Origin of the sequence: Phenylobacterium terrae, from assembly GCF_042681205.1 — a bacterium.
GTDB lineage: Bacteria > Pseudomonadota > Alphaproteobacteria > Caulobacterales > Caulobacteraceae > Phenylobacterium > Phenylobacterium terrae.
Genome location: NZ_JBHUEY010000012.1, coordinates 274,489 through 328,433 on the forward strand (window position 1 = coordinate 274,489; position 53,945 = coordinate 328,433).

Annotated in this window: 54 protein-coding genes (2 of these 54 only partly in view); 25 read left to right on the forward strand and 29 right to left on the reverse strand. The window is 71.3% G+C overall.

Going from position 1 to position 53,945, the window contains the following annotated elements:
* The 3 genes from ACFSC0_RS20865 to ACFSC0_RS20875 form a co-directional block, all read right to left on the reverse strand.
* Positions 1 to 693, reverse strand: partial view of a phospholipase D-like domain-containing protein gene (locus ACFSC0_RS20865; RefSeq protein ID WP_377283433.1) — the start only. It extends 795 nt beyond the left edge of the window; 693 of the gene's 1,488 nt are visible here — the first part of the coding sequence; the start codon lies at positions 691 to 693; its stop codon lies beyond the left edge, outside the window.
* A 183-nt stretch (positions 694 to 876) separates the two neighbouring features.
* Entirely contained in the window at positions 877 to 1,212 is a 336-nt protein-coding gene (locus tag ACFSC0_RS20870; protein ID WP_377283434.1) for a hypothetical protein, read from the reverse strand.
* A 327-nt stretch (positions 1,213 to 1,539) separates the two neighbouring features.
* The gene (locus tag ACFSC0_RS20875) at positions 1,540 to 1,905 is read right to left on the reverse strand and encodes a hypothetical protein (RefSeq protein WP_377283435.1); all 366 of its coding nucleotides are present in this window, start codon (positions 1,903 to 1,905) and stop codon (positions 1,540 to 1,542) included.
* A gap of 173 nt (positions 1,906 to 2,078) precedes the next feature.
* Between ACFSC0_RS20875 and ACFSC0_RS20880 the strand changes: the two genes are divergently transcribed.
* The 3 genes from ACFSC0_RS20880 (at position 2,079) to ACFSC0_RS20890 (ending at position 3,365) form a co-directional block, all read left to right on the forward strand.
* Complete coding sequence (locus tag ACFSC0_RS20880; protein ID WP_377283436.1) at positions 2,079 to 2,504, forward strand: PaaI family thioesterase; 426 nt, start codon at positions 2,079 to 2,081, stop codon at positions 2,502 to 2,504.
* Positions 2,501 to 2,719 (forward strand): DUF1289 domain-containing protein, encoded by a 219-nt coding sequence (locus ACFSC0_RS20885; RefSeq protein WP_377283437.1) that lies wholly within the window; start codon positions 2,501 to 2,503, stop codon positions 2,717 to 2,719. The genes ACFSC0_RS20880 and ACFSC0_RS20885 overlap by 4 nt, the downstream gene beginning before the upstream one ends.
* A gap of 130 nt (positions 2,720 to 2,849) precedes the next feature.
* Positions 2,850 to 3,365: a TIGR02281 family clan AA aspartic protease gene (locus ACFSC0_RS20890; RefSeq protein WP_377283438.1), complete on the forward strand. Its 516-nt coding sequence runs from the start codon at positions 2,850 to 2,852 to the stop codon at positions 3,363 to 3,365.
* Here the strand turns inward: ACFSC0_RS20890 and dusA are convergent.
* From dusA to ACFSC0_RS20930, 8 genes are all read right to left on the reverse strand, one after another.
* Entirely contained in the window at positions 3,362 to 4,321 is a 960-nt protein-coding gene (gene dusA, locus ACFSC0_RS20895) for a tRNA dihydrouridine(20/20a) synthase DusA (protein ID WP_377283957.1), read from the reverse strand. The two genes, ACFSC0_RS20890 and dusA, sit on opposite strands and share 4 nt — an antisense overlap.
* Positions 4,322 to 4,396: 75 nt before the next feature.
* The gene (locus tag ACFSC0_RS20900; RefSeq protein WP_377355260.1) at positions 4,397 to 4,756 is read right to left on the reverse strand and encodes a hypothetical protein; all 360 of its coding nucleotides are present in this window, start codon (positions 4,754 to 4,756) and stop codon (positions 4,397 to 4,399) included.
* Between the two features lie 308 nt (positions 4,757 to 5,064).
* A complete protein-coding gene (locus ACFSC0_RS20905; RefSeq protein WP_377283440.1) occupies positions 5,065 to 6,675 on the reverse strand; it encodes a carboxylesterase/lipase family protein in 1,611 nt (536 codons plus the stop codon).
* 33 nt (positions 6,676 to 6,708) lie between these two features.
* Positions 6,709 to 8,253 (reverse strand): acyl-CoA synthetase, encoded by a 1,545-nt coding sequence (locus ACFSC0_RS20910; RefSeq protein ID WP_377283441.1) that lies wholly within the window; start codon positions 8,251 to 8,253, stop codon positions 6,709 to 6,711.
* Between the two features lie 19 nt (positions 8,254 to 8,272).
* Positions 8,273 to 8,692 (reverse strand): MaoC/PaaZ C-terminal domain-containing protein, encoded by a 420-nt coding sequence (locus ACFSC0_RS20915; protein WP_377283442.1) that lies wholly within the window; start codon positions 8,690 to 8,692, stop codon positions 8,273 to 8,275.
* A complete protein-coding gene (locus ACFSC0_RS20920) occupies positions 8,692 to 9,213 on the reverse strand; it encodes an FAS1-like dehydratase domain-containing protein (protein ID WP_377283443.1) in 522 nt (173 codons plus the stop codon). The genes ACFSC0_RS20915 and ACFSC0_RS20920 overlap by 1 nt, the downstream gene beginning before the upstream one ends.
* A 24-nt stretch (positions 9,214 to 9,237) precedes the next feature.
* Positions 9,238 to 10,236 (reverse strand): NAD(P)H-dependent flavin oxidoreductase, encoded by a 999-nt coding sequence (locus ACFSC0_RS20925; protein WP_377283444.1) that lies wholly within the window; start codon positions 10,234 to 10,236, stop codon positions 9,238 to 9,240.
* Between the two features lie 34 nt (positions 10,237 to 10,270).
* Positions 10,271 to 11,209, reverse strand: coding sequence for an acyl-CoA thioesterase (locus ACFSC0_RS20930; RefSeq protein ID WP_377283445.1), 939 nt, complete (start codon positions 11,207 to 11,209; stop codon positions 10,271 to 10,273).
* Positions 11,210 to 11,587: 378 nt separating this feature from the next.
* Between ACFSC0_RS20930 and ACFSC0_RS20935 the strand changes: the two genes are divergently transcribed.
* Positions 11,588 to 12,661 carry a carboxylesterase family protein gene (locus ACFSC0_RS20935; protein ID WP_377355261.1) on the forward strand — a complete coding sequence of 358 codons (1,074 nt, stop codon included), beginning with the start codon at positions 11,588 to 11,590 and terminating at the stop codon, positions 12,659 to 12,661.
* A 91-nt stretch (positions 12,662 to 12,752) separates the two neighbouring features.
* On the opposite strand, the gene ACFSC0_RS20940 is transcribed toward ACFSC0_RS20935, so the two are convergent.
* Together ACFSC0_RS20940 and ACFSC0_RS20945 are read right to left on the reverse strand one after the other, a co-directional pair.
* Positions 12,753 to 13,952, reverse strand: coding sequence for an exo-beta-N-acetylmuramidase NamZ family protein (locus ACFSC0_RS20940; protein WP_377283447.1), 1,200 nt, complete (start codon positions 13,950 to 13,952; stop codon positions 12,753 to 12,755).
* The gene (locus ACFSC0_RS20945; RefSeq protein ID WP_377283448.1) at positions 13,949 to 14,491 is read right to left on the reverse strand and encodes a DOMON-like domain-containing protein; all 543 of its coding nucleotides are present in this window, start codon (positions 14,489 to 14,491) and stop codon (positions 13,949 to 13,951) included. The genes ACFSC0_RS20940 and ACFSC0_RS20945 overlap by 4 nt, the downstream gene beginning before the upstream one ends.
* A gap of 104 nt (positions 14,492 to 14,595) precedes the next feature.
* Here ACFSC0_RS20945 and ACFSC0_RS20950 point away from each other — a divergent pair, with 104 nt between their 5' ends.
* From ACFSC0_RS20950 to ACFSC0_RS20960, 3 genes are all read left to right on the forward strand, one after another.
* A complete protein-coding gene (locus ACFSC0_RS20950; RefSeq protein WP_377283449.1) occupies positions 14,596 to 15,618 on the forward strand; it encodes a phosphotransferase in 1,023 nt (340 codons plus the stop codon).
* 11 nt (positions 15,619 to 15,629) lie between these two features.
* Positions 15,630 to 16,052, forward strand: a complete 423-nt coding sequence (locus ACFSC0_RS20955; RefSeq protein WP_377283450.1) for a helix-turn-helix domain-containing protein — start codon at positions 15,630 to 15,632, stop codon at positions 16,050 to 16,052.
* 307 nt (positions 16,053 to 16,359) lie between these two features.
* Positions 16,360 to 16,947, forward strand: a complete 588-nt coding sequence (locus tag ACFSC0_RS20960; RefSeq protein ID WP_377283451.1) for a hypothetical protein — start codon at positions 16,360 to 16,362, stop codon at positions 16,945 to 16,947.
* Here the strand turns inward: ACFSC0_RS20960 and ACFSC0_RS20965 are convergent.
* Positions 16,944 to 18,098, reverse strand: a complete 1,155-nt coding sequence (locus ACFSC0_RS20965; protein ID WP_377283452.1) for an acyl-CoA dehydrogenase family protein — start codon at positions 18,096 to 18,098, stop codon at positions 16,944 to 16,946. The two genes, ACFSC0_RS20960 and ACFSC0_RS20965, sit on opposite strands and share 4 nt — an antisense overlap.
* 82 nt (positions 18,099 to 18,180) lie before the next feature.
* On the opposite strand from ACFSC0_RS20965, the gene ACFSC0_RS20970 reads away from it, so the two are divergent.
* Together ACFSC0_RS20970 and ACFSC0_RS20975 are read left to right on the forward strand one after the other, a co-directional pair.
* Entirely contained in the window at positions 18,181 to 18,705 is a 525-nt protein-coding gene (locus ACFSC0_RS20970; RefSeq protein WP_377283453.1) for a MaoC family dehydratase, read from the forward strand.
* A 62-nt stretch (positions 18,706 to 18,767) separates the two neighbouring features.
* A complete protein-coding gene (locus ACFSC0_RS20975; protein WP_377283454.1) occupies positions 18,768 to 19,673 on the forward strand; it encodes an alpha/beta fold hydrolase in 906 nt (301 codons plus the stop codon).
* Positions 19,674 to 19,907: 234 nt separating this feature from the next.
* Here ACFSC0_RS20975 and ACFSC0_RS20980 read toward each other — a convergent pair whose 3' ends face one another.
* Complete coding sequence (locus tag ACFSC0_RS20980; RefSeq protein ID WP_377283455.1) at positions 19,908 to 21,911, reverse strand: redoxin family protein; 2,004 nt, start codon at positions 21,909 to 21,911, stop codon at positions 19,908 to 19,910.
* Between the two features lie 200 nt (positions 21,912 to 22,111).
* Between ACFSC0_RS20980 and ACFSC0_RS20985 the strand changes: the two genes are divergently transcribed.
* From ACFSC0_RS20985 to ACFSC0_RS21000, 4 genes are all read left to right on the forward strand, one after another.
* Positions 22,112 to 22,612, forward strand: a complete 501-nt coding sequence (locus tag ACFSC0_RS20985) for an Hsp20/alpha crystallin family protein (RefSeq protein ID WP_377283456.1) — start codon at positions 22,112 to 22,114, stop codon at positions 22,610 to 22,612.
* 114 nt (positions 22,613 to 22,726) lie between these two features.
* Entirely contained in the window at positions 22,727 to 23,950 is a 1,224-nt protein-coding gene (locus tag ACFSC0_RS20990; RefSeq protein WP_377283457.1) for an acyltransferase family protein, read from the forward strand.
* Position 23,951: 1 nt separating this feature from the next.
* Positions 23,952 to 24,566, forward strand: a complete 615-nt coding sequence (locus ACFSC0_RS20995) for a hypothetical protein (protein ID WP_377283458.1) — start codon at positions 23,952 to 23,954, stop codon at positions 24,564 to 24,566.
* 2 nt (positions 24,567 to 24,568) lie between these two features.
* Positions 24,569 to 24,865, forward strand: a complete 297-nt coding sequence (locus ACFSC0_RS21000) for a winged helix-turn-helix domain-containing protein (protein ID WP_377283459.1) — start codon at positions 24,569 to 24,571, stop codon at positions 24,863 to 24,865.
* Between the two features lie 311 nt (positions 24,866 to 25,176).
* Here ACFSC0_RS21000 and ACFSC0_RS21005 read toward each other — a convergent pair whose 3' ends face one another.
* Positions 25,177 to 25,908, reverse strand: coding sequence for a phosphatase PAP2 family protein (locus ACFSC0_RS21005; RefSeq protein WP_377283460.1), 732 nt, complete (start codon positions 25,906 to 25,908; stop codon positions 25,177 to 25,179).
* A gap of 78 nt (positions 25,909 to 25,986) precedes the next feature.
* On the opposite strand from ACFSC0_RS21005, the gene ACFSC0_RS21010 reads away from it, so the two are divergent.
* Positions 25,987 to 27,309: a PQQ-dependent sugar dehydrogenase gene (locus ACFSC0_RS21010; RefSeq protein ID WP_377283461.1), complete on the forward strand. Its 1,323-nt coding sequence runs from the start codon at positions 25,987 to 25,989 to the stop codon at positions 27,307 to 27,309.
* On the opposite strand, the gene ACFSC0_RS21015 is transcribed toward ACFSC0_RS21010, so the two are convergent.
* From ACFSC0_RS21015 to ACFSC0_RS21035, 5 genes are all read right to left on the reverse strand, one after another.
* Positions 27,296 to 27,583, reverse strand: coding sequence for a DUF1330 domain-containing protein (locus ACFSC0_RS21015; RefSeq protein ID WP_377283462.1), 288 nt, complete (start codon positions 27,581 to 27,583; stop codon positions 27,296 to 27,298). The genes ACFSC0_RS21010 and ACFSC0_RS21015 overlap by 14 nt on opposite strands.
* Complete coding sequence (locus ACFSC0_RS21020) at positions 27,546 to 28,634, reverse strand: PepSY-associated TM helix domain-containing protein (RefSeq protein WP_377283463.1); 1,089 nt, start codon at positions 28,632 to 28,634, stop codon at positions 27,546 to 27,548. The genes ACFSC0_RS21015 and ACFSC0_RS21020 overlap by 38 nt, the downstream gene beginning before the upstream one ends.
* Complete coding sequence (locus tag ACFSC0_RS21025) at positions 28,634 to 30,760, reverse strand: TonB-dependent receptor (RefSeq protein WP_377283464.1); 2,127 nt, start codon at positions 30,758 to 30,760, stop codon at positions 28,634 to 28,636. Before ACFSC0_RS21025 ends, ACFSC0_RS21020 begins: the two co-directional genes overlap by 1 nt.
* Before the next feature lie 302 nt (positions 30,761 to 31,062).
* Positions 31,063 to 31,743: an SDR family NAD(P)-dependent oxidoreductase gene (locus tag ACFSC0_RS21030; protein ID WP_377283465.1), complete on the reverse strand. Its 681-nt coding sequence runs from the start codon at positions 31,741 to 31,743 to the stop codon at positions 31,063 to 31,065.
* A gap of 13 nt (positions 31,744 to 31,756) precedes the next feature.
* On the reverse strand, positions 31,757 to 32,929 hold the full coding sequence (locus ACFSC0_RS21035; RefSeq protein WP_377283466.1) for an acetyl-CoA C-acetyltransferase: 1,173 nt from the start codon (positions 32,927 to 32,929) through the stop codon (positions 31,757 to 31,759).
* A 113-nt stretch (positions 32,930 to 33,042) separates the two neighbouring features.
* Here ACFSC0_RS21035 and ACFSC0_RS21040 point away from each other — a divergent pair, with 113 nt between their 5' ends.
* Positions 33,043 to 33,678 (forward strand): alpha/beta fold hydrolase, encoded by a 636-nt coding sequence (locus tag ACFSC0_RS21040; protein WP_377283467.1) that lies wholly within the window; start codon positions 33,043 to 33,045, stop codon positions 33,676 to 33,678.
* A 105-nt stretch (positions 33,679 to 33,783) separates the two neighbouring features.
* Here the strand turns inward: ACFSC0_RS21040 and ACFSC0_RS21045 are convergent, their stop codons facing one another.
* The gene (locus ACFSC0_RS21045) at positions 33,784 to 34,743 is read right to left on the reverse strand and encodes a glycosyltransferase family 2 protein (RefSeq protein ID WP_377283468.1); all 960 of its coding nucleotides are present in this window, start codon (positions 34,741 to 34,743) and stop codon (positions 33,784 to 33,786) included.
* Positions 34,724 to 35,218, reverse strand: coding sequence for a GAF domain-containing protein (locus ACFSC0_RS21050; RefSeq protein ID WP_377283469.1), 495 nt, complete (start codon positions 35,216 to 35,218; stop codon positions 34,724 to 34,726). The genes ACFSC0_RS21045 and ACFSC0_RS21050 overlap by 20 nt, the downstream gene beginning before the upstream one ends.
* A 65-nt stretch (positions 35,219 to 35,283) precedes the next feature.
* On the opposite strand from ACFSC0_RS21050, the gene ACFSC0_RS21055 reads away from it, so the two are divergent.
* The 3 genes from ACFSC0_RS21055 (at position 35,284) to ACFSC0_RS21065 (ending at position 39,503) form a co-directional block, all read left to right on the forward strand.
* Positions 35,284 to 36,747 (forward strand): hypothetical protein, encoded by a 1,464-nt coding sequence (locus ACFSC0_RS21055; protein ID WP_377283470.1) that lies wholly within the window; start codon positions 35,284 to 35,286, stop codon positions 36,745 to 36,747.
* A gap of 98 nt (positions 36,748 to 36,845) precedes the next feature.
* A complete protein-coding gene (locus ACFSC0_RS21060; RefSeq protein WP_377283471.1) occupies positions 36,846 to 38,804 on the forward strand; it encodes a transglycosylase domain-containing protein in 1,959 nt (652 codons plus the stop codon).
* A 45-nt stretch (positions 38,805 to 38,849) separates the two neighbouring features.
* A complete protein-coding gene (locus ACFSC0_RS21065; RefSeq protein WP_377283472.1) occupies positions 38,850 to 39,503 on the forward strand; it encodes an eCIS core domain-containing protein in 654 nt (217 codons plus the stop codon).
* Between the two features lie 28 nt (positions 39,504 to 39,531).
* Here the strand turns inward: ACFSC0_RS21065 and ACFSC0_RS21070 are convergent, their stop codons facing one another.
* The 5 genes from ACFSC0_RS21070 to ACFSC0_RS21090 all read right to left on the reverse strand — a co-directional run bounded on the left by ACFSC0_RS21070 (position 39,532) and on the right by ACFSC0_RS21090 (position 43,508).
* Positions 39,532 to 40,122 (reverse strand): UrcA family protein, encoded by a 591-nt coding sequence (locus tag ACFSC0_RS21070; RefSeq protein ID WP_377283473.1) that lies wholly within the window; start codon positions 40,120 to 40,122, stop codon positions 39,532 to 39,534.
* A gap of 116 nt (positions 40,123 to 40,238) precedes the next feature.
* Positions 40,239 to 40,982, reverse strand: coding sequence for a hypothetical protein (locus ACFSC0_RS21075; protein ID WP_377283474.1), 744 nt, complete (start codon positions 40,980 to 40,982; stop codon positions 40,239 to 40,241).
* A gap of 10 nt (positions 40,983 to 40,992) precedes the next feature.
* Complete coding sequence (gene fghA / locus ACFSC0_RS21080; RefSeq protein WP_377283475.1) at positions 40,993 to 41,826, reverse strand: S-formylglutathione hydrolase; 834 nt, start codon at positions 41,824 to 41,826, stop codon at positions 40,993 to 40,995.
* A complete protein-coding gene (locus tag ACFSC0_RS21085; RefSeq protein WP_377283476.1) occupies positions 41,826 to 42,935 on the reverse strand; it encodes an S-(hydroxymethyl)glutathione dehydrogenase/class III alcohol dehydrogenase in 1,110 nt (369 codons plus the stop codon). Before ACFSC0_RS21085 ends, fghA begins: the two co-directional genes overlap by 1 nt.
* 138 nt (positions 42,936 to 43,073) lie before the next feature.
* On the reverse strand, positions 43,074 to 43,508 hold the full coding sequence (locus ACFSC0_RS21090; protein ID WP_377283477.1) for a CBS domain-containing protein: 435 nt from the start codon (positions 43,506 to 43,508) through the stop codon (positions 43,074 to 43,076).
* Positions 43,509 to 43,652: 144 nt separating this feature from the next.
* On the opposite strand from ACFSC0_RS21090, the gene ACFSC0_RS21095 reads away from it, so the two are divergent.
* Both ACFSC0_RS21095 and ACFSC0_RS21100 read left to right on the forward strand, forming a co-directional pair.
* Positions 43,653 to 45,659 carry a protein-L-isoaspartate(D-aspartate) O-methyltransferase gene (locus ACFSC0_RS21095; protein ID WP_377283478.1) on the forward strand — a complete coding sequence of 669 codons (2,007 nt, stop codon included), beginning with the start codon at positions 43,653 to 43,655 and terminating at the stop codon, positions 45,657 to 45,659.
* A 12-nt stretch (positions 45,660 to 45,671) separates the two neighbouring features.
* Positions 45,672 to 45,824 carry a hypothetical protein gene (locus tag ACFSC0_RS21100; RefSeq protein ID WP_377283479.1) on the forward strand — a complete coding sequence of 51 codons (153 nt, stop codon included), beginning with the start codon at positions 45,672 to 45,674 and terminating at the stop codon, positions 45,822 to 45,824.
* Between the two features lie 156 nt (positions 45,825 to 45,980).
* Here the strand turns inward: ACFSC0_RS21100 and ACFSC0_RS21105 are convergent, their stop codons facing one another.
* Positions 45,981 to 47,603, reverse strand: a complete 1,623-nt coding sequence (locus tag ACFSC0_RS21105; RefSeq protein ID WP_377283480.1) for a flavin-containing monooxygenase — start codon at positions 47,601 to 47,603, stop codon at positions 45,981 to 45,983.
* 366 nt (positions 47,604 to 47,969) lie between these two features.
* On the opposite strand from ACFSC0_RS21105, the gene ACFSC0_RS21110 reads away from it, so the two are divergent.
* The 5 genes in view from ACFSC0_RS21110 to ACFSC0_RS21130 are tightly spaced (at most 46 nt apart) and all read left to right on the forward strand, a layout consistent with a single transcriptional unit that may run on beyond the window.
* Complete coding sequence (locus tag ACFSC0_RS21110) at positions 47,970 to 49,088, forward strand: acyl-CoA dehydrogenase family protein (RefSeq protein ID WP_377283481.1); 1,119 nt, start codon at positions 47,970 to 47,972, stop codon at positions 49,086 to 49,088.
* Positions 49,081 to 50,274, forward strand: coding sequence for an acyl-CoA dehydrogenase family protein (locus ACFSC0_RS21115; protein ID WP_377283482.1), 1,194 nt, complete (start codon positions 49,081 to 49,083; stop codon positions 50,272 to 50,274). Before ACFSC0_RS21110 ends, ACFSC0_RS21115 begins: the two co-directional genes overlap by 8 nt.
* A 46-nt stretch (positions 50,275 to 50,320) precedes the next feature.
* Positions 50,321 to 51,940 carry an acyl-CoA synthetase gene (locus tag ACFSC0_RS21120; RefSeq protein WP_377283483.1) on the forward strand — a complete coding sequence of 540 codons (1,620 nt, stop codon included), beginning with the start codon at positions 50,321 to 50,323 and terminating at the stop codon, positions 51,938 to 51,940.
* The gene (locus ACFSC0_RS21125; RefSeq protein WP_377283484.1) at positions 51,937 to 52,725 is read left to right on the forward strand and encodes a crotonase/enoyl-CoA hydratase family protein; all 789 of its coding nucleotides are present in this window, start codon (positions 51,937 to 51,939) and stop codon (positions 52,723 to 52,725) included. Before ACFSC0_RS21120 ends, ACFSC0_RS21125 begins: the two co-directional genes overlap by 4 nt.
* Before the next feature lie 28 nt (positions 52,726 to 52,753).
* Positions 52,754 to 53,945, forward strand: partial view of an acetyl-CoA acetyltransferase gene (locus tag ACFSC0_RS21130; protein WP_377283485.1) — the 5' portion only. 317 nt of this gene lie beyond the right edge of the window; the window shows 1,192 of its 1,509 coding nt (coding positions 1–1,192); it begins with the start codon at positions 52,754 to 52,756; the stop codon falls past the right edge of the window.

Sequence of the window (53,945 nt, forward strand, 5' to 3'; positions counted from 1 at the left end):
CACGTCGGTGAGGGCTGCGGGGATGTGGTCCGGCCAGGGATCGCCGGGGCTGGGCTCAGGCGGCGGAACCGCATCGCCGGTGGCGCGGCGCCAGCGCTCGCGGGCGAGCTCGCCCAGGGCCGCGGCGGCCGGCCCGTCGACCAGGATCATCACCTCGTGGCGCGGGTCGTGGCACTCCTGGCGCGGCATGATGCGGCGCTGGTCGTCCTCCAGGTGGGCCGGGGTGTCCCAGCGGTCCACCGAGATGTCGCCGCCGCCGCAGAAGGCCACCTTGTCGTCGATCACCAGCACCTTCTGGTGATGGCAGGCGCCGAACGGGACCGCGTCGTCGAGCCGGAACTTGACGCCGGTGCCCTTGAACCAGCGGCGCGCCTTGTGCGGGAAGAACTCCTGGCTGGCGCTGATCGGCAGGGCGGAGTGCCAGATCAGCAGCCGGATATCGAGCTGCGGCCGCCGGCGGGACAGCTCGATCAGCACGCGGCCGACCTCGTCCGGATCGTCCGGGCCGTCGTAGCCGTCAGGGAACAGGCGGGTGCGCGGGTCGAACCCCCAGCCCAGCAGATGGATCGAGCGCTCGGCCTTCATCATCGCCTCGAAGGCGGCGGTGAAATAGGCCTCCGTGTCGATCAGGAAGGCCGCGCGCGCCGCCCGCTCCCTGCGCCAACAGGTTTCGCCCGGGATGAGGACGCTCATACACTTCCTTGCCTCGGCGCCGCCGCCCGGCGCGCGCCGATTGTAAGCCTTGGCCGCAAGGTGGGTTCCGCGGCCCGGCCGCGCAAGAAAAAGCGCGCCCGGACGCGCCGGGCGCGAGTTTCAGGGGCATCGGCCACAAGGCGCGGCCGACGATGGGACCCGCGGGGTCGCGGGCCGCCAATCTCAGTTGCCGGCCAGCTGCAGCTTGAAGGCCTGGCAGGCGCCGGACAGCTCGGCCTCGAGCGCGGCCTTCTTCTCGCCGGACGCGGTCAGCGCTTCCTGCTTGGCCAGGCTCGCGGCCATGTCCGCCCGCCGACGGGTGGTGATGGTGCGCCCCTCCTCCTCGCTCTCGAGGAAGGCCTTGAAGGCCTGGAGGTCGGGGCTCTTGAACTTGCTGGAGCGGGCGATGGCCGCGCAGCGGCTGGCCTGGATGTAGTCCTGATCGCTCACCTCGGCCGAGGCGGGCGCGCCGAGCGCCAGGACGGACGCGGCGGCGAACACGCTAATGGCGAAACGCATGACCGAATCTCCTCTAGGTCCCCCGCACGGCAGAAGACAGCCGCAACGCGACGCTTCAAGTTAACTGTTGGAAATCTTGTCTCGGCCACCACTACAATGTGTCCGGCCGGACAGAATTGACGCGCAAGAACAAAGAAAAGAGGCGCCCGGACTGAGCCGGACGCAAGAGTTGGCGACAATCTCCTTCCGCGAGGTCTAGGCGGAAGGCAGGGGTCTTGGGGTCGGGCCGCCGGCTCTAGCCGCCCAGGAGAGGCCCGGAAGGTCTGCTCGCTCTTCCGGGCTAGGCGCCGGCGGCCCGCCCCAAGCCTCTCTCGAGGGAGAGAGCTCTTAGGACGCGGGGGTCGCGCCCGACTTGGCGGCCGTGCCGGTGGACTGGTCGGCGATGAAGGCCTGGCAGACGCCGCCGAGCTCGGCGGCGACCTTCGCCTGCTTCTCGGCGCTGTCGCTGCGGGCGTCGCGGGCGGCCTTGGCGGCCGCGTCGTCGGCCATGCGCTTGATCGTGGCGGGACGGCCGCGCGCCTCGACCTTGGTGTAGGCCTTCAGTGCCTCGGCGTCGGCGCCGCCGTCGGCGGCGGCCAGGGCGTGGCAGCGGCTGGCCTGGATGTAGTCGACGTCGCTGATCCGCGCGGAGGCGGCGGTGCCCCAGGCCGCCACGGTGGCGGCGGCGGCGATGGCGAGAGCGGCGGTGCGCATGGGTGTCTCCTCGAAAAACTGACGAGGCCAGGGTGTCAGCACCAGCGCAGAGTTCAAATGAACTTCCGTCAATAATCGGGGTCGCTACATTAATATTCGCTCATGTTTGGCAGGTATCCACATGTAACATGAATTTCTTGTCATCTTTCCGACCGCGTGTCATTCCCAGATGGATGAACCCGCTGAAGCTGACCGGCCCCGAGGTCCAGGCCCTGATCCAGAAGGCCTTTCCCAAGGCCGATCCCGACCGGATGCCCAAGGTGACCGAGGCTGCGCCAGGGCGGCTGCGGATGGTGGCGCCCTTCCAGCCCGAGATGCTTCGCCCCGGCGGCGTCATCGCCGGGCCCACGCTGATGAGCCTGGCCGACACCGTCGCCTACGCCATCGTGCTGGCCCACGTGGGCGAGCAGCTGATGGCGGTGACCAGCACGCTGACCATGCACTTCCTGCGCGGCGCCAAGCCCGGCGACCTCGTGGCCGACGCCGGCCTGCTTCGGCTGGGCGCCCGCAGCGCCGTCTGCGACGTGCGCATCTGGACCGAGAGCCCCGACGCCCTGGCCGCGCACGCCACCGTCGCCTACGCCCTGCCCGCCGCATGACCGACCGCCCCGCCCCGCCCAAGCCGATCCGCACGCCTTGCGTCCAGGTCTGCGCGGTCGACGGCGAGAGCGGCCTTTGCCTGGGCTGCTATCGCACGCTGCCGGAGATCGCCGGCTGGGCGAAGCTGGCCGAGGCCGACCGCGAGGCGCTGATGGCCGAGCTGCCGGCCCGCCGCAGCCGCATCCGGCCGGAGAAGCTGGCGATCTTCGGCTGAGCGCCTCCCCAGGGTGGGTTCGTAAACGCCTCGGCAACCTCCGATTCACCGGATGCAAACCCCGCCGGGCCTAACCTCGCGCTCAACAAGGCCGAAAAGGCCGAGCCTTTGGTGAGGCAGGGTGTCGGATATGCTCAGGTTCGCGTTGCTGGCTGCGGTCAGCGCCATTTCGGCCGTCGCGGCCGCCCAGGCGGTGGCCCATTTCGAGGCGCGTCAGGCGCCGGAGCCGCGCGCGGCGGTGGCCCAGGTCCGGCCCCTCGCCGCCCCGGAAGCGGCCGGCGAGGCCGCCTCCATCGCCAAATCGTCGGATGGCCACTTCTGGGCCGAGGCCGACGTCGACGGCCGCCGCGTGCGCTTCCTGGTGGACACCGGGGCCAGCGCCGTGGCCCTGACCGTCGAGGACGCCCGCCGGCTCGGCCTCGATCCTTCGACCCTCAACTACGAGTACGGCGTGCAGACTGCGTCGGGCCAGGCGCGCGCCGCCCAGGTGAAGCTCGACAGCATCTCCATCGCCGGCGCCCGCGTCGACGACGTCGAGGCCTTCGTCATCGAGAGCGGCCTGGAGACCTCGCTGCTCGGCATGACCTACCTCGGCCGCCTCTCGCGCTTCGAGGCGACCCGCACGGCGCTGATCCTCAGGCCCTAGGCCGCCGCCTCGACCTCGGCGCCCGCGCTGCGCAACGCCGCGAGGGCCCGCTCGATCACCTCCAGCCCCGCGCCGGTCTTGGCGCCCTCGACGGTCAGGATCCGCCGCCAGGCGCGCGCGCCCGGCCGGCCGTGCATCAGCCCGAGCATGTGGCGGGTCATCCCGGCCAGGTGGGCGCCGTGCGACAGCCGCTCGGCGACGTAGGGCAGGTAGCGCTCCACCGCCGTGAACGGATCGACGTCCTCCCCTTCCCCGAAGATCAGCCGGTCCGCCTGCCCCAGCAGCGCCGGCGTGTGGTAGGCCGCCCGCCCCAGCATCACCCCGTCCACATGCGCCAGGTGCGCCTGCGCCGCCTCCAGGTCCGGCACGCCGCCGTTGATCACGATGGTCAGGTCAGGGCGCTCGCGCTTCAGGCGGTGGACCAGGGGATAGTCCAGCGGCGGGATGTCCCGGTTCTCCTTCGGCGAAAGCCCCTTCAACCAGGCCTTGCGCGCATGGACGACGAAGGTCCTCACGCCGGCCTGGGCGCACCGGTCGACCAGCTCGAACAGGGCAACCTCCGGGTCCTGCTCGTCCACGCCGATGCGGCACTTCACCGTCACCGGGACTTTCACCACAGAGCCCATGGCCGCCATGCACTCGGCCACCAGTTCCGGTTCGCGCATCAGGCAGGCGCCGAACGCCCCGCTCTGCACCCGGTCCGATGGGCAGCCGACGTTCAGGTTGATCTCGTCGTAGCCCAGGTCCTCGCCGATCCGCGCCGACGCCGCCAGGTCCTTCGGATCCGAGCCGCCCAGCTGCAGCGCCACCGGATGCTCCACGTCCGAGTAGCCCAGCAACCGCTCCCGGTCCCCGTGCAGCACCGCCCCGGTCGTCACCATCTCGGTGTACAGCAGCGCCCGCGCCGACAGCGTCCGGTGCAGCACCCGGCAATGCCGGTCCGTCCAGTCCATCATCGGGGCGACGGAGAGCCTGTGGGGCGGGTAATCCAAGTCGTGTCCTCGGCAGCTCGGCGGATACGCCGCCGGGGCCTAATAGCCCATGAAGCTGTCGAGCCCCAGAAGCTCATGGATTTGGGCGACATTGGATGCCACACGGACTTGGTCGAGCAGCGGCACTAGGATCTCCTCGCGCTCGTCTTCCGCGCAGTAGTACTCCGATGTCAGCTCGACGGCCGCGATGGCCCGGGCCTTGATCTCGTCGAGCGACAGGGGCGGAAGCGGCTCAAGTTCCTGTTCGATCCGCGACTGGGGTGTCGAGAGGACAGCGGAGACGAGCCACAGCAGCAATGGCTCTCCCCTTCCTAGACGTCGGACAGAGCGGACAACCCAGCGCCGCCCATCGCCGGAAACGAGTTCCATTCCGACTTGCATGTCCTTCTTCAAGGTCATGGGTCCGCACGAGGTGAGGGTGTTTAAGTCCGGGAACCCCCAAATGTCTCCGTCCGGCGTGAAGCCGATTACGGGGAAACTCATATCCACTTGGGTCGACTTCATCCGCCCCGCTGGCTCCGCCTCACCTAACGTCCTTGGCGCGGCTTCTGCGGCGGCTGGAACGGCTGAGTGACATTCTCCCAGGTGTCCGCCGCTCGCGCCGCCCGATTTGAGATTACCCGTCGCCCGCCAGCCGAGGCAGCCGACACCTCAGCATGATCTGCTACACGCTTAAGCTTGTCAAGAACAAAGCGGGAACGCGCCGTCTACTCTGCTGCGCCGCGCCCAACGCCCTCTACCCACAACTCGACCAGCCGCCGCCGCGGGTCCTCGACCGCGCCGCTCGATGGCGTTCCGAACACCATGGTCGTGCGCTTGGCCGCGTCATAGGCAGGCCAGGCCGGGGTTTTGGGGTTGTTTGGGTCGCCCTTGGCGGCGAGGGCGACGAAGGCCGAGGCGATCTCGTCGGCGAGGCGGCGGTTGTCGGCGATCGGGCCGGCCAGCGGCATGCGGATGTCGTGCATGGCGTAGGAGACATCGACGCCGTGGGTCGCGCCGTAGCGGCCGCCGAAGGCGGGGCTGGGGGCGGTCCACAGGTAGGCCCAGAGCGGCGCCGCGCCCTGCTGGGCCTTGCGGTCGGCCATGATCCGGGCGCTCTGGCGGAAGGTGGCGTCGGTGACGATGCGGGCGTTGATCACATAGGGCGTCGCCTTCGGGTCCTCGTCCCGGTAGGCGGCGAGGATCTCGTCCGCCCGGGCGCCGGCGCGGGCGGTCAGGTTTTTCCGCACCTCCTCCCAGGTCATGCCGAAGTTCGCCTCGCGGTAGGTCCGCTCGTCGAGCACCGTCGAGACGATCAGCGGAATGTGGGCCGACTCCGCCGGGGCGGCGGGCGCGAACGGGTGGTGCGGGATGGCCGAACCCAGCACCGGGGCGAACGAGCGCGGCGCCTCGCCCCTGGCCCGCTGGCCGGCCTCGAGCTCGGCCTGGGCCGCCAGGATCGTGGTCCACGGCAGCGCCTGCAGCTCGCGGATCTGGGTCGCCTTGAGCCCGAGCTTGCCGAGCAGTTGCTCCGACGTCGCCTGCGCGTCGGCCCGGCTCATCGCCGTCAGCCGCGATCCGCTCATCACCGCGGCGCTGGAGAACAGCCCCTTGGCCGAGGGCATGGCCAAGAGGTGGCTGACCTTGGCCCCGCCGCCGGACTGGCCGAAGATCATCACCCGCTTCGGATCGCCCCCGAACGCCTCGACGTTGCGGCCCACCCAGGCAAGGCAGGCGACCAGGTCCTGCATGCCCGCCGAGCCGGAGTCGGCGAAGTTGCCGCCATCGCCGAGATGCAGGTAGCCGAAGGCGCTCAGGCGGTGGTTGACCGTGATCACCACGCAGTCGCCGAAGCGCGCCAGCATCTCCCCGTCGCCGCCCGGCGAATTGCTCGAGCCGCCGTAGAAGCCGCCGCCGTGGAAGCGCACCAGCACCGGCTTCTTCGCCGCCCGATCCAGGCTGGGAGTCCACAGGTTGAGGACCAGGCAGTCCTCGCCCATGCCGCCCGGCTGCATGTCGTTGAAGATCAGGTCCGCATAGTCGCGCCGGCGGTCGGCCGGCACCTGCGGCGAGATGTTCCCGAAGTCGAGCGTGTCGCGTACGCCCGCCCACGGCTTCAGCGGCTGCGGCGGGCGGAAGCGGTTCGCCCCGGCCGTGCTCTCGGCGTAGCGGACGCCCCGGAACACCTTGATCCCGCCGGACGTGAGGCCCCTCAGCCGCCCCTCGGCCGTCTCGACGATCGGAAACAGGTCCGCCTCCGCCGCCCTCGCCCGCGGCCCGAAGCCGGCGACGCCGAGCGCCGTCCCGGCGGCCAGCAGGCCGCGCCGATGGATGATCATCTTCCCCCTCCCCCTTGCTCTCGTCTCGCGGCCCTAAGCCGTCTGCGGCTGCGCCCTGGCCCAGTAGGCGTCGCGGATCAGCCGCTTGTAGAGCTTGCCGGTCGGATGCCTCGGAAGCTCCTGCATGAAGTCGATCTGCCGGGGCAGCTTCACCGAGGAGAGGCCCGCGCGGCAGAAGGCGGTCAGCTCGGCCCGCAACGCGTCGCCGGCGTCGGCCCAGTCCATCGGCTGGATCACGGCCACGACCTTCTCGCCCATCTCCTCATCCGGCGCGCCGATGACCGCAGCGTCAGCGACCTTGGGGTGGGTGATGAGCAGGTTCTCGATCTCCTGCGGGTAGATGTTCACCCCGCCGGAGATGATCATGAAGCTCTTGCGGTCGGTGAGGTAGAGAAAGCCCTCCTCGTCCAGCCAGCCGACGTCGCCCAGGGTGGTCCAGCCGTACTTGTTGGTGCTCTCGGCCACCTTCTCCGGGGCGTTGTGGTAGGAGAACTTGCCGCCGCCGGCGAAGTAGACCAGCCCTTCGGTCCGGGGCGGGAGCGGCTCGCCGTCCTCGTCGCAGATCTTCACCTCGACGGGCGGGGTCGCGCGGCCGACCGAGCCTTTGTGGGCCAGCCACTCCTCGGAATTGATCGTCGTGCGCCCGTTGCCCTCGGTCCCGGCGTAGTACTCGTGGATGATCGGGCCCCACCAGTCGATCATCGCCTGCTTGATCGGGACCGGGCACGGCGCGGCGGCGTGGAAGACCACCTTCAGCGACGCGTGGTCGTATTTCTCCCGCACCTCGGCCGGCAGCTTGAGCATGCGCACGAAGTGGGTCGGCACGAACTGCACGTGCGTCACCCGATAGCGCTCGATCAGCGCCAGGCACTGCTCGGGATCGAACTTCTCCATCAGGATTACCGTCCCGCCGAGCCGGTGGACGTTCATCGACCAGCCCAGCGGGGCGGCGTGATAGAGGGGCGCAGGCGAGAGGTAGATGGTCTCCTCGTCCATGCCGTAGAGGGTGCGCGCCCACTGGGTCAGGGCGTCGGCGCCCGCCAGCAGCGGCCCGCCGGACAGCTCGCGCCTCACCCCCTTCGGCCGGCCGGTCGTGCCCGACGAATAGAGCATCGGCCCGCCGGGCGTCTCGTCGGCGATCGGCGTCGTCGGATGTTTGGCGCGCTCGGCCTCCAACGAGGCGAAGGGGCCCAGCGCCGCGTCGACCATCAGCAGGTGGACGCCCGGCGTGCGGGCGGCGACCTCCAGGGCCACGTCGGCCATCGCCTGCGAGGCGATGAAGGCCTTCGAACCGCTGTCCTTGACGATGTACTCGACCTCGCCGGCGGTGAGCCGCGAGGAGACGGCCGTGTAGCGCAGGCCCGATCGCTGCGCCGCCCACAGCACCTCGTAGTAGATGGGGTGGTTCTCCATCATGATCGCCACCCCGTCTCCGGGGCGAAGGCCCAGCGCCCGGAAGAGCTGGGCCCCCTGGTTGGAGCGCTCGTCCAGCTCCCGATAGGTCACCGTCAGCCCCGAGCTGGCCATGATGTAGGCCGGGCGGTCGGGACTGGACTTGGCGAACACCGTCGGGTGCATGGGAGCGCTCCCCTACCCGCTAGTCGACGCGCGCCTCGGCGTAGCCGGAGAGCACCTCGACGCCCTCCTGGTTGACGGTCTTCACGTCGAGCTCGACCAGCTTCTGGCCGTCGCGCTCGACGATGTTCTTCACCGTCGCGGTGGCGTCCAGGGTGTCGCCCGGGAACACCTGGCTGGTGAAGCGCACGCCGTATTTGGTCAGGCGCGCATCGCCGACCCAGTCGGTGAGCATCCGCCCGGTCATGCCCATGGTCAGCATCCCGTGGGCGAACACCGACGGGTATTTGGCGACCTGGGTGGTGTAGATCTCATCAGTGTGCAGCGGGTTGTAGTCGCCCGAGGCGCCCGCGTACTGGACGATCTGGGTGCGCTTCAGGTCCTCGACGATGCGGGCGGTGTGGGTCTGGCCCGGCTGCAGCTGGCTGGCGGACAGGGGCATCAGGCGGTTTCCTCTTTCTTGGGCTGCTGCTCGACGGGCTTGGACGGCCGCACGCCGACGCTTCGGGCGGTGACCACCAGCTCGCCGTCCTGGTTGCGGTATTCGGTGACGCTCTCGGAGAACATCAGGGTGCCGCCGCGGCGGCCCTGCTTCTCCCAGGTCTTGCCCGGCGTGGTGGTGGCGGTCAGCACGTCGCCGGCGCGCAGCGGGCGGTGGTACTCGTAGTGCTGCTCGGCGTGCAGGCCGCCGCCGCCGCCTCCCCCGCCACCGCCGCCGCCGGTGCGGACGATGCCGGTCGGGTTCTTGCCCGACCCGAACCAGGGCTGGCCGATCTTCGGCCGAAGGCCGTAGTCCGGGTCGAACTGGGCGCTCGCCTGGACGAAGGTCGGCGGGGCGATGATCCCGCCGGCCTCGGTCTTCTTGCCGGCTTCGGCGTCGTAGTAGACCGGGTTCGGATCGCCGATCGAGCGGGCGAACATCATGATGTGCCCGGCTTCCACCGGGAATGTTTTGGCAGCCATGTCGCTTCCTCTTGTCGTTGTCGTTTAGGCCGGGACCGCCTGGCGGCCGCCGAGGATCTTGGCCGCGCGCTCGCCCAGCAGCTGCTCGGCCTGGCGGGTGATGTTGCGGACCACCTCGGCGCAGGTCGGGATGTCGTGGATCAGGCCCTGGCTCTGGCCGACGGTCCAGATGCCGCCGTCGGTGTCCCCCATGCCCATCACGTTGGTCCGCCCGCGGATGCCGGCCACCAGGTGCTTCACGTCCTCGATGGTCTTGGTCGGGTCCTGCTGGATCCGCACCACCTCTTCCGAGACCGCGTTGCGCGCCACACGCGAGGTGTTGCGCAGGGTGCGGTTGGTCAGCAGCGTGTCGCGCTCGGTGTTCTCGACGATCTTCTTCTTCACGTTCTCATGGATGGCGCACTCCTGGGTGGCCATGAAGCGCGTGCCCATGTTGACGCCGTCGGCGCCGAGCATCAGCGCCGCGGCCAGGCTGCGCCCGTCGGCCATGCCGCCCGAGGCGATGATCGGCACGTCCACCGCGTCCGCCGTCGCCGGCAGCAGCACGATGAGGCCCACGTCGTCCTCGCCCGGGTGGCCGGCGCACTCGAAGCCGTCGATGGAGACCACGTCGACGCCGTTCTTCACCGCGGTCACCGCGTGGCGGACCGAGGTGCACTTGTGGATCACCTTGACCCCGTTGGCCTTGAAGTCCGGCAGGTGGTCGGTGGGGTTGCGGCCGGCCGTCTCGACGATCTTGATCCCGCTCTCGATGATCGCCCGGCGGTACTCGTCGTACGGGATCGGGTTCAGCGACGGCAGCAGCGTCAGGTTCACCCCGAACGGCTTGTCCGTCATCTCGCGGCAGCGGTTGATCTCCTCGAACAGCTCCTCGGCCGACTTGGAGTGGTGGGCGGTGATGAAGCCCAGGGCCCCGGCGTTGGCCACCGCCGCCACCAGCGGCGCGTAGCCCACCCCGGTCATGCCCCCCATCACGATGGGGGTCTCGACCCCGAACATCTCGGTGATGCGCGTCTTGATCATCGGGTTTCCTTCCCTGGCGTTCCCATCTCAGTCACTAGGCGAATTCCGGAAGGTGGCGCTTGTCCAGCTCGCTTCTCACCTTCGTCGGGATCTCGATGGGCCGACGGGCGTCGAGATCCAGTGCGATCGCCACATTGTCGTTCAGCGACACCAGCCTGCCCGTGGTCAGGTTGAATATCCAGCGCCGCGAGTGGCGGACCTTGGAATGCAGGCCGATCTCGGCCCCCAGCGAGCAGATGGTCTCGCCCACCCGGGGCTGCTCCAGGCGCACGTTGCGCGTCTCCAGCGAGGCCCAGCCGAAGCGGTGGCCCTCGTCGGTGGTGAAGGTCATCGGCCCCCACTTCTCGTCCGGCTTGGGCGCGCTGCGCACGTGGCCGAACATCATGTCCTCGCGCTCGGAGAGGAAGCCGTACTCGTCGCAGCTGGCCGCATCGATGACGCGGGTCATCCGGCGCGACATGGGATCGGCGATCTCCTCCGAAAGGCGCGCGGCCACCTCGTCGTAGGCCAGGTCCAGGCGCGGCGCGGACAGGTCGATGGTGCGCGGGGCGCCATGGGCCGGCAGTTCGACCTGGAAGGCCTCCGCGGCCGACAGCACCTCCTGCGGGATCGACATCCGCACCCGGCTCGTGCGGCTCGTCAGGCCGACGGCGATGATGAAGGTCGCGGCCACCTCGCCCTTGGCGTCGTTGGCCAGCTCGAAGAACAGCCGCAGCCGCTCGGGACCGGCCTCCAACACCCCGCCGCGCACCGTGATGGTGGCCCCGACGAACTGCTCGCGGTGATAGCGGCAGTAGACGTCCTCGTTGATCAGCAGCGCGCCGCGCCGGGCGCAGCTCTCGGGGTCCAGCCCCAGCTTGATCATCAGCGCCTGGTTCGCAGCCAGCGCCCGCGACTGGTAGTAGCGGACGTTCATGTGGCCCAGCGCGTCGATTTCCGTCGGCTCCACCGCCGACGTGTGCAGCACCTGCATCCTCAGCTCAAATCCCCTCAAACAAAATCAAAGCAAAATCAGAGACTAGTCACGATCAATGTCGTCTTGGGCGCGGCCCGGAAAGCCCCGGGGTCCGTCAGCCGAGCCATTGTTGGGCCAAACCCGCCCCCGCCTCAAGTGGCCGCTGCGTCAGCCTGACGCAAAGGCGCCATGGAATCTGGAGTGCTGTACGGCGACGCGGGGCGCGCAGGAGCCCATGCCGATCAGGCTGGACCTGATCGGGAAGGGCTCTACTTCAAAGGTTAGAGCGCGGTCTGACCGCAAAACCGGTAGCCACTTTTGCGGACCGCGCTCTAGGGTAGCGCGACTTCAGCCCCTCACGAGGACTTCATGGCCGGCGGGTCCGCCGATCGCGACATGGACGAGCGCGTCCTCGAGGAGCTGGTCGGGCTGCTCTCGCCGCTGCTGCGCGGGATCGAGCTGCTGGGCCTGGTCGCGCGCCATTTCCACCCGCCGCAGTTCGCCGACCTCGCCGGGCTGATCGCCGGCGCCGACGTTTCCCTGCTCAACGCCCGCTCGCGCCTGACGCCCTGGCCCGAGGGGCTGGGCGACGTCCGCGGCGCCCTGGAAGCGGCCGCCGACGAGACCCTGGCCGCCTTCGACGGCCTCGGCGCCGCGTTCGACGAGGGCGACCTGCGCCACGGCTTCCGCGCGCTGCGCCACCTCTCCCTCGCCCAGGAGGCGCTCTATCGGCTGGCCAGCCTGCCGCCGGTCAGCCGCTACTTCATCGAGCCGGCCCGCCGGGCGGACGGGGACCTGCTGACCCGCCTGGCCGCAGCCGGCGCGCCGGAAGGGACCGGCGTCCTGCACTTCGACAACAGCCGGGACGAGCGCGGCGGCTTCTCCGTCTATGTGCCCGAATACTACGACGCCGGGCGCGAGTGGCCGGTGGTCGTGGCCCTGCACGGCGGCAGCGGCCACGGCCGCGCCTTCCTGTGGAGTTGGCTGCGCGACGCCCGCAGCCACGCGACCATCCTGATCGCCCCGACCTCCGTCGGCCCCACCTGGGCGCTCTCCGGCCCCGACGAGGACACGCCCAACCTGGAGCGGATCCTGGCCTTCGCCGCCGAGCGCTGGCGGATCGACGCCTCGCGCCTGCTGCTCACCGGGATGAGCGACGGCGGCACCTTCTCCTACGTCACCGGCCTCGAAGGCAGCTCCCCCTTCACCCACCTGGCGCCGGTGGCCGCCTCCTTCCACCCGATGCTGGCCGAGTTCGCCGACCGCGAGCGGCTGCGCAACCTGCCGATCCGCATCGTGCACGGGGCGCTGGACTGGATGTTCCCCATCGAGGTCGCAAGGAGCGCCTTCCAGGCCCTCTCCATGGCCGGCGCCGACGTCAGCCTCACCGAACTCGCCGACCTCAGCCACACTTACCCGCAGGAGCAGAACCCCGGGCTGCTCGAGTGGCTCGCGGCGGAGCGGGGGTAGCCGTCGAGAGGCACACAAATCCCCGCCCATCCCGGCGCTCCTCCTACCTCCCCCGCGAAGCGGCGGGAGGTACGGGCAGGAGCGCCGCGGTTCAGTAGATCAGGAACCGCCGCCGCTCTTCCTCCCAAGCCGCCTCGTCGGGCCTGGTCAGCGCGTCGAGGTCCGCCGGCGCGGCGTTCGCATTGTCCACCCACTCGCGCAGCAGGGGCGAGCCGTTGATGACGTCGATGGGCAGCTTGCCGATCTCGTACTCGTAGGGGAAGTCGCGCCAGATCTCGTAGCCGGGATGGAGCCGCCGGATCGCCTTGAAGGCCAGCGCCTGGATGCGCCAGGGCCGGAAGGCCGCGTGGTCGTAGTCCGGGTCCTCGGTGTGGATCTGAACGCCGTTGCAGAGCTTGCCCACATGCTTGTGGAAGGTGGGCTCGAACCAGCAGTCGCGCAGCTTGCAGCCGGCCAGCCAGTCCGGCGCCAGGGCCCGCATCTCGGCCATCACCGCCTTGGCGTCGATGTCCGGCGCGCCGAACAGCTCCAGCGGCCGGGTGGTGCCGCGCCCCTCCGACAGGGTCGCCCCCTCCAGCATCACCGTGCCGGCGTAGGCCCTAGCCATCCACAGGTTGGGCGCATTGGGGCTGGGGTTGACCCAGGTGCGCTCGCCCAGCGGCCAGCCGTAGCCGGGGCCCTCGTCGGGGCGCCAGCCCTCCATCTCGATCACCCGGTACTCGACGTCGAGCTTCAGGCGGTCGATGAACCAATGGCCGAGCTCGCCCAAGGTCAGCCCGTGGCGCATCGGCATGGGCCCCGCGCCCACGAAGCTCTCCCAGCCTTCGCGCAGGGTCAGCCCCTCCACCGGCCGGCCGGCGGGGTTGGGCCGGTCCAGCACCCAGACCGCCTTGCCGTGCTTGGCCGCCGCCTCCAGCACGTACCGCAGGGTCGTGATGAAGGTGTAGATCCGGCAGCCGAGGTCCTGCAGGTCGACCAGCAGCACGTCCCAGGGCGCCATCATGGCGTCGGTCGGCCGGCGCACCTCGCCGTAGAGGCTGAACACCGGGATGCCGTGCGCAGGATCGGTGAAGTCGGGGCTCTCCACCATGTTGTCCTGCTTGTCGCCGCGCAGGCCGTGCTGCGGACCGAAGGCGGCGGTGAGGTTCACCCCCGCCGCGGCGAGGACGTCCAGCCCGTGCTCCAGGTCGCGGGTGACCGAGGCCGGGTGGGCCAGATAGGCGACCCTGCGTCCGGCGAGGGGCGCGCGGAGGGCGGGGTCGGACAGCAGTCGATCGAGGCCGAATCTCATGGGGTCTGAGCTTCGGGAAGATCGAGCGCGAAGCAATCGGGATGATGGAAATCTGGCTTGCCGGGCGGATGGGCCACAGCCCAGTAGGCCTTGGCCCCGTCGATTCCCTCGATCACCGCCGACAGCCCCAACCGCCAGCGCCCCTCGGCCAGGCCGGAGAGCGATAGGGTCACCTCGACCGTCAGCCGCTCCGGCCCAGCGGTGGCGACGATGCTCGGCGCGGTCAGCGGCTCCAGCGGCTGCATGCCTTCCCGGTAGCCGCTGAAGGCGTAGGCCGCCCACTCCCCCGACGGGGCGAAATTGAACTCGAAATACCCCTCTCCGCCGGCCGGCCGCAGGAAGGCCTCGAAGCAGGTGGTCTGCCACAGGCCGTCGGTCCGGGCGGGCGGGCGCTCCGGCGGCACGCGCAGGTCGGCGATCCGGCCGGCGAGTTCGTAGCGGAACGACAGGGCGTCGTGGGCGGGCCGGGCCACCTCCACCGCGATGCGTTCGGCTGCGGGGCAAGGCCAGTCCGGATGCGGAGTCAGTTCGGCGCGCATGGGTGGGAGCCTAGCAGCCGCCGGCAGAGTCGGCGCATTCTCTATTGCTCTCTACGACTCGACATTTGAGGAACGTTGAGGAATATGCATTGAGGAGACCACCCTTGCTCGACGCCCTCCCCGAACACCGCCGCGACGAAGCCCGCGAAGCGCTCACCGCCGCCTTCGGCCTTAAGCGGGTGGAACGCCTGCACCCCGTCGCCGGCGGCGCCTCGGGCGCCCTCACCTATCGGGTGGAGGCGGGCGGCCGGGCCTACCTCATGCGGCTGGAGCCGCCGCGGGACGTGATGCGCGACCCGGACCGCGGCTACGCCTGCATGCGCATCGCGGCCGAGGCCGGCGTCGCCCCGCCCGTCCGCCACCTCGACCCCGGCTCGCGCATCGCCATCATGGATTTCATCGAGGCGCGTCCGCTGGCCGAGTTCCCCGGCGGGCCGGCCGCACTCGCCCGCGCCCAGGGCGAGCTGATCGCACGCCTGCAGAGGACGCAGGTGTTCCCGCCGCTGATGGACTACCCCGACCTGCTGGCCGGGATGCTCGACTATCTGCGCACCTGCGGCCGCTATCGCCCGGAGCTGTTCGCGCCGCACGCCGAGGCGCTGGCGCGGATCCGCGAGGCCTATCCCTGGGACGCCGCCGCCCTGGTCTCCAGCCACAACGATCCGAACCCCGGCAACTTCATCTTCGACGGGACGCGGCTCTGGCTGGTCGACTGGGAGACCGCCTTCCGCAACGACCCGCTGGCCGACGTCGCCATCCTGGCGGACAACCCCGCCGTCCCGCCGGCCGCCGGCGAGGCGCTGGTCGAAGCCTGGCTCGGGCGGGCGCCGGACCGGGCGCTGCTGGCCCGGCTCACCCTGATGCGGCTGATGACCCGGCTCTACTACGGCGCGCTGATGCTCAGCGTCGGCGCGGCGGCGCACGACCCGCAGGACGACCTGACGGCCCTCACCCCGGCCGAGCTGCAGGCCGCCGCGGCCGAGGGCCGGCTGAAGGTGGGGCCGCTGGAGACCCTGGTGGTGGTCGGCAAGACCACGCTGGCCCGTTTCCTGTCCGGCCTCGCCGAGCCCGGCGTCGACGAGGCGCTCGCCATCGCCCGGTCCGACTCGCCGCGCGCGGCCCTATAGTCCCGATCGGAATGGCCGAAGAGCTCTGCACCGTCGATTTCGCCGCCGAGCGGCTGAAGCTGCACCCGAAGACGGTGCTGCGCTTCATCCGCGAGGGCCGCCTGCCGGCGCGCAGGATCGGCAAGGCCTATCGCATCCGACGCGCGGACCTCGACGCCTTCGCCGGCGTGCCGCCGAGCGAGACGCCTGCCGCGGAGCCGTCCGTCACCACCATCGTCGACATCCCCGGCGTCGGCGCCGCACTGGCGCAGAAGTGGGCGCGGACGGTGACGGGCGCGCTGAACGCCAGGCCGACGGGCGGCGCCTCGCTGCGCGCCGACGTGGTCTACGACGCGGCGCGCGAGCACCTGAAGATCATCGCGGTGGGGCCGCCCGCGGCCGTGGTCGACCTCATGAACCTGGTCCGCGTCTGGCTGGATCAGCTGGAGGTCTGAAGCCCCCATTGTGAACACACGTGATCGGCGCACGGTTTGACAGTTCGGGCCTAAGGCGCCGCTATAGGGCATGGCGTTTCGCCTGCCTTTCCGACGATTTGTGCATCACGGCGGCAGCCTTCTGGCAGGCCGTTAGCCCCGGACCCTGGAAGCGCGCGGCGCAGCGGGTTCGGGGGACCGATCTTCGCCATTTTCCTGCACCGAAACTAACGCAGCCTCGTCCGCAGGGCTGATTCGCCGAGTTGAGTGCGTCGATGCTTCTCCTGAGTTCTTCGCGCCCGCCTGCTCCCGCCGCCGGAGCCGCGGCATGAACGCGCCCGTCCAACGCGCCACCCGCCTGCTACCCGAGCTGTTGGACGACATCGCCCAGGAGGCGCGCTGGCAGTCGCTGGACCTGATCGCCCGCCGCGGCCGCGAGGCCGCGCCCAACCTGCTCCGCGGCCAGGCCGCCGAATACGCAGGCTCTCCCCTCGCCCACGACCTCCTGCTCGGCCTGGCGTTCGACCAGGCCGCAGAGACGATCGCCTCGACGGGCGCGCCGGTCATCGACCTGGCCTACCTGCTGCGGCCCAGCGAGCTGGCGCCCGAGCGCTGTGTGGAAGTCCGCGCCGCAGCCGAACGGATGAGGGGTCAGGCCCGCTGGATCGACGATCTGATCGCCCGCATCGAGCGCAACGCCGGCCAGCTCGAACGGCTGCGGCTTCTCAAGGCCCACGCGCTGCTGAATGAGCGGTTCTGGTCGGACGCCCGGCTGTCGGCCGACGATCAGGTCCGCGCCCGCATGCTGGCCTGCGCCCCGCCGTTTCGCGCGCGCGCCGAGGTCGCGGCCCGGCGCGCCCGCGGCTGGCGCCAGATGGCCGGCCGCCTCGGCCTGCCCAAGACCCTGCTCGGCTAGAACGACTTGGGCTGGCCCAGCACGTGGGTGGCCACGTGGCTGAGGATCAGGTTCGTGGAGATCGGCGCCACCTGGTAGAGCCGCGTCTCGCGGAACTTGCGTTCGATGTCGTACTCCTCGGCGAAGCCGAAGCCGCCGTGGGTCTGCAGGCACATGTCGGCGGCGAACCAGGAGGCCTCCGAGGCGACCAGCTTGGCCATGTTGGCCTCGGTCCCGCAGGGCTCGCCCGCCTCGAACAGGGTGGCCGCACGATCCACCATCAGGCTTGCGCCGGTCGCCTGGACGAAGGCCCTGGCGAGCGGGAACTGCACGCCCTGGTTCTCGCCGATGGGCCGGCCGAACACGACCCGCTCCTTGGCGTAGGCGCTCGCCCGGTCGATGAAGAACCGCGCGTCCCCGATGCACTCGGCGGCGATCAGGATCCGCTCGGCGTTCATCCCGTCGAGGATGTAGCGGAAGCCCTTCCCCTCCTCCCCGATCAGGTTGGCGGCCGGCACCTCCAGGTCCTCGAAGAACAGCTCGGTGGTGGCGTGGTTGAGCATGGTCCGGACCGGGCGGATGGTCAGGCCCTTGCCCACCGCCTCGCGCATGTCCACCAGCAGCACGCTCATCCCGTCAGACGGCTTGGCCGCCTCGTCTCTGGGGCTCGTGCGGCAGAGCAGCACCATCAGGTCGGAGTGCTCGGCCCGGCTGATCCAGATCTTGCGGCCGTTGACGACGTACCGGTCGCCCTCGCGCCGGGCGAAGGTGGTGATGCGGGTGGTGTCGGTGCCGGCGTCCGGCTCGGTGACGCCGAAGGCCTGCAGGCGCAGCTCGCCCGAGGCGATCTTCGGCAGGTGGGCCTGCTTCTGGGCCTCCGTCCCGTGCCGCAGCAGGGTCCCCATGGTGTACATCTGCGCGTGGCAGGCCGCCCCGTTGGCGCCCGAGCGGTGGATCTCCTCCAGCACCGCCACCGCCGCCCGCAGGCCAAGGCCCGAGCCGCCGTACGCCTCGGGGATCAGCACCGAGAGGAACCCGGCCTCGGTCAGCGCCCGCACGAACTCGGTGGGATAGGCCCGCGCCCGGTCCAGCTCGCGCCAGTAGGCGCCGGGGAAGCGGGCGCACAGGCGGCGCACCGCCTCGCGGATCTCCGGAAAGCTCTCGTCCGCCATCTGCCGCTCCTCGATCTTCACGCGATCTAGACGAGCGGGGCCGCGCAGGCCACAGGATCGCTAGGGAACCACGGAGATCCAGATGGTGCAGGGTTGGAAGGAAGTCGGGCCGCAGCGCTACCGCGAGAGCTTCGGCCGCTACCTCGAGGACTTCAAAGTCGGCGACGTCTACGAGCACCGCCCCGGCAAGACGGTGACCGAGTACGACAACCACCTCTTCACCCTGCTGACGCTCAACACCCATCCGCTGCACTTCGACGCCGAGTACGCCAAGGGCAGCGAGTTCGGCCGCAACCTGGTGGTCAGCCCCTACACCCTGGCCCTGATGATCGGCATGAGCGTCACCGACTGCTCGCAGAAGGCTATCGCCAACCTCGGCATGGACGAGGTGAAGTTCCCGGCCCCGGTGTTCGCCGGCGACACCCTCTACGCCGAGAGCGAGGTGCTGGACGTGCGTCCCTCCAAGTCGCGGCCCAACCAGGGGATCGTCACCATCCGCACGATCGGCAAGAACCAGCGCGACGAGGTGGTCTGCAGCTTCAAGCGCTCGATCCTGATCCCCGCCCGCGGCCACTCGGTGGAGGACCGGCCCGGCAGCCGCTACTAGAACCGGCCACGGACGAACGGCGTTCTGACACGCACCGGGCGGGGGGCCAGGAGGCTCGCCCCATGGTCAAGCACCGCACGCTGAAGCTCGACGGCTACGAGGTCTTCTACCGCGAGGACGGCCCGCCGGACGCGCCCGCCGTCCTGCTGCCCCACGGCTATCCCTGCTCGTCCTACGAGTTCCGCAACTACATCCCGGCCCTGGCCGACCGCTGGCGGCTGGTGGCGCCCGACTTCCCCGGCTGCGGCTACAGCGACACGCCGGACGGGTTCGCCTACGACTTCGACGGCTACGCCGACTTCCTCGAGAAGTTCGCGGACGCGCTGGGCATTGGCCGCTTCGCCATATACCTGCACGACTTCGGCTCGCAGATCGGGCTGCGCCTGGCGATCCGGCGCCCTGAACGGATCGCGGCCCTGATCATCCAGAACGGCGACATCTACGAGGACGCGCTCGGCCCCAAGTACGCCCCGCTGCAGGCCTTCTTCCGCAACCCGACGGCCGAAGCCCGCGAGAAGCTCTCCGAAGCCGTCAGCCTGGAAGGCTTCAAGGAGGAATTCCTCAACGAGGTCGCCCCGCCCGAGGCCGAGGAGATCCCGCCGGATCTCTGGCATCTGCATTGGGCGCTGATGACCCCGCGCCGGCGCGAGATCGCCACCGACGTCATCGCCGGCCTGAAGGAGAACCTCGCCTGGTTCCCCCGCTATCAGGCCTACCTGCGCGAGCACCGCCCGCCGACCCTGATCGTCTGGGGCCCGAAGGACGGCTACATGCCCGAGCCCTCCGCCCGCGCCTACCTGCGCGACCTGCCGGACGCCGAGCTCCACATCTTCGAGGACGCCGGCCACTGGCTGCTGGAGACCCACCTCGACGAGGCCGTCGACCTGACGCGGGACTTCCTGAGCCGCGTGCATTTGCGGCAGGCGCGGCCGGCCCCCGCCGAGGCGCGCCCGGACCTGCGGCACTAAAGCCTACCCCTACCTCCCCCGCGAAGCGGCGGGAGGGGGACCGCCCGCCGAAGCCGGCGCATGCCGGCTGAAGAGCGGGGGGTGGAGGGGGCGGGCCACACACGCCGCCTCTCCACCGTGACCCTTTAGCAGTCCAAAACGCCTCGCAGGCGGCTCGCCCCCTCCACCAGTCGCTCTTCGCTGCGCTCGGCGACTGGTCCCCCTCCCGCCGCTTCGCGGGGGAGGTAGGAGCGCTCAAAGGTCCGGGGTATCCAGCATCTCGCGGGCGAAGGCGCCCCTGGGCATCGCCGCCTCCAGTTCGGCCTTGTCGAGGCCGCCGTCGCCGTTGCGGTCCAGCGCGGCGAACCGCGGCTTGATTCCCGCCGCCAGGAAGCCGCGCAGCTCCTCGGGCCGGAGCAGGCCGTCGACGTCGTTGTCCAGCATGCCCAGCATCATCGAGCGGGCGAGCTCGACCTGCAGGTCGTTGCGGACCCGGTCCACCGTCTCGTCGGCCCATCGGTAGTTGATGCGGAAGTACATCATCTCGTCGGGGGTCTGCTCGCCCCAGGTCACGTCGCGCGTGGGATCGGGGTTGGCGACGTTGTGCTTGGAGTTGTCGTAGACCCAGGTGGCGACCAGCTTCGAGCCGGCCTTGGCCAGGATCGGCTCCACCGGATCGTAGTCGCGCTGCCAGTTGAAGTCGTACCTGGGCAGCGACAGCAGCATGGTCTCGGTCCCGTCCGGGGCGATCATCTTCAGCTCGACGTGGATCCCGCGGTAATGGGCGTGCGGGTAGAGGGTGTAGAGGTAAGCATCGGCCGGCAGGGTGAGGTAGGCGACCTCTGTGTGCCGCTGGGCCCCGGCCGGGATCCTCAGGCCGAAGTCGCCGATCACGATGGAGCGGCGGATGTACTTCGGCTTCTCCTTGGCCAGGTAGAAGCCGACCAGGGTCTTGTCGACCGTCTCCGCGCCCATGGTCGTGTAGTGCATCTGGAAGTTCAGCTGGCCGCCGCCGGGCACCGGGGCGCCGGCCTCGTCGGGGATCACCTGGGCCTCCGCGCCCGGGGTGTAGGAGCCGACCGAGCCGCCGGGAATGGTCCGCGGCCGCGTGCGGTCCGGCACGTGGTTGGAGACGACGTGGTGCAGCACCCGCCGATCACCCGGCTTCATGGCGATCGCCCGCAGGAAGGTGTCTTCCTTGAACGGGTTCTCCACCCGCATGAACTGGTAGTCGACGAGCCCGGTCGCCGGGACCGTGAAGGCCGGCAGCTCGACCACCACGTCCGGCTCGCCCAGGTGGGCCGGCCACTCTGGCGCGGTCTTGCCGGCATTGGCCAGCAGCGGGTCGGGTCCGTCGCCGCGCGGGGCGCCCGCCTCGATCCAGTGGACGATGGCCTTGGTCTGCTCGGGGCTCAGGCCCTGGTCGTTGCGGAACGTCCCGATGTGCGGATCGGCGAAATAGGGCGGCATCCGGCGGGTGCGGATGGTCTCGCGGATCATCGGCGAGAAGCCCTTCACCACCTCGTAGCTGTCCATGGCGAAGGGGGCGATGCCGCCCTTGATGTGGCAGCTGACGCACTTCTCCTGGAGGATCGGGGCGATCTGCCGGGCGTAGGAGATCGTAGCGAAGCTCGCCTTCGCCGCCCGGGCCGGGAAGTCGATCGCCTTGCCGGCGGTCATCGGCGCCCGCGGCGCCGGCGCGGCCTTGCCGGCCAGCAGCGCCTCGATGGCCTGGCGCGCGTAGGGCGACCTCACCGGCGTGCGGGGATCGACCGCCGCCCTGCCGAACCTATCGTCCAGCGGGCCGCGGTAGGCCACCGTCCAGGTCTTCGGGTCGATGACGAACACCTCCCCTTCCCGCGCCACGCCCAGCTGCTCGCCCACCAGCTGGAGCTCGTCGATCAGCACCGGGATGACGAAGCCCTGGCTCTTCGCCTCGGCGGCGACCGCCTCGCGCCCTTCGGCCGAGTTCAGCATGAAGAAGACCACGCCCTTGCCGGCGTAAGCGTCGGAGAGCTTCTGCAGCTCCACCGCCGCCGCCCGCGAGAAGCCGGTCCCGTTCGCCTGGCTCATCACCACGATGGCCGGCGCGTAGCCGTAATAGTGCAGGTCGTGGGCGAAGCGGGTGTGGTCCGTCAGGCGGAAGTTGTCGACCTGCGCAGGCGCCCCGGCCGCCGCGGGCTGCGCCGCCGGCGCCCCGCCGAAGGCCGCCAGGGCCAGGCTCCCCGCCAGCGCCGCCGCCGCCAGTACCAGCTTCATGAACCCTCTCCCGACCGTGTTCGGCGGTTCGGATAACACCGGTTCTACACGCCCATGTTGCAGCGGCGCGTCGGCGGCGACATGGACAGGCACCGGCCCACGGGGGGCGAAACCGGCGGCGCGGGCCGCAGGTTCTCCGCGCGTGACCGCCGCGCCGCGCGGGTCCGCCGGCGCGACGTCCGCGAATAGGAGGACACGCGATGGCGAACCGCGACCTGAGCCCCTGGCGCTCGGGCGGCCAGCTCGGCCGCCCGGGCTTCGATCCCTTCACCTCGTTCCGGCAGGAGATGGACCGTCTGTTCGACGACTTCTTCGCGCCGGCCGAGGCCCGAAGCTTCGCCGGCCCGACCGCGGCGACGGGCGCGGCCTGGCCGCGCCTCGACGTCAATGAGACGCCCGAGGCCTACAAGGTCTGCGCCGAGCTCCCCGGCGTCGATCCGAAGGACGTCAACATCGAGCTGAAGGACAACGCCCTGACGCTCAGCGGCGAGAAGCGCGACGAACGGCGCGAGGAGGACGGCGACCGATTCTACACCGAGCGCTCCTACGGCCGCTTCCAGCGCACCATCCCCCTGCCGGCCGAGGTCGATCCCGACAGGTGCGAGGCCAACTTCAAGGACGGCCTTCTCACCGTGACCCTGGCCAAGAACCCACAGGCGCGCGACCAGGCCCGCCGCATCGAGATCAAGCCCCAGGCCTGACGTCCCGGCCCGTCCGGCGCTCCGCGCGCCGCCGGACGGGCCGGGCGTTCCGCAAATGAGTTTGCTTTTCAAACCAGTTCATGTATCGCTGCTCTCCGAACAAGGGAGAGCGCCATGACCGCCGCCGCCGAGTCCGACCGCCTGCACGCCCTGGACGCCGTCCGCGGCTTCGCCCTCACCCTGGGGGTCTTCTTCCACGCCACGATGAGCTACCTGCCCGGCCCGCCGATCTGGCCGATCCAGGACGCCGACCCCAGCCCAGCGATGGGGGCGACCTTCTTCGTCCTGCACATCTTCCGGATGAGCCTGTTCTTCCTGATCGCCGGCTTCTTCGGCCGCATGCTGCTGCACCGGCGCGGGACGGCCGGCTTCGTCCGCGACCGGCTCCGCCGCATCGGCATCCCGCTCGTCGGCTTCTGGCCCATCTCCATCGCCAGCATCGTGGCCGTCTCGGTCTTCGCCTGGGTCTCGACGCATCCCGGCGTCGCGCCGCCCCCAACGCCAACTGCGCCGCCGGTGGGCCCAGGCGTCTTCTTTCCCCTCACCCACCTGTGGTTCCTGTACGTCCTGTTGTGGCTCTACGCCCTGGCGCTGCTGGTGCGTGCGCCCATCGCCGCCCTCGACCGCGACGGCCGCTTCCGGCGGGGCGTGGACGCGTGCGTGACCCACCTGGTCCGCAACCCGCTGGGCGTGATCGTCCTGGCCGCGCCCTTCCTGGCGGCCCTGTGGTTCGCCCCGGCCTGGATGATGTGGTTCGGCATCCCGCCGGCCGACACCAACCTGGTGGTGAACCCGCAGGCCCTGGCCGCCTTCGGGACCGCCTTCGGCTTCGGCTGGCTGCTGCAGCGGCAGGTGGATCTGCTTCAGGTCATCGCCCGGCGCTGGGCCTTGCACCTCGCCGCCGCCCTGGCGCTGACGGTCGCCTGCCTGTGGATCGCAGGGCCGCAGCCGATCCTGAAGCCCGCCGCACGCACGGCCGAGACCTACGCCTTCGCCGTCTGCTACGGCCTGGCCATCTGGACCTGGAGCTTCGCCCTCCTCGGCCTGGCGCTGACCTTCCTCTCGGGCCACAGCCCGGCGCGCCGCTACCTCGCCGACGCCTCCTACTGGATCTACCTCGTCCACCTGCCGCTGGTGATGTTCTTCCAGGCGCTGGCGGACCTCATCGCCTGGCCCTGGTGGGTCGAGTACCCGCTGATCTTGGTCGCCGCCTTCCCGATCATGCTCGGCAGCTACGAGCTCTTCGTGCGCTATTCTTGGATCGGGGCGATTCTGAACGGCCGCCGCTTCCCGCGGCCGGCCCGGTCCCCCGCCAAGCCGGCCCTGCAGGGAGCCTGACATGACGGCGGAACGTTCGACGGCCGAAGACGACCTGGCCTTCGTCCGGCGGCTCACAGCCCTCGACCAGGGGCCGGCCTGGCGACGGGCGTTCGGGCGGATGTACGCCCTCTGGGGCTTCGCCTTCGGCGTGCCGCTGCTGTTCGAGTGGGCGCGCTGGGCGGGATACCTCGAGCTGCCGCGCGACTTCTGGCTCTGGTGCGCGCTGGCCGTGACCCTGCTGATGACCGGCCTCGGCGTCTACTTCGCCCGCCGGGACGGGCCGGTGGTCGGCGTCCAGCCCCGGGCGCTCAACGCGGTCTTCGCCGGCGCCGGGCTCGCCAATGTGGTGATGCTGGCGACGCTGCTCGCCACCGCCTTCCACATCGGCGACTTCCGGATCCTGATGCTGCACGCCTCCATCGTCTTCGCCTTCCAGGGCGCGGCCTGGTACGTCGTCTGGGCGCTGCGCAAGCAGCTCTGGGCCGGCCTCCTGGCGGCCGGCTGGAGCGTCACGGCCATCGCCCTGGGCGTCACCCTCGCCACGCCGAACTTCCTCCTGATCGCCGCGCTGGGCCTGCTGCTGCTGATGGGCGCGCCGGGCGTCCTGATGTGGCGCGCGCCCGTCCCTGAGTGACCATGGCCGCGTTCGACATCGGCAAGCTGGACGACGTGATCCACGGGCGCATGCGCCTGGGGATCATGGCCTATCTGGCCGACGCCGAGGTCGCCGACTTCAACGAGCTGAAGGCCGTGCTCCAGGCCACCCAGGGCAACCTATCCGTCCACCTGCGCAAGCTGGAGGACGCCCACTACATCGAGATCGAGAAGAGCTTCCTCGGGCGAAAGCCGCTCACCCGCGCCCGCATCACCCCCCGCGGCCGCAAGGCGTTCGCGGAATACCTCCAGGCCATCGCCAAGCTGGTCGGCGATTAGGCTTGTAGTCATAGGACCAACGGTCGAGCGGGCGCCCGGAAATGGACCTACCTCCCCCGCGAAGCGGCGGGAGGGGGACCGCCCGCCGAGGCCGGCGCCAGCCGGCTGAAGAGCGGGGGGTGGAGGGGGCGAGCCGCCTGCGCAGCCTCTCCACCGCGCCCTCTGCCGCAGTCCGACGCGCCCCGCCTGTGGCCCGCCCCCTCCACCAGTCGCTCTTCGCTGCGCTCGGCGACTGGTCCCCCTCCCGCCGCTTCGCGGGGGAGGTAGTTGTCTGCGTTGGGTCGACAGTGACGAGGTTGCTCCCGCCGCCCCTACACCGGCCGCGCGTCCCCTTCCGGCTCCGGCAGCGGATCCACTTCCGGCGGCCCCACCTCGCGCCAGAAGCTGAGGACGATGCGGGCGGTCAGGGCCCAGACGGCGCCCAGGGTCCAGCCGCCCAGCACGTCGGTTGGCCAGTGGACGCCGAGATAGACGCGCGAGACGCCGACGGCGACGGTCAGCAGCACCGCGATCCCGAAGATGAAGGCCTTGGCGCGGCGGCGGGTCTGGAAGCTGGAGAGGATCGCCGCGGTGGTCAGGAAGGTCGCCGCCGAGAGCATCGAGTGCCCGCTGGGGAAGGAGTGGGTGTAGACGTAGCTGCCGTGGCTGACGAGCTCGGGCCGGGCGCGATCGAACAGCAGTTTCAGCGCGTCGTTGGCCGCCGCCGCCAGCGCGATGGAAACGCCCAGCACGATCGCCTGCCGCCGCTCGCGGTAGAAGGCCAGCGCCGCCACAGCGATCACCACGAACAGCGTCAGGAAGGTGAAGCCGCCGAGGGCGGTGACGTCGCGCATCATCTCCTCGAACCATCTGGGCCCGAGGGGATCGGCGGGATCGCCCGGCGCGCGCAGCATCAGGATCAGCGTCCTGTCGATCTGACCGGTCTCGCCCTCGCTGACCTCCTCGGCCAGCCCGAGGAACACCCACACCGCGCCGACCGCCGCGATCAGCAGTACGAGCGTCTGGAACTCCAGCCTGTGCAGGATGCGCCAAATCAGGCCCACGCGCGTTCTCCCGTCCAAGCGGGGCCGTCTTCGGCGCCCGCCCGTGCTACATAGCCCCGTCCGGGGATGGGAGGTTCCATGCGCAGAAGCGCCCTCGCCCCTCTCGCCGTCCTGCTGGCCCTCGCCGCCTGCGCCTCGCCGGGCTCGAAGGACCCCTTCGTCGGCTTCGGCCCCAACCCGCAGCTGCCGCCGCCGCAGAAATCGCTGCTGCCGGTGATCGCCGTCCCCAAGGCGGTCGGCTGGCCGCAGGACCGCATGCCCCAGGCGCCGCCCGGCTTCGTGGTCACCCGCTTCGCCGCCGGCCTCGACCATCCGCGCTGGCTGCACGTGCTGCCCAACGGCGACGTGCTGGTCGCCCAGTCCTCGACCGAGCCCAAGAAGCCCGACGGCATCCGCGCCTGGCTCGCCCAGCGCATGCAGAAGCGGGGCGGCGCGCTGATGCCCAGCCCCAACAACATCATCCTGCTGCGCGACGCCGACGGCGACGGCGTGGCCGAGGTGCGCGAGGTGTTCGCCCAGGGTCTGAAGCGCCCCACCGGCATGGCGCTGGTCGGCGAGACCCTCTACGTCGCCAACGACAACGCCCTGGTCCGCATGCCCTACGCCGCCGGCCAGACCCGCGCGGCCGGCCCGCCGGTGAAGGTCGTGGACCTGCCCTCAGGCATCAACCACCACTGGGTGAAGAACGTCGTCGCCGCGCCGGACGGCTCGAAGCTCTACGTCACCGTCGGCTCCAACTCGAACATCGGCGAGAACGGCATGGAGGCCGAGGAGGGCCGCGCCGCCATCCACCAGTTGAACCCGGACGGGAGCGGCATGCGCCTGTTCGCCTCGGGCCTGCGCAATCCCAACGGCATGGACTTCGAGCCGGCCACCGGCGCCCTGTGGACCGCCGTCAACGAGCGCGACGAGCTCGGCAACGACCTGGTGCCCGACTACATGACGTCGGTGCAGGACGGCGGCTTCTACGGCTGGCCCTACAGCTACTACGGCCAGATCGTCGACGAACGGGTGGAGCCCCAGCGGCCGGACCTGGTGGCGAAGGCCATCAAGCCGGACTATGCGCTCGGTCCGCACACCGCCTCGCTGGGCCTGACCTTCTACCGCGGGACCGCCTTCCCCGCCGCCTACCACGGCGGCGCTTTCGTGGGGCAGCACGGCTCCTGGAACCGGAGGCCGCCGAACGGCTATCGGGTGGTCTTCATCCCCTTCGTGAACGGCCGCCCGACCGGCCCGCCCGCCGCCTTCCTCACCGGCTTCCTCTCCGAGCGCGGCGAAGCCTACGGCCGGCCGGTGGACGTCAAGGTCGACGCCCGCGGCGCCCTGCTGGTCGCCGACGACGCCGGCAAGACGGTGTGGCGGGTGGCGCCGGCCCAGCCGGCGGCCGTCACAGGCCCTTGACCAGCAGAGACACCGTCTCCGCGCCGGCGTGCCGGTCCTTGGAGATCTCCTGGTATTCGGGATCGTCGACGAACGCGCGGGCGGCGGCCTCGTCCGGGAAGGCCAGCAGCACCACCTTGTCCTTGGACCAGCGGCCTTCCAGCACCTGCGGGCTCTCGTCGGCCGCCAGCACCTGGCCCTCGAACTTGCGGAACACGTCGCCGAAGCGGGCCCGGTAGCGTTCGTAGGCCGGGCGGTCAGTGAACTTCAGCTGGGCCAGGACGTAGACGGTCATTGGCGCGCACCCTCTTCTTCCTCGGCTTGACCACGAAGGACCATAGGCCGAAGCCGCCCATGCCAGCCAGCGCCAGGCCGCTGAGGAAGGTCACCACGTCGTAGACCCGCCCGCCCACGAAGGCGGCGTGGATCGGGTAGATGGCGTTGGAGATGCGGGCGGCGGTCCCGAGGCTCTGGGCGCTGGTCGCCTCGAGCACCGTGCTGGTCGCCGGGTCGATCTTCACCACCGTGCGCCCGTTCGGGTGCCACTCCGCCGGCAGCTTCATGCGGATCGAGACCGGATCGCCCGGCTGGGCGGGGACGCTCGCCATGCGCAGTTGGGCATTGGGGAAGGCGGCCTGGGCGGCGGCCAGGGCCTTGGGCCAGTCGACGTCGCCCCGCCCTGGCGGCGGCGCGAACACCTCCTCCGGCTCGTGCGGGAACATCGCCAGCAGCAGGGCGCGGGTCTCGTCGTGGAAGACGATCGCCCCGCCGGTCAGGCAGAAGACGAACACCGGGACCGCGAACACGATCCCGACGTCGCGGTGGGCGCTCAGCAGCTCGCGCCGGCGGCTCGACCTCGGCCACATCCGCCAGGCGAAGCTGCGCCAGGCCGGAAACCAGACGACCAGCCCGGTGAGGACCATCACCGCCCCCGCCAGCGCCGCGACGCCCGCCACGATCATCCCCCGCTCGCCGGCCAGCAGGTAGTGGTGAAGGTCGAAGAGGAAGGCCTCGGCCCGGGTCGGGCCGGTCCACTCCGCCAGCACCTGCCCGTCCGCGGAGGCGTAGCCTTCGGTCTCGGCCTTGCGGAAATAGAGCTTGTGGACGCCCAGGTGCGGCCCGGCGAAGGCGATGGTGCGGATCTCGCCGGGCCTCGCCCGCTCCAGCGCCTCGGCCGCCGCGCCCAGCGCCTGCGGCGTCGGGACCACCTCGGCGCGGGCCTGCGGCACGGTCAGCCGGATCCAGTCCTCCTTCAGCACCAGCAGCGAGCCCGTCAGCCCGAGCACCACCAGCACCAGCGCGACGACCGCGCCGGCCCAGGCGTGGATCAGGCGGATCAGGCCCATCAGAAGGTCTTGCTGACGCCGAGCGTCACCGTCCGCCCCCGGCCGAAGTAGTAGGACAGGTTGTCGGTCGGCGACTGGGTGTCGCTGAAGTAGGTCACATAGTCCTCGTCGAAGAGGTTCTGGACGCCCAGGGTGAAGGTCGCCGGCTCGGCCCGCCAGGTGAGCACGGCGTCGGCGATCGCGTAACCCTCGAAGCTGTTGGCCGCCGGCTCGCCCTCGAAGTCGCGCTCGAAGAAGGTCTGGTGCTGCAGCCGGCCGCTGAAGTCGCCGCGGGTCGCCTCGACGTAGAGCAGCAGGCGGTCGGGGGCGATGTTCACCCCGGCCAGGTCACGCTCGACGCGGCCGTCGCCGTCCCCGTCCGTGCGGCCCTCCAGGTGGGCGTAGGAGCCGCCGAGGGTCAGCCAGTCGTTGGCCTCCCACCGGCCGGTCAGCTCGATCCCCTCGATCTCGGTCCGCTGGCGCTGGACGTCGAAGTTGCCGTCGGCGTTGCGGATCAGGAGCGCGCCCCGGTCCGAGGTGGAGCGGAACCAGGCCGCCGAGGCCCGCAGCGGCCCGCGGCCGTACTCCAGCCCGAGCTCGACGTTGTCGGAGATCACCGGCGTCACGTCGAGGTAGGTGTCGATGTCCGCGCCCGGCGTGTTCACGGCCCTAAGCACCCGGCCCACGTCCGGCATGGTGAAGCCCTCGTTGTAGGAGGCGTAGGCGATCAGCCCGTCCAGCGCCTCGTAGGTCGCGCCGAAGTTGACCAGCACCTCCTCGAAGGAGGGCTCGCCGCCGGCCACCTGCTGGTTCCCCTGCCCCCACAAGGTCCGGTAGTCGCCGACCTCCAGGGTGGCGTTCTCGTAGCGGACGCCGGCGGAGAGGTGCAGCCGCTCGTCCAGCAGCGACTGGCGCAGCTGCAGGAAGGGCGCGAGGCTCTTGTAGGTGGTCTCCGGCACCCACAGCCGGTTCGTGTGGATGACCGCCTGGAAGGTCTTGTCGCGCAGCCCGTCGAGGCCGATCAGCGCGCGCAGGCCCGGGACCGCCTCGATGGTCCGCTCGTAGTCGATCTTGAAGCCCTGCTTCTCGGAGTTGTTCGCGGACTGGTCGAACAGCTGGCCGATGGGCGCGATGGCGGGGTCCTGGAAGCTGGCGAAGGTCCCGCCGCCGAACACGCCCTCGTAGTCGTGGGCGTAGACCTGGGCCCGGAAGGTCCCGCCCAGCAGGTCGCCGTCACGATAGCTCAGCGCCGCCGAGGTGACTTCGTTCGTCGGCGGCACGCCCTCGATGACGCCGCGGACCGAGGTGGTCGGCAGGCCGGTGGCGCGATTGCCCGCCACGGCCACGTAATCGCCGTCGCCTTCCAGTTCGAAGTGGTTGGCCATCAGCTCGAGCCGCCGCGTCTCGGAGAGGTCCCAGCCGGCCTTCAGGAACAGCGACCAGCTGGCGCTGTCCTGCAGGTCGCCCTGGGTGCCGTCGACGCCGATCCGCCGCTCGTCCGCGTCGTAGAAGGCGCCCCGCCGCTCGTAGGCCGCGCCGACGACGAAGTCCCAGGCGCCCATATCGCGGCCCACCAGGCCCGCCGTCTTCCAGCCCAGGCTGTCGCCGACCATGCCGTCGTCGAAGGTGGTCTGGGCCATGGCCTTGCCCGCCCAGCCCTCCTCGAGCTTGGGCGTGGCCGCCGTCACGTAGTTCACCACGCCCCCGGTGGCGCCGATGCCCTGGATGGCGCTGGAGCCGAACACCACCTCGACGCGGTCGATGAAGAAGGGATCGATGGTGAAGCCGTCGCGAGAATCGTCCCGCAGCGGCGTCGACTGCGGCACCCCGTCCACCAGGTAGAGCGGCGAGCGGCCCCGCAGGCTCTCGCCGAATCCGGAGAGCTTCTGCCGCGTCGGCGAGAAGGACGGCACGAGGTTGGCCACCGTCTCCACCGCGCTGGCGCCCAGCGCCTGCTGGGTGGTCAGGTCCTGCGAGCCGATCACCGTCACCGTCGCCGGCAGGGTCGCCCGCGGCGCCTCGCTGCGCGCGGCGGTGATCACCACCTCGCCGACCTCGACCTCGTCGGCCGTCTGCGCGAGCGCCGGCCCCGCAGCCAGCGCCAGCAACACCCCGCCCAGCGCGGTCAGGCAACGACGATCGAACATGAAATCCCCTCAGCGACGCAGTACGGGCCGCCTGAGAGCAAAATTGCAGTTGCAAGTCAATCGCAAGAAGCAAACCAGCGCCGCATTCCTCTCCCATTCATGGGAGAGGGGGACCGCCCGCCGAAGCCGGCTCGCCGGCTGAAGAGCGGGTGGTGGAGAGGGAAAGCCACGCGCTCAGCGGGACGGACCGCGACCGTCGAGCTGCCGGTGCTCCGCGCTCGTGGCTGGCCCTTTCCACCACCCGCTCTTCGCTGCGCTCGGCGGATGGTCCCCCTTTCCCGTGAACGGGAACGAAGAGGGCCTCACACCCGCCCGACCACCGGGATCAGCGCGCCGGTGACGGCGCTCGCCTGTTCCGAGGCCAGGAACAGGATCACCGCCGCCAGCTCCTCGGGCTTCACCCAGGTGTCGAACTTGGCCTTCGGCATGTCGGCGCGGTTGGTGGGGGTGTCGATGATGGAGGGCAGCACGGCGTTCACGGTCACGCCCGTCCCCTTCAGCTCCTCGGCCAGGGCCTCGGTCACCCGGTGCACACCGGCCTTGGAGGCGGCGTAGGCGCCCATGCCGGCGGCGGCCTTCACCGCCCCGTGCGCGCCGACGTTGACGATCCGGCCGGCCGAGCTCGCCTTGATGTGCGGCAGCGCGGCGCGGCTGGCGTTGACGCAGGTCTTGGTGTTCAGCGCGTACAGCCGGTCAAAGGCGGACACGTCCCCCTCCTCCAGCGTCTGCCAGACGAACCCGCCGGCGACGTTGACCAGCACGTCGAGGCCGCCCAGGCGCTGCGCGATCTCGTCGAACGCCGCCTTGGCCGCTGCAGGATCGGTCAGGTCCACCCCGCCGCGCACGAAAGCGCCCTCGGGCGCAGGGCCCGAGGGCGCGATGTCGATCAGCGCCAGCTGTCCGCCTTGATCGGCCGCCGCCTTCGCCACGGCCTGCCCGAGGACGCCGAAGGCGCCGGTGATCGCAATCTTCCGCCCGTTCATGGGCGGATGCTTATCAGAGCCGCTCGACGATCGTCACGTTGGCCATGCCGCCGCCTTCGCACATGGTCTGCAGGCCCCAGCGCTTGTTCCGGTTCTTCAGGGCATGCACCAGGGTCGCCATCAGCTTGGTGCCCGAGGCGCCCAGCGGGTGGCCGAGGGCGATGGCGCCGCCGTTGACGTTCAGCTTGTCCGGGTTCGCGCCGGTGGTGTTCAGCCAGGCCACCGGCACCGAGGCGAAGGCCTCGTTGACCTCGAACAGATCGATGTCGTCCACCTTCATGCCCGCCTTCTCCAGCGCGCGCTGGGTGGCGGGCAGCGGGGCTTCCAGCATGATCACGGGGTCGTGGCCCATCACCGACAGGTGGTGGATTCGCGCCATCGGCGTCAGGCCCAGTTCCTTCAGCGCCTTCTCCGAGACGATCATCACGCCCGAGGCGCCGTCGCAGATCTGGCTGGAGGTCGCCGCGGTGATCGCCCCGCCTTCCTGCAGCAGCTTGACGCCCTTGATGCCGTCCAGGCTGGCGTCGAAGCGGATGCCCTCATCCACCGTGTGGTCGCTCTCGGCGCCGGCCTCGTCCTTCACCTTCAGGGGCACGATCTCGTTCTTGAAGGCGCCGGCCTGGGTCGCGGCGATGGCCCGCTGGTGGCTCTGGTAGGCGTATTCGTCCAGCTGGTCCTTCGAGAGGCCGTACTTCTTGGCCATCATCTCGGCGCCCATGAACTGGGAGAACTGGATGTTCGGGTACTTCTCCTGGATGCCGGGGCTCATGTAGCTGCCCATGCCGGCCTGCGAGGCGAGCGCCGCGGACGAGCCCATCGGCACCCGGGTCATGCTCTCCACGCCCGAGGCGATCACCACGTCCATGGTCCCGCTCATCACCGCCTGGGCGGCGAACTGCAGCGCCTGCTGCGAGGAGCCGCACTGGCGGTCGACGCTGGTGCCCGGTACGCTTTCCGGCAGCTTGGAGGCCAGCACCGCGTTGCGGGCCACGTTGATCGCCTGCTGGCCGACCTGCATCACGCAGCCCATGACCACGTCCTCGACGCGGGCCGGATCGACGCCGGTGCGGTCCACCAGCTCGTTCAGCACCACCGCGCCCAGGTCCACCGGGTGCCAGTCCTTCAGCTTGCCGCCCTTGCGCCCGCCGGCGGTCCGCACCGCCTCCACGATGTAGGCTTCACCCATCTTCGTCACTCCCGTTCGGCCGCGCCTCGGCCGGTCGTGCGAAACTCTAGGCCGGCGCCGTGACGGAAGCCAACAGGGCCAATAGCTTGACCACAGGACGGCCGTCGATCGACATGGGTCCTCATCGCAAGGAAGCTGCCCTGCACCCTCCCCTGATCTTTCTGCCCGGCGCCGGCGCCTCGCCCGACTTCTGGCGGCCCCTGGCCGAACGCCTGCCTGGCGACTGGCCCCGGCGCCACCTCGGATGGCCGGGCCTCGGCGACCAGCCGGCGGCCGCGGACGTGAACTCGCTCGACGATCTTGTGCGCCTCGTCGAGGCGGCGATGGGCGATGGGCCGGCGGACTTGCTCGCCCAGTCGATGGGCGGCGTGGTCGCCCTGAAGGTCGCGCTGCGCAATCCGGGCAAGGTCCGGCGGCTGGTGCTGTCGGTGACCTCCGGCGGCGTGGACGCCGCCGCCCGCGCGGCGGCGCTGCACGACTGGCGCGCAGGCTACCAGCAGAACTACCCCAACGCCGCCGCCTGGATCCGCGAGGATCGCACGGACCTGACGGACCAGATCCCCGCCATCGGCTGCCCCGCCCTGCTCCTCTACGGCGACGCCGACCCGATCGCCCCGCCCTTCGTCGGCGAGCGGCTGGCCGGCCTGTTGCCGGAGGCGCGGCTGCACATCGTTGCGGGCGGTGACCACGACCTCGTCGTCAGCCGCGCAGACGAGGTCGCGCCGCTGATCCAGGCCCACCTGGCCTGAGCCCGGCGAATGGGTGACAGGTAGGGCTCGCGCCCAACCAGTCACCGAAGCGCGCCGGTGACTGGTTGCGCCGGAACGGCGCTGCCTGTCACCCGCTCCGTGTGTTCACGGCAGCCGCACGCCGCCCGAGCTTCGGCCGTAGAACTCGATCTTGAACGGGCCGAACCAGAAGGTCTTGCCGAGGCCGCGGGCGGCCCGGTCGGCGGTGAAGGCGAACTTCGGCGAGCGGGTGAGCCACTGCACGCCGGCCAGCGCGCCGAACAGGCCCGCCTGCACCAGCCCCTGGGCCATCCAGCCGGCGACGCCCAGCCATCTCGGCGGGCTGGCCGCCGCGCTGGCCGCCGTGGGTCCCTGCCCGTAAGCGAAGGCTCTCGCCAGCGTGTAGCGCAGGCTCAGCCGCGAGGGCACGGGGTCCTCCCAGACCCAGGCCTCCGCCGCCCAGGCGAACCGCGCCCCCGCCGCCTTCATCTGGCCGAACAAGAGGTCGTCCTCGCCGCCGATGTGGTTGCGGACGGCCGAGAAGGGCCGGTCAGGATCCGGCAGCGCCGCGCGCCGCAGCAGGCTGTTGCCGCAGCCGTAGTAGTGGTCGATCGCCCCGCTCTCGGCCGGCCCCTCGCGGGAGAAGAAGCGCTCCAGATACTCGCGATGGCGCACGACGTGCGGCGGCGCCCGCCCGCGCACGGGCCCGAACACCACGTCCGCCCCGTACCGCGCTTGCGCCTCCAGCAGCGCCGCCAGCCATCCCGGCGGCGCCTCCTCGTCGTCATCGAGGAAGGCGATCAGCTCTCCGGTCGCGGCCGCCATCGCCGCATTCCGGGCGTTGGCGACGCCGGGCTCCGGCGCATGGACGTAGCGGACCGGAAACGGCGCCTCGGCCGCGAACCCGCGGACATGGGCTTCAGCCGACCCCGCCGGATCGTTGTCGACGACGATCAGCTCCAGATCCAGCGGATCGACGCCCTGCTGCCCCAGCAGCGAGCGCACCGCCACGGCCAGCCCCTCCGGCCGGCGCACGGTCGGCACGATCAGGCTGACGCGGCGCGCCTCAGGCGAAGGTGCGGGCAAGGATGGCTTCCAGCGCGGCGGCGTCGGTCTCGTCGAAGGCGGCGGGCTCGGTCGCGTCCACGTCGAGCACGGCGATCAAGGCGCCGGCCCGGTCGAACACCGGCACGACGATCTCGCTCGCCGAGCGCGAGTCGCAGGCGATGTGGCCGGGGAAGGCGTGCACGTCCGGCACGACCTGCGTCGTCCGCGTCGCCGCCGCCGTCCCGCAGACGCCGCGGCCGAAGGCGATCCGCAGGCAGCCGAGCGTGCCCTGGTAGGGACCGACCACCAGCTCGTCCGGCTTGTCCGGATCGACCACGTAGAAGCCGGTCCAGAAGAAGTGCGGGAAGGTCGCAGCCAGCATCGAGGCGACGGTGGCCATCCGCGCCGTCAGGTTCGGCTCGCCCTCCAGCACTGCGGCGATCTCCTCGGCCAGCACGGCGTAGCGCTCGGCCTTCTCGCCCGGCAGGACTTTCTCGTTGAACGCCTCGGCCATGCAGCTCCGTCCGGTGGGTCCCCGCGTTCATCGTTCCTTAGAGCGCCGCTGACAAGGTCGCCCGCGTGACTGCTCTCGCCCCGTCGGCGCCCTTCGAGGCCAAGCTCAGCCGCTTCCTCCCGTCCGCGGCCGCCCTGACCGGCCTCATCGTCTATCTGGAGCTGCTGTTCGCGCCGCAGATCCTCAACGACGGCGACACCTACTGGCACATCCGGGCGGGCGAGTGGATGCTGGCCCACGGGCAGATCCTGCACGTCGACGTCTTCACCTACACCTACGCCGGCCGGCACTGGCAGACCCACGAGTGGCTGGCGGAGGTCGTCATGGCCCTGGCCTACCGCGTCGGCGGCTGGGGCGGCGTGATGGCGCTGACCGCCGGCTGCGCGGCCGCGGCCGGGGCGGTGGTCGCCGGATACCTGCGGCGCTGGCTCGCGCCGCTGCCGCTGACGCTGGCGCTGGTGCTTGGCCTCGCCTGTCTGGCGCCCGGTCTGCTCGCCCGGCCGCACGTCTACGCCTTCCCGCTGCTGGCCGCCTGGGTGGTCGGGCTGCTGCGCGCCCGCGACGCCCACCGCGCGCCGAGCCTGTGGCTGCTGCCGCTCATGGTGATCTGGGCCAACGTCCACGGCAGCTTCGTGCTCGGCCTGGCGCTGATCGGCCCGTTCGCCCTGGAAGCCCTGATCGAAGCGCGCGCCCGACCCTGGCCGACGATCCGCGCCTGGGGCCTGTTCGGCCTTGCCGCCCTCGCCGCCGCCGTCGTCACCCCGCACGGCGTGTCGGGCCTGATCTTCCCGTTCGAGCTGATGAGCCTGTCGACGATGCCGAGCATCGACGAATGGCGCCCGTTCGACTTCTCCACCTTCCAGCCGATGACGGTCGGGCTGTTCGTGGCGCTGTTCATCGGCTTCTGGCGCGGGATCCAGGTGCCCCCGATCCGCCTGATCGTCCTGCTCGGCCTGTTCTTCCTGGCGCTGCAGCACCAGCGCCACGCCATGGTGCTGGGCCTGCTCGCCCCGATGCTGCTCGCTCAGCCGATGAGCGGCCACGGCCAGCCGAAGGACAGCTTCCAGCGCTCGCCCCTGTGGGTCGCCGGCGCCGTCTTCGCCCTGCTCGCGGCCTTCACCGGCGCGCGTCTGGCGCTGCCGCACGAGCGGCAGGACGCGATCAGCACCCCCGCCTCGGCCCTCGCCTCGGTGCCCGCAGAGCTCGCCGGCCGTCCCGTGCTGAACGACTTCGGGTTCGGCGGCTACCTGATCTGGTCGGGCGTGAAGCCCTTCACCGACGGCCGCGCCGACATGTACGGCGACGCCTTCATGGCCGCCTACGACGAGGCGGTCAGCGGCGACCGGCCGGCGCTGGAAGCCCTGCTCGCCCGCTACGGCGTCGCCTGGACCATCTTCCACCCCAACAATCCGGCGGTCGGCGTGCTCGACCACCTGCCCGGCTGGCGGCGCCACTACGCCGACGCCCATGCGGTGGTGCACGTTCGGGCGGACGCCCGGGCCATGTCGCTGCGGGGCGCGGTGCGCTGAACAGCGGCGCCTCATTGCGGGCGCCCGCGGCCGCCAGGGTCGGCTAGGCTGACGCTTCCGAATCCGCCGCTCCCGCGAGACCGCCCCGACCTGTGCAGATGACCCCGGCCGACCCGGTCGAGGCGACGCCGCCTCCGCCCGCCCCGACCGCCGACGGCAAGATCCCGCCCGGCAAGCGGGTCCGCGCGGCGCTGATCCTGTTCTGCGCCATCGCCGCCGGCCTGTTCGTCTACCTCAGCATGACCCTGCCGCTCGGCCGGGCCCTGCAGCCGCTGGCCGACCCCAGCCTGGTGATCGAGGATTCCGGCGGCCGGCCGATCGCCCGGCTCGGCGGCTACAAGGAGCCGCCGGTTGAGGTCGAGAAGCTGCCGCCGCACGTCGCCCAGGCCTTCATCGCCATCGAGGACAGGCGCTTCTATTCCCACCCGGGCATCGACCCGCGGGGGCTGGCCCGGGCGATGGCGGCGAACGCCCGCGCCGGCCGCTGGGTGCAGGGCGGCAGCACCATCACCCAGCAGCTGGCCAAGAACGCCTTCCTGGACAGCCGCCGCGACCTGACGCGCAAGGGCAAGGAGGCGCTGATCGCCCTGTGGCTCGAGCTGCGCCTCTCCAAGGACGACATCCTCTCGCGCTACCTGTCGGCCATCTACTTCGGCGACGGGGTGTGGGGCCTGCGGGCCGCCGCCCGCCACTACTTCGACAAACCGCCGGAGGAGCTGACGCTCGGCGAGGCGGCCATGCTGGCCGGCATCGTCAAGGCGCCCTCGGCGCTGTCGCCCACCCGCAACCTGGAGGGCGCGCGCGAGCGGGCCCGGCTGGTGCTCGCGGTGATGGCCGAGCAGGGATTGATTACCGAGCGGCAGGCCCGCCGGGCCAGGCTGCCCAGGCCCCGCCGGGGCCGCGATCCCCTGCCCTCCGGCAGCTGGTTCGCCGACTGGGCTGCGCCCGACCTTCGCGAGGCCTACGGCGGCCGGTTCGGCGACGTGGCGGTGCGCACCACCCTCGACCGCCGGCTGCAGCGGCGGGCCGAGCAGATCATCGCCCGCGCCCTCGACGGGCAGGGCGGACGGGCGGGGGCCGACCAGGCCGCGCTGGTGGCGATGCGGCCGGACGGGCGGGTCGTGGCCCTGGTCGGCGGACGGCGCTACCAGGCCGGCGGCTTCAACCGCGCCACCCAGGCCAGGCGCCAGCCCGGCTCGGCCTTCAAGCTGTTCGTCTACCTCGCGGCGCTGCGGGCCGGCGCCGCTCCCGACAGCCGCGTGCTGGATGCGCCCATCGACGTGAACGGCTGGAAGCCGCAGAACTACGACGGCCGCTATCGCGGCGAAATCGACCTGACGACGGCCTTCGCCCACTCCAGCAACACCGCTGCGGTCCGGCTGACCCAGCAGGTGGGGCCGCGGGCCGTGATCCGCGCCGCCCGCGACCTCGGCGTCCGCTCGCCGCTGGAGCCCGCCCCGACGCTGGCGCTCGGCACCGAGGAGACCACGCTGATGGAGCTCACCGCCGCCTACGCCGCCGTCGCGTCCGGCGCGTATCCGGTCGTCCCGCGGGCCACCGACGAGCCCCTCCCCGGGCGCCGCGCCCGCCAGCGCCCCCTGCGCGAGCAGGAGGACCTGAAGGTGCTGCTGCAAGCCGTGGTCGACCGCGGCACCGGCCGTTCCGCTCGGCTGTCCCGACGGGCGTACGGCAAGACCGGCACCACCTCCGACTACCGCGACGCCCTGTTCGTCGGCTTCTCCGGCGATCTCGTGGTCGGCGTCTGGGTCGGGGCCGACGACCACAGCGCGATGCGGAACGTGACCGGCGGCGGCCTTCCGGCCCGCATCTGGCGCGACTTCATGAGCGGGGCGTCGGCCCGGGCCCGGCCGCCCCCGCTGCCCCCGTCCATCCCCGATCCCGAGCCGGTTCCGCCGCCGGAAGGCGTGGAGCTGCTCCCCTCGCCCCCCGACCTGCCGCCGCCCGAGGCCGGGCCCGGCGAGCTGCCGCCCAGCATTCCGCCGCCGATCGAGATCCCGCCGCCGGACCTGCCGCCCGCGATCCCGCCGCCCGGTTGACGCAATCGTGCCGGAACGCCGCCGCCGGTGCGGCATTGCGGGAACATGCGTGGAAGTCCCTGGGCTGTGCTCGCCGCGGCGGCCGTGCTCGGCTGCTCCCCCGGCATCCCGGACGAACAGCTCCAGCCGCCGGCGACGCCGCACCTCGATCGCGGCCGCGTGAGCGCGATGCTGGAACAGGCGGCGCAGTCGTCGAGCCTGGCCTGGGGCCGCGCCTACGGCTTCGTCACCGGCGCCGCGCCCAGCGCCGCCGGGCCGGCCATCGCCTCCTCCATCCGCTACTCCCGCGCCGAGGCGCTCGACGCCGGCGCCCAGCCGCCGCCCGCCGACATCCGTCGCGAGCTCGCGCCCTATTTCGGCGAGGAGCTGATGGACGACGTGAGGTGGACCCTCGCCGGCCACCGCCTCAGCCTCGGTTCGATTCTGGCCAGCTGGTACTTCGACGAGGCGGCGGTGACGCTGGAGGACGTCCTGGTCTTCTCCAGCCCCCACGCCAGCCGCAACCTGTGGCTCTGGGCCCACGAACTGGCGCACGTCGAGCAGTACCGGCGCTGGGGCGTCCAGGGCTTCGCCACCCGCTACGCGGCCGACTGGGCCGGGATAGAGCGGGCGGCGACCCGCCGGGCCGACGAGGTGATCGCCGACATCCGCCGCAAGCGCGCCGAAAGGGCCGCCGCGGCCGCGGCGCTCAAGACCTGAACTTCGGCGGCGCTTCCGGGATCGGGCCTCAGTTGCCCGCCGGCGCGGTCATCTTGCCGGCCCGCGACATGGGCGCGCCGTAGCGGGCGCGGTTCTCAGGCGTGTCCGGCACCGGGCCGTTGGTGATCAACCGCGTGGTCGCGCTGGCCGGCTCGGCGTACTCGGTCGCCGCCGGGGCGGCCGGAGGCGCCGGCGGCGGGGCGGTGTCGAGTTCCGCCAGCTCGGCGGGCGGCGCCCAGCCCGGACCGCGGGGCGTGGCGCTCGCGACCGCGATCTTCATCTGCGAGAAGGCGTCCCGCTCGGCCTGCTCGCGACACGACGGCACGGGGCTGGCGGGCGAGGCGCGCGAGGGCTCGCCCAGCTCGGTGCAGAGGTCGCGCGCCGTGTCGCGGATCCGCTGGCGCAGCATGTCCTGGCCGACCTGGGTGGTCAGGTCGAGGTCGCGGTAGCTGATCACGCGGGACAGCGTGGTCGGCCGCCCGTCAGGGCCGAACCGGCCGACGACGGTGATCTCCTCGACCTCCTGGGCGGCGGCCGGCATGGCCGTCACGCCCAGGCCGCCGACGGTAAGCAGGGCGCACAGCGCGCCGCTTCGAACGAGCTTGTGTGGGTTGGGCATCAGATCAGCTCCAGTGCGTTCACCGCCTGGCGCTCGCCCCCACCCCGCGTGCGGCAGGCGGCCTCTCAAGGCGCCGCCTCAACTGTCGGGCGCCCGACGCGGTTCCGTGCGGCCGCTCAGCGGGCCCCGAGCGCGGCGGCGCGGCTGCCGCGGGTGGAGAGCCCGGAGAGGCTGACGTGCGCCTGACCGACCACGGTGCCGATCGCCACGTCGGTCAGCACCCAGACGTCCGCCGCCGGCGCGCGGGCGAAGGTCGCGAACGCCTCGCCGGTGAGCACCGGGGACTTGCGACGGCTGCCGCCCAGGCCGCGGATCGGGTGGAAGGTCAGCCGGCAGCGCACCGCCGGCCCGAGCTTCAGCCCCTGTTGCGAGCGCAGCAGCCGCCCGGCCCCGGCCGGTGCGAAGGTGAGGTCGTAGCGCTGCTTGCCGTCGAAGAAGGCGAGGCGGCCGCGGCACGGGTTGCCGGACGCCGGCGTCAGCATCAGGCCTAGGATCTGGGTCAGCGGATCGGCCGATCCGTCCTTCTGCGGAAAGGCGACCGCGCGCTGCTTGCGCCCCTCGGCCTGGGTGAAGCGGCGGGCGAGCGGCCGGCCCGCGGCGACGGCGCCGGTGGACTGGGCCAGGATGCTGTAGGGCTTGATGAAGCCCAGCGCGCCGGCGCTCTTGACCCGGGCCCCGGCCCGGAACCGCGTGCGCTCGACCACATGGTCGCTGCGGGCCTCCAGGACCTTCACGTGCAGCCGGCCCTCGTAGTGCAGCGTCAGGGTCAGCGGCGCCGCCGCCGGCTGGGCCGCGAGCGCCGAAGGGGCGGCGGCCGCGGCCGCCGCGAGGGCGAGGATGCGGGCGATCGCGCGGACCACGGCGCTGGGCCTAGAGCCTGGCCGCGTGCCAGGCGATGTGCTCGCCAATGAAGCTCGCGATGAAGAAGTAGGAGTGGTCGTAGCCCTCGCGCCGGTTCAGCGTCAGCCCCTGCCCGGTCGCTCGGCAGGCTTCTTCCAGCAGCTCGGGCTTGAGCTGGTCCGCAAGGAAGCCGTCGGCCAGGCCCTGGTCCACCAGGATCTCGTCGAACCGACCGCGGGCCGCGCCCGCTTCGATCAGCCGGGCCGCATCGTGCTGCAGCCAGCCGTCCTCGTCCGCGCCGAGATAGGCGGCGAAGGCCTTGCGGCCCCACTCGCACCGAGTCGGCGAGCAGATCGGCGCGAAGGCCGAGACCGAGCGGAACAGCTCCGGCTGGCGCAGGGCCAGGGTCAGCGCCCCGTGCCCGCCCATGGAATGGCCGAAGATCCCGCAGCGGGCCAGGTCCACGGGAAATTCCGCCAGCGCCTGGAGGAGGTCGCCGGTGACGTAGCTCTCCATGCGGAAATGCGCCGCCCAGGGCGGCTCGGTCGCGTCCACGTAGAAGCCGGCGCCCTGCCCAAGGTCGTAGGCCGGATCGTCCGCCACACCCTCGCCGCGCGGGCTGGTGTCCGGGGCGACGATCGCCACGCCGGCCTTCGCCGCCGCGCCGTACGCGCCGGCCTTGGTGGTGAAGTTGTCCTCGGTGCAGGTCAGGCCCGAGAGCCAGATCAGCACCGGATGCGGCCCCTCGCCGGGCGGGACGAAGATCGAGAACCGCATCGGCGTGCCGGTGGCCGCGCTATCGTGCCGGCAGTAGCTCAGCCGGCCGTCGTGGACCTTGTGCGACTGGAGGGTCTCGACGCCCATCAGTAGACCACGACCGAGCGGATGCTCTCGCCGCGATGCATCAGGTCGAAGGCCTCGTTGATCCGCTCCAGCGGCAGGACGTGGGTGATCATCGGGTCGATCTCGATCTTCCCGTCCATGTACCAGTCGACGATCTTCGGCACGTCGGTGCGCCCGCGCGCACCGCCGAACGCCGTACCCTTCCACACCCGGCCGGTGACCAGCTGGAAGGGCCGCGTGGCGATCTCCTTGCCGGCCTCGGCGACGCCGATGATGACGCTCTCGCCCCAGCCGCGATGGCAGGCCTCCAACGCCTGGCGCATGACGTCGGTGTTGCCGGTGCAGTCGAAGGTGTAGTCGGCCCCGCCGCCGGTCAGCTCCACCAGGTGGGCGACCAGGTCGCCCGAGACCGTCTTCGGATTGACGAAGTGGGTCATGCCGAACCGGCGGCCCCATTCCTCGCGGTCAGGGTTGATGTCGACGCCGACGATCATCCCGGCGCCGACCATCTTCAGCCCCTGGATGACGTTGAGCCCGATGCCGCCCAGGCCGAAGACGACGCAGTTGGCGCCGGCCTCCACGTCGGCCGTGTTGACCACCGCGCCGACGCCGGTCGTCACCCCGCAGCCGATGTAGCAGGCCTTATCGAACGGCGCGTCCTGCCGAATCTTCGCCACCGCGATCTCGGGCAGGACCGTGTAGTTCGAGAAGGTCGAGCAGCCCATGTAGTGGAAGACCGTCTGGCCCTTGTAGGAGAACCGGCTGGTCCCGTCGGGCATCAGCCCCTTGCCCTGGGTGGCGCGGATCGCCGTGCACAGGTTGGTCTTGCGCGACAGGCAGCTTTTGCACTGCCGGCATTCGGGCGTGTAGAGCGGGATCACGTGGTCGCCGGGCTTCACGCTGGTGACGCCCGCGCCGACCTCCACCACCACGCCCGCGCCCTCGTGGCCCAGGATGGACGGGAAGATGCCTTCGGAGTCGAAGCCGTCCAGGGTGTAGGCGTCGGTGTGGCAGATTCCCGTCGCCTTGATCTCCACCAGCACCTCGCCGGCCTTGGGCCCCTCGAGGTCGAGCTCGACGATCTCGAGCGGCTTCTTGGCCTCGAAAGCGACGGCGGCGCGGGTCTTCATCGGGATCACCTCTGGCGGCGTGGGGAGGGCCCGAAAATGTCACGTCCCGCCGGCGGCGCAAGGCGGGGGTTGGCGGAGCGCACGCAACACAAACTCCGCTCATCCCGGCGTTCGCCGGGAAGAGCGGTTAGTGGGGCGCTAGTGCGTCTGCGAGTGCGCGCCGCCGGGCCGCGAGATCTCGCTGAGCGCTTCGCCGGCCCGCCGCGGCTCTTCGCGGCCGGCCAGGTCGCCGATGGAGATGATGCCCACCAGCCGCTTCTCGGCGTTCAGCACCGGCATGCGGCGGACCTGCTGCTCGCCCATGTTCTCCAGCACGTCCTCGGCGTCGTCGTCCTCGAAGCAGTAGCGGACGTCCTGGGTCATCACCTCGCGGATCTTGGCGTCCGGGCCCTTGCCCTCGCCGACCCCGCGGACGGCGATGTCGCGGTCGGTGATCATCCCGACCAGCCGGTCGTTCTCGCCCACCGGCAGGACGCCGGCGTCCAGGTCGGCCATGGCGCGTGCGGCCTCGCGCAAGGTCTCGTCGGGACTGGCCAGCCTCACGTCCCGGGTCATGCATTCGCCTACCTTCATGGCGGTCTCCTGTGGTGCGGGTTCGCCCCCCGAAACGCCTTGCGACAACCCGCGCCGGACCGGCGCAGTTCCGACGCCTCCCGGCCGGAACAAGCGGGCCGCCGCACGGTTTGGTGAGCGCTGGGGATGAGGGACGGGAAGCCCATGCTCGACGTCGTCCAGGCTCGCGAGAAGATGGTGGAGCGGCAGATCCGCCGCCGGGGCGTCGCCGACGCCCACGTTCTCGAGGCGATGCGGAGCGTGCCGCGCGAGGCCTTCGTCACCCCCGGTCTCGAGGAGTTCGCCTACGAGGACTCCGCCCTGCCGATCGAGGCCGGCCAGACCCTCTCCCAGCCCTACATCGTGGCCCTGATGATCCAGGCCGCGGAGATCCGGCCGGGCGACCGGGTGCTCGAGATCGGCGCCGGATCCGGCTACGCGGCCGCGGTGATGAGCCGGATCGCCGGCGAGGTCTACGCCATCGAGCGGCATGAGGCGCTGAGCGCGCTCGCCCGCCAGCGGCTGGACCGGCTGGGCTACGACAACGTCCAGCTGCGCACCGCCGACGGGACGGGCGGCTGGCCCGAGCAGGCGCCGTTCGACGCGATCCTCGTCGCCGCCGGCGGGCCCGGCGTGCCCCAGCCGCTGAAGGACCAGCTCGAGATCGGCGGCCGCCTCGTGATGCCCGTGGGCGACACCCCCCGCGACCAGCGGCTGGTGAAGGTCACCCGCACCGGCGCGACCCACTTCGAGGAGGACGACCTGGGGCCGGTGATGTTCGTGCCGCTGATCGGCGAGCACGGCTGGGACGAGGGCGAGGCCGAGGCCCGCCGGCCGGCCGAACCGCGCAGCTTCAAGGCGCCGTCCGCCCCCGCGCCCATCCCGCAACTGATCCACGAGGCGGCCGAGCCGCTGCCTGACCCGGCCGATCCCAGATTCGCCGAGGCCTTCGACCGCTTCGCCGACGCCCGCGTGGTGCTGCTGGGCGAAGCCAGCCACGGCACGTCCGAGTTCTACCGCGCCCGCGCCGCCATCACCCGGCGGCTGATCGAGCGGCACGGCTTTTCCATCGTCGCCTGGGAGGCCGACTGGCCCGACGCCGCCAGCCTCGACCGCTACGTGCGCCAGCGGCCCGCCCCGGCCCATGCCGAGCCGCCGTTCCGCCGCTTCCCGACCTGGATGTGGCGCAACACCGACGTGGAGGCCTTCGTCGAAGGGCTGCGGGCCTGGAACGAAGCCCTGCCGCCCGAGCGGCGGGCCGGCATCTACGGGCTGGACCTCTACAACCTCTCCGCTTCCATCCAGGCGGTCCTGGGCTACCTCGACGAGGTCGACCCCGACGCGGCCCGCGTCGCGCGCCAGCGCTACGGCTGCCTCACCCCCTGGGCCAAGGAGCCGCAGGCCTACGGCCGCATGGCGCTCAGCTCAGGCTACGCCCGCTGCGAGGAGGCGGTGATCAAGACGCTGGGCGACATGCTCTCCAAGCAGCTCGAGTACGTCGGCCAGGACGGCGAGGCCTTCCTGGACGCCACCGCCAACGCCCGGCTCGTCAAGAACGCCGAAGCCTACTACCGGGCCATGTATTACGGCGCGGCCTCCAGCTGGAACCTGCGCGACACCCACATGTTCGAGACGCTCTGCGCGATCCTCGACGCCAAGGGGCCGCAGGCGAAGGCCGTCGTCTGGGCCCACAACTCCCACATCGGCGACGCCTCCAAGACCGAGATGGGCATCGTCCGCGAGGAGCTGAACATCGGCCAGCTGTGCCGCGAGAGGTTCGGCGATCAGGCCGCCCTGATCGGCTTCGGCACCCACACCGGCACGGTCGCCTGCGCCGACGACTGGGACGAGCCGATGGTGGTCAAGAAGGTGAACCCCTCGCACGCCGACAGCTACGAGCGGCTGGCCCACGAGGCCGGCGAGCCGCGGTTCCTCCTCGACCTGCGCGAAGGCCGCCACGAGGCGCTGCGCCACCGCCTCCTGGGGCCGCGGCTCGAGCGGTTCATCGGGGTGATCTACCGGCCGCAGACCGAGATCTGGAGCCACTACGTCGAGTGCTCCCTGCCCCAGCAGTTCGACGCCTACGTCTGGTTCGACGAGACGAACGCGGTGACCCCGCTGCCGACCCGCGCGCGCCGCGGCGCCGAGGAGACCTACCCCTTCGGCCTCTGAAGGAGCGCCCTCATGAACACCCAGCCCCCGGGCGATCCCCTGCCCCCGCCCATCCCGCCGGAAATGCCCCAGCAGCCTCCGCCGGAGGACACCCCCGTCTATCCCGACCCGGACAATCCGACCGGCCTGCCGGCTACGCCGGGGGACGACAAGCCGGTGGTGTGAAGGTCACTGGCGGGGCCAACAAGAGACGTCATCCCGGACGGCCGAAGGCCGATCCGGGACCCAACCGCCGAGCGTACGAACTGGGTCCCGGCTCTCCAGCCCGCTCGCGGGCTTCCGGCCGGGATGACGGGTGGGGTTAGGTTTGCGCGGCCGACGCTACTCCGCCGCCACCGCCTCGCGCCGTTCGAGCCGGAACCCGCGATAGCCCTCCGCCGCCACGGAGTTGCAGATCTGGCGGTAGTGCCCACCGACGTAGGGCATGAAGACGCGCGGCTTTCCGGGGATGTTGGCGCCGATGTACCAGCTGTTGGCCTTGGGAAAGAGGGTCTTGTCGGCCGCCTCGTTGACCTTGGCGACCCAGTCCTCCTGGGCCTGCGGGTCGGCCGCGATCACCTCCACGCCATTGGCGTCCACCCAGGCCAGGCAGTCGCTGATCCAGTCCACGTGCTGCTCGCAGCTGCTGATCATGTTCGACAGCACCGAGGGGCTGCCCGGTCCGGTGATGGTGAAGAGGTTGGGGAAGCCCGCCACCTGCAGGCCGAGGTAGGTCTTCGGCCCGTCCCGCCAGGCCTCGGCCAGGGGAAACCCGCCCTCGCCCCGGATGTCGATGTTCAGCAGCGCCCCGGTCATGGCGTCGAAGCCGGTGGCGTAGACGATGGCGTCGACCGGATACTCCTGCGCTGTCGTTCGCACCCCGGCCGGCGTGATCGCCTCGATGGGCGCCTTGCGCAGGTTCACCAGGGTGACGTTCTCCTGGTTGAAGACCTCGTAGTAGCCGGTGTCGACGCAGATCCGCTTGGCGCCGATGGGATGGTCGTCCGGCAGCAGGGCCTCGGCGACCTCCGGGTCCTTCACCGTCTCGCGGATCTTCTCGCGCACGAAGTTCGCCGCGGCGTCGTTGGCCACCGGGTTGGTGAGCAGGTCCGCCAGCGCGCCGAGGTAGCCGGCGCCGCCGATGTTCCACAGCTCCTCGAACCTGGCCCGCTGCTGCTCGGCGGTCAGGCTCCGCATCGGGCTGCCGCCGGCGATCCCCGCCGTGCCGTCCAGCACCATCTGCCGGTAGGCCGGGTACTGCTCCCAGAAGGCGGCGTAGTGCTTGTCGGTGAGCGGGCCGTTGCGGGCCGGCACGCTGAAGTTGGGCGTGCGCTGGAAGACGTAGAGGCGCTCCGCCTCCTTGGCGATCTCGGTGATCGACTGGATGGCGGACGAGCCGGTGCCGATCACGGCGACGGTCTTGCCCTTGAAGCTGACCGGCTCGTGCGGCCAGGTTCCGGTGTGGAAGCTCGCGCCCTCGAAGCTGTCCTGGCCGGGGATCTCCGGCGCGCGCGGCACGGAGAGGCAGCCGGTGGCCATGATGCAGAAGCGGGCCGAGACGTCGTCGCCGCGGTCGGTGGTCACCCGCCACCGACGCTTGGCGGCGTCCCAGGCGGCGGACTTCACCTTCGTCTCGAAGGCGAAGGGGCGCTTCAGGTCGTACTTGTCGGCGACGTAGTTGGCGTAGGCCAGGATCTCCGGCTGGGCGGCGTACTTCTCGCTCCAGCGCCACGCCTTCTGCACCTCTTCCGACCAGGTGTAGGAGTAGAACAGGCTCTGGATGTCGCAGCGCGCGCCCGGATAGCGGTTCCAGTACCAGGTGCCCCCGACGCCGCCGGCTGCATCGAACCCCTGGATGCTCATCCCCAGTTCGCGCAGCCGGTGAACCATGTAGAGGCCGCCGAATCCGGCGCCGACCACCACCGCGTCCACCTCCGCCACGATGGGCGCCCTCTGATCGGTCACGCTGTCACTCCCCGGCATCGCTTGTTGTTCTCTCTTGCCGCCCAATCAGAAAAGCCCGGCTGACGCTGTTCGGCAACTCGCGCCTCTCCTCTCCCCCGAGGCGCAGCCCGAGGGGAGAGGTCGGGAGAGGGGTGGAGCGGCCATTGGGCTTCGAGGCGGTGGGTCGAGCGCCCGCGGCGCGCGCCGCCCGACTATCCGGTGCGGCCGCAAGACCTGCGCCGCCCCTCTCCTCGATCCTCTCCCCTCGCGCTTCGCGTCGGGGGAGAGGAGGTTGCCCGCCCCGACGTCAACCTTGCGCGGCCCCGGCGGCTGAGGCTTTGTGAGGGAACCCGCCCCGCGTTCGAGAGGGCGGGAAGGGAGTGACGCATGGGAACGCTGACGGCGCAGGAGCGCCTCGCCTTCCAGGATTCGGTCCGCCGGCTGCTCGCCGACCGCGGCACGGAGGCGGACGTGCGCCGCGTCATGGAGACCGACGCCGGCTACGACCCCGAGGTCTGGAAGGCGCTGGCCGAGATCGGCGCCGTCGGGCTGCTCATCGATCCGGAATTTGGCGGCGCGGGCGCAGGCCCCCTCGAACTCGAGCTGGTGATGGAAGAGGTGGGCGCCGCCCTCCTCTGCTCGCCCCTGCTCTCCAGCGGCGTGCTGGCGGCCGGCCTGCTGCAGGCGCTGGGCGATCGGGATGCGAGCTCCCGCCTGCTGCCCGCCATCGCCGACGGCTCTAAGATCGCCACCGCGGCCCTGACGGGCTCGCGCGGGACCTGGACGCCGGACGCCGTGGCGGTCCGGGGCCGCGCCGACGGCGAGGCCTGGCGCCTCGACGGCCAGGCCAGCTACGTCACCCACGGCCAGGTCGCCGACCTGCTGCTGGTCGCCGCCGACACGCCTGAAGGACTCGCCGTCTTCGAGGTCGAGCCCGCCGCCGGCGTCGCCGTGAAGGCGCTGCCGACCTTCGACCACACCCTGCGGCTGGCGGAGATCGCCTTCGACGGCGCGCCCGCGCGGCGCATCGCCTCGCAGCGGCCGGCCTGGGAGGCCGTCGAAGAGGCCCTGGACCTGGCCCGCGTCGCCCTGGCCGGCGAGCAGGCCGGCGGCGGCCGCCACGTGCTGGAGTTCACCGTCGACTACGCCAAGTCCCGCATCCAGTTCGGCCGGGCCATCGGCAGCTACCAGGCCATCAAGCACATGGCCGCGGACCTGCTGCTGGAGTCCGAGAGCGCCACCTCGGCCGCCCGCCACGCCGCCGCCCAGCTCGCTGCGGGCGCGCCGGACGCCAAGGCGGCGGTGGAGCTCGCCGCCTTCGCCTGCGCCGACGCCTTCGTGAAGATCTGCGCCGACGCGATCCAGATGCACGGCGGCATCGCCTTCACCTGGAAACACCCGGCCCACCTCTACCTGCGCCGGGCCCGCGCCGACGCCCAGCTGTTCGGCGCGCCTTCGTTCCACCGCGAGCGCTACGTCGCCGAGCTGGAGGCCGCCCATGGCTGACGACGCCGCCCTGCCCCTCACCGACGAGAGCCTGCGCGAGGAGGTCCGCGCCTGGCTGGCCGCCAACTGGACCGGCCCCCTGCAGACCGACGCCGAGCGGAAGGCCTGGATGGCGAAGGTCGTCGAGGCCCGCTGGGCCGTCCCCCGCTGGCCGAGCGAATGGATGGGCCGGAGCCTGAGCGACGCCCAGGCCCGCATCGTCGAGCGCGAGTTCGCCGCCGTCGGCGCGCCGGGCACGGGCCAGGACCGCACCAACCTTTGGGCCAACACCCTGCTGGCGCGCGGGACGCCGGCCCTGAAGGAGAAGCTGATCGTCCCGCTGCTGTGCGGCGAGGTCGGCATGTGCCTGCTCTACTCCGAGCCCGGCGCCGGCTCGGACCTGGCGGGCATCCGCACCCGCGCCGACCGCCAGGGCGACCACTTCATCGTCAACGGCCAGAAGGTCTGGACCAGCTACGCCGCCAGCGCCGACTACGGGATGCTGATCGCCCGCACCGACTGGGACGTGCCCAAGCACCGCGGCATCAGCTTCTTCTTCCTGCCGATGAAACAGCCCGGCGTGGAGGTCCGGCCTCTGCGCCAGATCACCGGCGAGAGCCAGTTCAACGAGGTCTTCATCACCGACGCCGTCTGCCCGGCCGAGAACCTGCTGGGCGAGCTCGGCCAGGGCTGGGGCGTGCTGCAGACCGCGCTGGCCTACGAGCGGTCGGTGATGGGCGAAGGCGCCAGAGGACCCCGCAGCGGGGTCTCGGAAGGCCCCGGCGAGCCGCTGATCGCGCTGGCCCGCGAGGCCGGCGTGCTGTCCGACCCGCTGATCCGCCAGGAGATCGCCAGGGTCGTGGGCCTGAAGAAGCTCAACGCCCTCAACACCGCCCGGGCCAAGGCGGACCTGAAGCAGGGCACGAGCTCGGCGCTGATGAGCCTCGGCAAGCTCGCCATGAGCCGCATCCTGCACGAGGAGGCGCGCGTCCGGACCCTGATCCTCGGCGCCGGCAGCCTGCTGGAAGGGCCGGACCATCCCAGGGCCGAGGACGCCAACTTCCTGACGCTGAACGCCTACTTCACCTCCATCGGCGGCGGCACCGACCAGATCCAGCGCAACATCATCGGCGAGCGGGTCCTGGGCCTGCCCAAGGAGCCGGAGGTGGACCGGGACATCCCGTTCCGCGAGGTGCGCACCAGCTAGAGGGCGACAAGCCCCCACAACGACAAAAGACTAGGGAGACAGACGCGTGGGTTGGAACTTCGGAGACATTCTCGAGACCATCGAGCCGGTCCTGCCGCCGGACGCCCCGGCCTTCATCCACGGCGAGCGGACCATCCCCTGGCGCGAGGCGAGCCGCATCTCGAACAACCTCGCCCGGGCCCTGATCGCCCGCGGCGCGGCCGCCGGCGACAAGATCGCCGTCTACATGCGCAACCGGCCCGAATACATGCTGGCGGTCGCGGCAGGCTTCAAAGCGCGGCTGACCCACGTCAACGTCAACTACCGCTACACGCCGGACGAGGTCTGGTACATTTTCGACAACTCCGACGCCCAGACGGTGGTCTACGCCTCGGAGTTCCGCGACGCCGTAGAGCAGATCCGCGACCGCCTGCCCAAGGTGAAGACCTGGGTCGAGGTCTCCGAGAGCGGCCAGACCGCGGCGTTCGCCGAGAGCTTCGACAACCTGGCCAATGAAGGCGACGGCTCGCCCCTGAACATCGAGCGCTCGGGCGACGACCTGTTCTTCATCTACACCGGCGGCACCACCGGCATGCCCAAGGGCGTGATGTGGCCGCACCACGACCTGCGCGAGATCACCCTCAGCGCGGCGCGGAAGATGGGCACGGTGCCGGAGACGCTGGAGGAGCTGCGCGAGCACACCCGCAAGATCGGCCCGGGCGGGAAGGTGCTGATCGCCCCGCCGCTGATGCATGGCACCGGCCTGCTCACCGCCATGGGCTCGCACCTGGCCGGCGGCTGCGTGATCACCCTGACCGGAGAGACCTTCGATCCGGTGGAGACGCTGGACGCCATCGATCGCCACAAGCCGCAGTCGCTGACCATCGTCGGCGACAGCTTCGCAAGGCCGCTGCTGAACGCGCTGAACGCCAACCCCGGCAAGTGGGACGTCTCCTCCGTCGCCATGGTCGTCTCGTCGGGCGTGATGTGGAGCCTGGAGGTCAAGCGGGGCCTCTTGGAGCACATGCCCCAGGCGATGCTCAGCGACGCCTTCTCCTCCTCCGAGGCGCTGGGCATGGGCAACTCGATCATGACCAAGATGGGCGAGGTGAAGACCGCCAAGTTCATGATCGGCGAGCGCTGCCGGGTGTTCGACGAGAACGACCAGCCGGTCGAGCCCGGCTCCGGCGTGCGGGGCCTGGTGGCCCTCGGCCCGCCCAACCCGATCGGCTACTACAAGGACGAGGAGAAGACGGCCCGCACCTTCCGGACGATCGACGGGGTCCGTTACTCCATCCCCGGCGACTGGTGCATCGTCGAGGCCGACGGCACCCTCACCCTGCTCGGCCGCGGCAACGCCTGCATCAACACCGCCGGCGAGAAGGTCTTCCCCGAAGAGGTCGAGGAGGCCCTGAAGACCCATCCCAGCATCGAGGACGCCCTCGTGGTCGGCGTTCCCGACGAGAAGTGGGGCCAGGCGGTGACCGCCGTCGTCCAGCTCGCGCCTGGCCAGCCCCTCGACGAGGCGGCCCTTAAGGCGCACGTGCGCAAGACCCTGGCCGGCTACAAGACGCCCAAGCGGATCTTCGTCGCCGACCGGTCGCTGCGCGCCAGCAACGGCAAGGCCGACTACGGCGCCGCCAAGGCCGTCGCCGAAGCCGGCGCGGGCGAGGCGGTCAGCGCATGAGCGCGGCCGTCCTCGTCGAGCGCCGCGAGCGGGTGATGATCGTCACCCTCAACCGGCCCGAGGCCCGCAACGCCGTGAACCGCGCCGTCACCGTCGGCGTCGGCGAAGCGCTGGAGGAGGCGGACCGCAACCCGGACATCTGGGCGGTGATCATCACCGGCGCGGGCGACCAGTCGTTCTGCGCCGGCGCCGACCTGAAGGCCCTGGCCGCCCGCGAGCCCTTCGCGGTGGGCGAGCGCGAGCAGGCCTGGGGCTTCGCCGGCTACGTCGAGCACCACATCTCCAAGCCGACCATCGCGGCGGTGAACGGGACGGCGCTCGGCGGCGGCACCGAGCTGACGCTCGCCAGCGACCTGGCGGTGGCCTCCGAGACCGCCACCTTCGGCCTGCCGGAGGTGAAGCGCGGCATCCTGGCGGCTGCCGGCGGCGCCTTCCGCCTGGCCCAACAGCTGCCGCGCAAGATCGCCATGGAGATCATGCTGACCGGCGAGCCGATCTCGGCCCAGCGGGCGCTGGAGCTCGGCTTCGTCAACGCCGTGGTTCCGCAGGCCCAGGTGCTGGACGCGGCCCTGAAGATGGCCGCCCGGATCACCGCCAACGCGCCGCTGGCGGTGCAGGCCACCAAGCGGATCGCGCTCGGCATCCAGCACGGCAAGATCGCCTCCGAGGAAGCCGCCTGGGCGCAGACCCGCGCCGAGATCGGCGCCCTGCTGCGCTCCGAGGATGGCCGCGAGGGCCCCCGCGCCTTCGCCGAGAAGCGCGCGCCGGTGTGGCAGGGCCGCTAGAGCTGAGTTCGAGTCAAAGGGACGGAAGATGAGTGACGACGCCGCGCGCATCCCGGTGATCGTGGGAGTGGGCCAGGTCAACGACCGGCCGAAGGACCCGCGCGAGGGCCTCGATCCCATCGGCCTTATGGAGGCCGCCCTGCGCGAGGCGGACCGCGACGCCGGCGGCGGGTGGATCGCCCGGCTGGACTCGCTCGCCGTCGTGGACCAGCTCTCGTTCCGCGAGCTCGGCGACGCCTCGGGTCCGCTGGCGGCCAGGCTCGGGATCGCCCCCAAGCTCTGCTACAAGAGCTCCTACCCCGGCGGCGACACGCCGATCCTGATGCTCAACGAGGCGGCCCGCCGGATCGCCGAGGGCGAGATCCAGGCAGCGGCCGTGGCCGGCGGCGAGGCCCTGCGCACCGCCGCCCAGCTCGCCGCGCTGAAGGCGGGCGATGATCCCTCCGCCCACAACCCGCTGCGCCAGGCGACCGGCCGGGCCGGCCCGCCGTCCCTGCGCCAGCGCTATGGCCTAACCGCTCCGGTGGACGTCTATCCCCTCTACGAGAACGCCGGCCGCGCCGCCTACGGCCAGACCTTCGCCCAGGCCCAGGCCGAGAGCGGCGAGATCTGGTCGCGGTTCAGCGAGGTGGCGGCCGAGAACCCGGGCGCCTGGATCCGCAAGCCGACTCCGCCGGAGGCCATCGTCACGCCCTCGGCCGAGAACCGGCCGATCGCCTTCCCCTACAACAAGCTGATGGTCGCCAATTCCTCGGTGAACCAGGGCGCGGGCTTCCTCGTCGCCAGCCTGGCCGCCGCCCGCGAGGCGGGCATCGCCGAGGACCGGCTGGTCTTCGTCGGCGCCGGCGCGGCCGCCCACGAGCCCGGCGACTACCTGCGGCGCGACCGCTACGACCGCTCGGTCAGCATGGCCGTGTCGCTGAACCGGGCGCTGGACCTGAACGGCGTGACGGCGGCCGACCTGGACTTCGTCGAGCTCTACAGCTGCTTCCCCTGCGTGCCGAAGATGGCCCGCCGGGTGATCGGCTGGCCGGTGGACAAGCCCGCGACGGTGTTCGGCGGCCTGACCTTCGGCGGCGGGCCGATCGGCAACTACATGAGCCACGCCGTGGTCAGCATGGTGCTGAAGCTGCGCGAGGCCGGCCGCAAGGGGCTGCTATTCGCCAACGGCGGCTACGCCACCAACAACCATACCATCGTGCTCGGCCGCGAGCCCTTCC

Coding starts and splice junctions, on each gene's coding strand:
- ACFSC0_RS20870 (WP_377283434.1), bottom strand. CDS start 1,212: ATGCGTTTCGCCATTAGCGTGTTCGCCGCCGCGTCCGTCCTGGCGCTC.
- ACFSC0_RS20875 (WP_377283435.1), bottom strand. CDS start 1,905: ATGCGCACCGCCGCTCTCGCCATCGCCGCCGCCGCCACCGTGGCGGCC.
- ACFSC0_RS20880 (WP_377283436.1), top strand. CDS start 2,079: ATGAACCCGCTGAAGCTGACCGGCCCCGAGGTCCAGGCCCTGATCCAG.
- ACFSC0_RS20885 (WP_377283437.1), top strand. CDS start 2,501: ATGACCGACCGCCCCGCCCCGCCCAAGCCGATCCGCACGCCTTGCGTC.
- ACFSC0_RS20890 (WP_377283438.1), top strand. CDS start 2,850: ATGCTCAGGTTCGCGTTGCTGGCTGCGGTCAGCGCCATTTCGGCCGTC.
- dusA (WP_377283957.1), bottom strand. CDS start 4,321: ATGATGGACTGGACGGACCGGCATTGCCGGGTGCTGCACCGGACGCTG.
- ACFSC0_RS20900 (WP_377355260.1), bottom strand. CDS start 4,756: ATGACCTTGAAGAAGGACATGCAAGTCGGAATGGAACTCGTTTCCGGC.
- ACFSC0_RS20905 (WP_377283440.1), bottom strand. CDS start 6,675: ATGATCATCCATCGGCGCGGCCTGCTGGCCGCCGGGACGGCGCTCGGC.
- ACFSC0_RS20910 (WP_377283441.1), bottom strand. CDS start 8,253: ATGCACCCGACGGTGTTCGCCAAGTCCAGTCCCGACCGCCCGGCCTAC.
- ACFSC0_RS20915 (WP_377283442.1), bottom strand. CDS start 8,692: ATGCCCCTGTCCGCCAGCCAGCTGCAGCCGGGCCAGACCCACACCGCC.
- ACFSC0_RS20920 (WP_377283443.1), bottom strand. CDS start 9,213: ATGGCTGCCAAAACATTCCCGGTGGAAGCCGGGCACATCATGATGTTC.
- ACFSC0_RS20925 (WP_377283444.1), bottom strand. CDS start 10,236: ATGATCAAGACGCGCATCACCGAGATGTTCGGGGTCGAGACCCCCATC.
- ACFSC0_RS20930 (WP_377283445.1), bottom strand. CDS start 11,209: ATGCAGGTGCTGCACACGTCGGCGGTGGAGCCGACGGAAATCGACGCG.
- ACFSC0_RS20935 (WP_377355261.1), top strand. CDS start 11,588: ATGGACGAGCGCGTCCTCGAGGAGCTGGTCGGGCTGCTCTCGCCGCTG.
- ACFSC0_RS20940 (WP_377283447.1), bottom strand. CDS start 13,952: ATGAGATTCGGCCTCGATCGACTGCTGTCCGACCCCGCCCTCCGCGCG.
- ACFSC0_RS20945 (WP_377283448.1), bottom strand. CDS start 14,491: ATGCGCGCCGAACTGACTCCGCATCCGGACTGGCCTTGCCCCGCAGCC.
- ACFSC0_RS20955 (WP_377283450.1), top strand. CDS start 15,630: ATGGCCGAAGAGCTCTGCACCGTCGATTTCGCCGCCGAGCGGCTGAAG.
- ACFSC0_RS20960 (WP_377283451.1), top strand. CDS start 16,360: ATGAACGCGCCCGTCCAACGCGCCACCCGCCTGCTACCCGAGCTGTTG.
- ACFSC0_RS20965 (WP_377283452.1), bottom strand. CDS start 18,098: ATGGCGGACGAGAGCTTTCCGGAGATCCGCGAGGCGGTGCGCCGCCTG.
- ACFSC0_RS20970 (WP_377283453.1), top strand. CDS start 18,181: ATGGTGCAGGGTTGGAAGGAAGTCGGGCCGCAGCGCTACCGCGAGAGC.
- ACFSC0_RS20975 (WP_377283454.1), top strand. CDS start 18,768: ATGGTCAAGCACCGCACGCTGAAGCTCGACGGCTACGAGGTCTTCTAC.
- ACFSC0_RS20980 (WP_377283455.1), bottom strand. CDS start 21,911: ATGAAGCTGGTACTGGCGGCGGCGGCGCTGGCGGGGAGCCTGGCCCTG.
- ACFSC0_RS20985 (WP_377283456.1), top strand. CDS start 22,112: ATGGCGAACCGCGACCTGAGCCCCTGGCGCTCGGGCGGCCAGCTCGGC.
- ACFSC0_RS20990 (WP_377283457.1), top strand. CDS start 22,727: ATGACCGCCGCCGCCGAGTCCGACCGCCTGCACGCCCTGGACGCCGTC.
- ACFSC0_RS20995 (WP_377283458.1), top strand. CDS start 23,952: ATGACGGCGGAACGTTCGACGGCCGAAGACGACCTGGCCTTCGTCCGG.
- ACFSC0_RS21000 (WP_377283459.1), top strand. CDS start 24,569: ATGGCCGCGTTCGACATCGGCAAGCTGGACGACGTGATCCACGGGCGC.
- ACFSC0_RS21010 (WP_377283461.1), top strand. CDS start 25,987: ATGCGCAGAAGCGCCCTCGCCCCTCTCGCCGTCCTGCTGGCCCTCGCC.
- ACFSC0_RS21015 (WP_377283462.1), bottom strand. CDS start 27,583: ATGACCGTCTACGTCCTGGCCCAGCTGAAGTTCACTGACCGCCCGGCC.
- ACFSC0_RS21020 (WP_377283463.1), bottom strand. CDS start 28,634: ATGGGCCTGATCCGCCTGATCCACGCCTGGGCCGGCGCGGTCGTCGCG.
- ACFSC0_RS21025 (WP_377283464.1), bottom strand. CDS start 30,760: ATGTTCGATCGTCGTTGCCTGACCGCGCTGGGCGGGGTGTTGCTGGCG.
- ACFSC0_RS21030 (WP_377283465.1), bottom strand. CDS start 31,743: ATGAACGGGCGGAAGATTGCGATCACCGGCGCCTTCGGCGTCCTCGGG.
- ACFSC0_RS21035 (WP_377283466.1), bottom strand. CDS start 32,929: ATGGGTGAAGCCTACATCGTGGAGGCGGTGCGGACCGCCGGCGGGCGC.
- ACFSC0_RS21040 (WP_377283467.1), top strand. CDS start 33,043: ATGGGTCCTCATCGCAAGGAAGCTGCCCTGCACCCTCCCCTGATCTTT.
- ACFSC0_RS21050 (WP_377283469.1), bottom strand. CDS start 35,218: ATGGCCGAGGCGTTCAACGAGAAAGTCCTGCCGGGCGAGAAGGCCGAG.
- ACFSC0_RS21060 (WP_377283471.1), top strand. CDS start 36,846: ATGACCCCGGCCGACCCGGTCGAGGCGACGCCGCCTCCGCCCGCCCCG.
- ACFSC0_RS21065 (WP_377283472.1), top strand. CDS start 38,850: ATGCGTGGAAGTCCCTGGGCTGTGCTCGCCGCGGCGGCCGTGCTCGGC.
- ACFSC0_RS21070 (WP_377283473.1), bottom strand. CDS start 40,122: ATGCCCAACCCACACAAGCTCGTTCGAAGCGGCGCGCTGTGCGCCCTG.
- fghA (WP_377283475.1), bottom strand. CDS start 41,826: ATGGGCGTCGAGACCCTCCAGTCGCACAAGGTCCACGACGGCCGGCTG.
- ACFSC0_RS21085 (WP_377283476.1), bottom strand. CDS start 42,935: ATGAAGACCCGCGCCGCCGTCGCTTTCGAGGCCAAGAAGCCGCTCGAG.
- ACFSC0_RS21090 (WP_377283477.1), bottom strand. CDS start 43,508: ATGAAGGTAGGCGAATGCATGACCCGGGACGTGAGGCTGGCCAGTCCC.
- ACFSC0_RS21095 (WP_377283478.1), top strand. CDS start 43,653: ATGCTCGACGTCGTCCAGGCTCGCGAGAAGATGGTGGAGCGGCAGATC.
- ACFSC0_RS21100 (WP_377283479.1), top strand. CDS start 45,672: ATGAACACCCAGCCCCCGGGCGATCCCCTGCCCCCGCCCATCCCGCCG.
- ACFSC0_RS21110 (WP_377283481.1), top strand. CDS start 47,970: ATGGGAACGCTGACGGCGCAGGAGCGCCTCGCCTTCCAGGATTCGGTC.
- ACFSC0_RS21115 (WP_377283482.1), top strand. CDS start 49,081: ATGGCTGACGACGCCGCCCTGCCCCTCACCGACGAGAGCCTGCGCGAG.
- ACFSC0_RS21125 (WP_377283484.1), top strand. CDS start 51,937: ATGAGCGCGGCCGTCCTCGTCGAGCGCCGCGAGCGGGTGATGATCGTC.